The sequence below is a fragment of the Novosphingobium sp. genome, assembly GCF_027489515.1.
GTDB lineage: Bacteria > Pseudomonadota > Alphaproteobacteria > Sphingomonadales > Sphingomonadaceae > Novosphingobium.
In genome coordinates, this window is sequence record NZ_JAIXZS010000110.1 from 1 (window position 1) to 55,585 (window position 55,585).

At 65.0% G+C, this 55,585-nt stretch carries 60 protein-coding genes (1 of these 60 cut by a window edge); 19 read left to right on the forward strand and 41 right to left on the reverse strand.

Annotated elements, in window-relative coordinates:
- From Q0082_RS19020 to Q0082_RS19035, 4 genes are all read left to right on the forward strand, one after another.
- Window positions 1-231: His/Gly/Thr/Pro-type tRNA ligase C-terminal domain-containing protein (locus Q0082_RS19020; RefSeq protein WP_298195177.1), on the forward strand; the 231-nt coding region annotated here is incomplete at its 5' end.
- Window positions 232-275: 44 nt separating this feature from the next.
- Window positions 276-974: a sulfite exporter TauE/SafE family protein gene (locus Q0082_RS19025; protein WP_298195243.1), complete on the forward strand. Its 699-nt coding sequence runs from the start codon at window positions 276-278 to the stop codon at window positions 972-974.
- Between the two features lie 92 nt (window positions 975-1,066).
- Window positions 1,067-2,020, forward strand: coding sequence for a hypothetical protein (locus Q0082_RS19030; protein ID WP_298195178.1), 954 nt, complete (start codon window positions 1,067-1,069; stop codon window positions 2,018-2,020).
- 106 nt (window positions 2,021-2,126) lie between these two features.
- A complete protein-coding gene (locus Q0082_RS19035; protein WP_298195179.1) occupies window positions 2,127-2,435 on the forward strand; it encodes a PilZ domain-containing protein in 309 nt (102 codons plus the stop codon).
- On the opposite strand, the gene Q0082_RS19040 is transcribed toward Q0082_RS19035, so the two are convergent.
- From Q0082_RS19040 to Q0082_RS19085, 10 genes are read right to left on the reverse strand one after another with little or no spacing between them, the layout of a single operon-like run.
- Window positions 2,432-3,784: an oxygenase MpaB family protein gene (locus Q0082_RS19040; RefSeq protein ID WP_298195180.1), complete on the reverse strand. Its 1,353-nt coding sequence runs from the start codon at window positions 3,782-3,784 to the stop codon at window positions 2,432-2,434. The genes Q0082_RS19035 and Q0082_RS19040 overlap by 4 nt on opposite strands.
- Window positions 3,785-3,789: 5 nt before the next feature.
- Entirely contained in the window at window positions 3,790-4,155 is a 366-nt protein-coding gene (locus Q0082_RS19045) for an iron-sulfur cluster assembly accessory protein (protein ID WP_292943352.1), read from the reverse strand.
- A 23-nt stretch (window positions 4,156-4,178) separates the two neighbouring features.
- Window positions 4,179-4,658: an SUF system Fe-S cluster assembly protein gene (locus Q0082_RS19050; RefSeq protein ID WP_298195181.1), complete on the reverse strand. Its 480-nt coding sequence runs from the start codon at window positions 4,656-4,658 to the stop codon at window positions 4,179-4,181.
- Complete coding sequence (locus Q0082_RS19055) at window positions 4,655-5,824, reverse strand: cysteine desulfurase (protein ID WP_298195244.1); 1,170 nt, start codon at window positions 5,822-5,824, stop codon at window positions 4,655-4,657. Before Q0082_RS19055 ends, Q0082_RS19050 begins: the two co-directional genes overlap by 4 nt.
- Window positions 5,825-5,862: 38 nt before the next feature.
- Window positions 5,863-6,597, reverse strand: coding sequence for a SufD family Fe-S cluster assembly protein (locus tag Q0082_RS19060; protein WP_298195182.1), 735 nt, complete (start codon window positions 6,595-6,597; stop codon window positions 5,863-5,865).
- Window positions 6,590-6,988 carry a hypothetical protein gene (locus tag Q0082_RS19065; RefSeq protein ID WP_298195183.1) on the reverse strand — a complete coding sequence of 133 codons (399 nt, stop codon included), beginning with the start codon at window positions 6,986-6,988 and terminating at the stop codon, window positions 6,590-6,592. Before Q0082_RS19065 ends, Q0082_RS19060 begins: the two co-directional genes overlap by 8 nt.
- Window positions 6,985-7,728, reverse strand: a complete 744-nt coding sequence (sufC, locus tag Q0082_RS19070) for a Fe-S cluster assembly ATPase SufC (protein ID WP_298195184.1) — start codon at window positions 7,726-7,728, stop codon at window positions 6,985-6,987. The genes Q0082_RS19065 and sufC overlap by 4 nt, the downstream gene beginning before the upstream one ends.
- Entirely contained in the window at window positions 7,728-8,726 is a 999-nt protein-coding gene (locus Q0082_RS19075; protein WP_298195185.1) for a GNAT family N-acetyltransferase, read from the reverse strand. Before Q0082_RS19075 ends, sufC begins: the two co-directional genes overlap by 1 nt.
- Entirely contained in the window at window positions 8,723-10,204 is a 1,482-nt protein-coding gene (sufB, locus tag Q0082_RS19080) for a Fe-S cluster assembly protein SufB (protein ID WP_298195186.1), read from the reverse strand. The genes Q0082_RS19075 and sufB overlap by 4 nt, the downstream gene beginning before the upstream one ends.
- Entirely contained in the window at window positions 10,201-10,644 is a 444-nt protein-coding gene (locus Q0082_RS19085; protein WP_298195187.1) for an Rrf2 family transcriptional regulator, read from the reverse strand. Before Q0082_RS19085 ends, sufB begins: the two co-directional genes overlap by 4 nt.
- Before the next feature lie 448 nt (window positions 10,645-11,092).
- Between Q0082_RS19085 and Q0082_RS19090 the strand changes: the two genes are divergently transcribed.
- The 4 genes from Q0082_RS19090 to Q0082_RS19105 all read left to right on the forward strand — a co-directional run bounded on the left by Q0082_RS19090 (window position 11,093) and on the right by Q0082_RS19105 (window position 16,452).
- A complete protein-coding gene (locus Q0082_RS19090) occupies window positions 11,093-12,124 on the forward strand; it encodes a quinone-dependent dihydroorotate dehydrogenase (RefSeq protein ID WP_298195188.1) in 1,032 nt (343 codons plus the stop codon).
- Window positions 12,125-12,133: 9 nt separating this feature from the next.
- Complete coding sequence (gene ggt, locus Q0082_RS19095; RefSeq protein WP_298195189.1) at window positions 12,134-13,894, forward strand: gamma-glutamyltransferase; 1,761 nt, start codon at window positions 12,134-12,136, stop codon at window positions 13,892-13,894.
- Window positions 13,895-14,116: 222 nt separating this feature from the next.
- Window positions 14,117-15,958 (forward strand): long-chain fatty acid--CoA ligase, encoded by a 1,842-nt coding sequence (locus Q0082_RS19100; RefSeq protein WP_298195190.1) that lies wholly within the window; start codon window positions 14,117-14,119, stop codon window positions 15,956-15,958.
- Window positions 15,958-16,452: a hypothetical protein gene (locus Q0082_RS19105; RefSeq protein ID WP_298195191.1), complete on the forward strand. Its 495-nt coding sequence runs from the start codon at window positions 15,958-15,960 to the stop codon at window positions 16,450-16,452. Before Q0082_RS19100 ends, Q0082_RS19105 begins: the two co-directional genes overlap by 1 nt.
- A 6-nt stretch (window positions 16,453-16,458) precedes the next feature.
- On the opposite strand, the gene Q0082_RS19110 is transcribed toward Q0082_RS19105, so the two are convergent.
- Window positions 16,459-18,435 (reverse strand): alkyl sulfatase dimerization domain-containing protein, encoded by a 1,977-nt coding sequence (locus Q0082_RS19110; protein WP_298195192.1) that lies wholly within the window; start codon window positions 18,433-18,435, stop codon window positions 16,459-16,461.
- 204 nt (window positions 18,436-18,639) lie between these two features.
- Between Q0082_RS19110 and Q0082_RS19115 the strand changes: the two genes are divergently transcribed.
- The gene (locus tag Q0082_RS19115) at window positions 18,640-20,376 is read left to right on the forward strand and encodes a DEAD/DEAH box helicase (RefSeq protein WP_298195193.1); all 1,737 of its coding nucleotides are present in this window, start codon (window positions 18,640-18,642) and stop codon (window positions 20,374-20,376) included.
- A 36-nt stretch (window positions 20,377-20,412) separates the two neighbouring features.
- Here Q0082_RS19115 and Q0082_RS19120 read toward each other — a convergent pair whose 3' ends face one another.
- Entirely contained in the window at window positions 20,413-20,961 is a 549-nt protein-coding gene (locus tag Q0082_RS19120) for a hypothetical protein (RefSeq protein ID WP_298195194.1), read from the reverse strand.
- 186 nt (window positions 20,962-21,147) lie between these two features.
- On the opposite strand from Q0082_RS19120, the gene Q0082_RS19125 reads away from it, so the two are divergent.
- The 4 genes from Q0082_RS19125 (at window position 21,148) to Q0082_RS19140 (ending at window position 25,099) form a co-directional block, all read left to right on the forward strand.
- Window positions 21,148-21,549: a hypothetical protein gene (locus Q0082_RS19125; RefSeq protein ID WP_298195195.1), complete on the forward strand. Its 402-nt coding sequence runs from the start codon at window positions 21,148-21,150 to the stop codon at window positions 21,547-21,549.
- Between the two features lie 92 nt (window positions 21,550-21,641).
- Window positions 21,642-23,711, forward strand: coding sequence for a TonB-dependent receptor (locus Q0082_RS19130; protein WP_298195196.1), 2,070 nt, complete (start codon window positions 21,642-21,644; stop codon window positions 23,709-23,711).
- 12 nt (window positions 23,712-23,723) lie between these two features.
- Window positions 23,724-24,824, forward strand: a complete 1,101-nt coding sequence (locus Q0082_RS19135) for a PepSY domain-containing protein (protein WP_298195197.1) — start codon at window positions 23,724-23,726, stop codon at window positions 24,822-24,824.
- Between the two features lie 8 nt (window positions 24,825-24,832).
- Window positions 24,833-25,099: a hypothetical protein gene (locus Q0082_RS19140; protein WP_298195245.1), complete on the forward strand. Its 267-nt coding sequence runs from the start codon at window positions 24,833-24,835 to the stop codon at window positions 25,097-25,099.
- A 157-nt stretch (window positions 25,100-25,256) separates the two neighbouring features.
- On the opposite strand, the gene Q0082_RS19145 is transcribed toward Q0082_RS19140, so the two are convergent.
- From Q0082_RS19145 to Q0082_RS19160, 4 genes are all read right to left on the reverse strand, one after another.
- Window positions 25,257-25,535 carry a hypothetical protein gene (locus tag Q0082_RS19145; protein WP_298195198.1) on the reverse strand — a complete coding sequence of 93 codons (279 nt, stop codon included), beginning with the start codon at window positions 25,533-25,535 and terminating at the stop codon, window positions 25,257-25,259.
- 395 nt (window positions 25,536-25,930) lie between these two features.
- Window positions 25,931-26,266 carry a hypothetical protein gene (locus tag Q0082_RS19150; RefSeq protein ID WP_298195199.1) on the reverse strand — a complete coding sequence of 112 codons (336 nt, stop codon included), beginning with the start codon at window positions 26,264-26,266 and terminating at the stop codon, window positions 25,931-25,933.
- 141 nt (window positions 26,267-26,407) lie between these two features.
- Complete coding sequence (locus Q0082_RS19155; protein WP_298195200.1) at window positions 26,408-27,850, reverse strand: DUF6035 family protein; 1,443 nt, start codon at window positions 27,848-27,850, stop codon at window positions 26,408-26,410.
- Window positions 27,851-27,967: 117 nt separating this feature from the next.
- The gene (locus tag Q0082_RS19160; protein WP_298195201.1) at window positions 27,968-28,213 is read right to left on the reverse strand and encodes a hypothetical protein; all 246 of its coding nucleotides are present in this window, start codon (window positions 28,211-28,213) and stop codon (window positions 27,968-27,970) included.
- Window positions 28,214-28,452: 239 nt separating this feature from the next.
- Between Q0082_RS19160 and Q0082_RS19165 the strand changes: the two genes are divergently transcribed.
- Together Q0082_RS19165 and Q0082_RS19170 are read left to right on the forward strand one after the other, a co-directional pair.
- Window positions 28,453-28,821, forward strand: coding sequence for a cupin domain-containing protein (locus Q0082_RS19165; protein WP_298195202.1), 369 nt, complete (start codon window positions 28,453-28,455; stop codon window positions 28,819-28,821).
- 28 nt (window positions 28,822-28,849) lie between these two features.
- Entirely contained in the window at window positions 28,850-29,842 is a 993-nt protein-coding gene (locus Q0082_RS19170; protein WP_298195203.1) for a LysR substrate-binding domain-containing protein, read from the forward strand.
- A 25-nt stretch (window positions 29,843-29,867) separates the two neighbouring features.
- Here the strand turns inward: Q0082_RS19170 and Q0082_RS19175 are convergent, their stop codons facing one another.
- The 9 genes from Q0082_RS19175 to Q0082_RS19215 form a co-directional block, all read right to left on the reverse strand.
- Window positions 29,868-30,776: an MBL fold metallo-hydrolase gene (locus tag Q0082_RS19175; protein ID WP_298195204.1), complete on the reverse strand. Its 909-nt coding sequence runs from the start codon at window positions 30,774-30,776 to the stop codon at window positions 29,868-29,870.
- Between the two features lie 169 nt (window positions 30,777-30,945).
- A complete protein-coding gene (locus tag Q0082_RS19180; protein WP_298195205.1) occupies window positions 30,946-31,089 on the reverse strand; it encodes a hypothetical protein in 144 nt (47 codons plus the stop codon).
- 131 nt (window positions 31,090-31,220) lie between these two features.
- A complete protein-coding gene (istB, locus tag Q0082_RS19185) occupies window positions 31,221-32,027 on the reverse strand; it encodes an IS21-like element helper ATPase IstB (protein ID WP_298195246.1) in 807 nt (268 codons plus the stop codon).
- Window positions 32,028-32,047: 20 nt separating this feature from the next.
- Entirely contained in the window at window positions 32,048-33,547 is a 1,500-nt protein-coding gene (istA, locus tag Q0082_RS19190; RefSeq protein ID WP_063977127.1) for an IS21 family transposase, read from the reverse strand.
- 92 nt (window positions 33,548-33,639) lie between these two features.
- Complete coding sequence (locus Q0082_RS19195) at window positions 33,640-34,212, reverse strand: hypothetical protein (protein ID WP_298195206.1); 573 nt, start codon at window positions 34,210-34,212, stop codon at window positions 33,640-33,642.
- A 10-nt stretch (window positions 34,213-34,222) separates the two neighbouring features.
- The gene (locus Q0082_RS19200) at window positions 34,223-35,206 is read right to left on the reverse strand and encodes an ATP-binding protein (protein ID WP_298195207.1); all 984 of its coding nucleotides are present in this window, start codon (window positions 35,204-35,206) and stop codon (window positions 34,223-34,225) included.
- A 183-nt stretch (window positions 35,207-35,389) separates the two neighbouring features.
- Entirely contained in the window at window positions 35,390-38,479 is a 3,090-nt protein-coding gene (locus Q0082_RS19205) for a hypothetical protein (protein ID WP_298195208.1), read from the reverse strand.
- Window positions 38,480-38,567: 88 nt separating this feature from the next.
- Complete coding sequence (locus Q0082_RS19210) at window positions 38,568-39,884, reverse strand: CsgG/HfaB family protein (RefSeq protein ID WP_298195209.1); 1,317 nt, start codon at window positions 39,882-39,884, stop codon at window positions 38,568-38,570.
- A gap of 44 nt (window positions 39,885-39,928) precedes the next feature.
- On the reverse strand, window positions 39,929-40,459 hold the full coding sequence (locus tag Q0082_RS19215; RefSeq protein WP_298195210.1) for a hypothetical protein: 531 nt from the start codon (window positions 40,457-40,459) through the stop codon (window positions 39,929-39,931).
- A gap of 137 nt (window positions 40,460-40,596) precedes the next feature.
- Between Q0082_RS19215 and Q0082_RS19220 the strand changes: the two genes are divergently transcribed.
- The 4 genes from Q0082_RS19220 to Q0082_RS19235 all read left to right on the forward strand — a co-directional run bounded on the left by Q0082_RS19220 (window position 40,597) and on the right by Q0082_RS19235 (window position 42,398).
- Window positions 40,597-41,079 (forward strand): GIY-YIG nuclease family protein, encoded by a 483-nt coding sequence (locus Q0082_RS19220; protein WP_298195211.1) that lies wholly within the window; start codon window positions 40,597-40,599, stop codon window positions 41,077-41,079.
- Window positions 41,076-41,693 carry a hypothetical protein gene (locus tag Q0082_RS19225; protein ID WP_298195212.1) on the forward strand — a complete coding sequence of 206 codons (618 nt, stop codon included), beginning with the start codon at window positions 41,076-41,078 and terminating at the stop codon, window positions 41,691-41,693. The genes Q0082_RS19220 and Q0082_RS19225 overlap by 4 nt, the downstream gene beginning before the upstream one ends.
- A gap of 232 nt (window positions 41,694-41,925) precedes the next feature.
- Complete coding sequence (locus Q0082_RS19230) at window positions 41,926-42,141, forward strand: hypothetical protein (protein ID WP_298195213.1); 216 nt, start codon at window positions 41,926-41,928, stop codon at window positions 42,139-42,141.
- Between the two features lie 2 nt (window positions 42,142-42,143).
- The gene (locus Q0082_RS19235) at window positions 42,144-42,398 is read left to right on the forward strand and encodes a hypothetical protein (RefSeq protein WP_298195214.1); all 255 of its coding nucleotides are present in this window, start codon (window positions 42,144-42,146) and stop codon (window positions 42,396-42,398) included.
- Window positions 42,399-42,448: 50 nt separating this feature from the next.
- Here Q0082_RS19235 and Q0082_RS19240 read toward each other — a convergent pair whose 3' ends face one another.
- From Q0082_RS19240 to Q0082_RS19315, 16 genes are all read right to left on the reverse strand, one after another.
- Window positions 42,449-42,673 (reverse strand): hypothetical protein, encoded by a 225-nt coding sequence (locus Q0082_RS19240; protein WP_298195215.1) that lies wholly within the window; start codon window positions 42,671-42,673, stop codon window positions 42,449-42,451.
- A 147-nt stretch (window positions 42,674-42,820) separates the two neighbouring features.
- Window positions 42,821-43,048 (reverse strand): DUF2274 domain-containing protein, encoded by a 228-nt coding sequence (locus tag Q0082_RS19245; protein ID WP_298195216.1) that lies wholly within the window; start codon window positions 43,046-43,048, stop codon window positions 42,821-42,823.
- Complete coding sequence (locus Q0082_RS19250; RefSeq protein WP_298195217.1) at window positions 43,045-44,328, reverse strand: TrbI/VirB10 family protein; 1,284 nt, start codon at window positions 44,326-44,328, stop codon at window positions 43,045-43,047. The genes Q0082_RS19245 and Q0082_RS19250 overlap by 4 nt, the downstream gene beginning before the upstream one ends.
- Complete coding sequence (gene trbG / locus Q0082_RS19255; protein WP_298195218.1) at window positions 44,325-45,344, reverse strand: P-type conjugative transfer protein TrbG; 1,020 nt, start codon at window positions 45,342-45,344, stop codon at window positions 44,325-44,327. Before trbG ends, Q0082_RS19250 begins: the two co-directional genes overlap by 4 nt.
- The gene (gene trbF, locus Q0082_RS19260; protein ID WP_298195219.1) at window positions 45,341-46,024 is read right to left on the reverse strand and encodes a conjugal transfer protein TrbF; all 684 of its coding nucleotides are present in this window, start codon (window positions 46,022-46,024) and stop codon (window positions 45,341-45,343) included. Before trbF ends, trbG begins: the two co-directional genes overlap by 4 nt.
- A 6-nt stretch (window positions 46,025-46,030) precedes the next feature.
- On the reverse strand, window positions 46,031-47,350 hold the full coding sequence (gene trbL / locus Q0082_RS19265) for a P-type conjugative transfer protein TrbL (RefSeq protein WP_298195220.1): 1,320 nt from the start codon (window positions 47,348-47,350) through the stop codon (window positions 46,031-46,033).
- Window positions 47,347-47,643 (reverse strand): putative entry exclusion protein TrbK-alt, encoded by a 297-nt coding sequence (gene trbK-alt / locus Q0082_RS19270; RefSeq protein ID WP_298195221.1) that lies wholly within the window; start codon window positions 47,641-47,643, stop codon window positions 47,347-47,349. Before trbK-alt ends, trbL begins: the two co-directional genes overlap by 4 nt.
- The gene (gene trbJ, locus Q0082_RS19275; RefSeq protein ID WP_298195222.1) at window positions 47,612-48,328 is read right to left on the reverse strand and encodes a P-type conjugative transfer protein TrbJ; all 717 of its coding nucleotides are present in this window, start codon (window positions 48,326-48,328) and stop codon (window positions 47,612-47,614) included. Before trbJ ends, trbK-alt begins: the two co-directional genes overlap by 32 nt.
- On the reverse strand, window positions 48,325-50,814 hold the full coding sequence (gene trbE, locus Q0082_RS19280; protein ID WP_298195223.1) for a conjugal transfer protein TrbE: 2,490 nt from the start codon (window positions 50,812-50,814) through the stop codon (window positions 48,325-48,327). The genes trbJ and trbE overlap by 4 nt, the downstream gene beginning before the upstream one ends.
- The gene (locus Q0082_RS19285; protein ID WP_298195224.1) at window positions 50,811-51,083 is read right to left on the reverse strand and encodes a VirB3 family type IV secretion system protein; all 273 of its coding nucleotides are present in this window, start codon (window positions 51,081-51,083) and stop codon (window positions 50,811-50,813) included. The genes trbE and Q0082_RS19285 overlap by 4 nt, the downstream gene beginning before the upstream one ends.
- The gene (locus Q0082_RS19290; RefSeq protein ID WP_298195225.1) at window positions 51,083-51,418 is read right to left on the reverse strand and encodes a TrbC/VirB2 family protein; all 336 of its coding nucleotides are present in this window, start codon (window positions 51,416-51,418) and stop codon (window positions 51,083-51,085) included. The genes Q0082_RS19285 and Q0082_RS19290 overlap by 1 nt, the downstream gene beginning before the upstream one ends.
- On the reverse strand, window positions 51,415-52,398 hold the full coding sequence (gene trbB / locus Q0082_RS19295) for a P-type conjugative transfer ATPase TrbB (RefSeq protein ID WP_298195226.1): 984 nt from the start codon (window positions 52,396-52,398) through the stop codon (window positions 51,415-51,417). The genes Q0082_RS19290 and trbB overlap by 4 nt, the downstream gene beginning before the upstream one ends.
- 387 nt (window positions 52,399-52,785) lie before the next feature.
- Entirely contained in the window at window positions 52,786-53,790 is a 1,005-nt protein-coding gene (locus tag Q0082_RS19300; protein ID WP_298195227.1) for a LysR family transcriptional regulator, read from the reverse strand.
- An 82-nt stretch (window positions 53,791-53,872) separates the two neighbouring features.
- A complete protein-coding gene (locus tag Q0082_RS19305; RefSeq protein WP_298195228.1) occupies window positions 53,873-54,430 on the reverse strand; it encodes a hypothetical protein in 558 nt (185 codons plus the stop codon).
- Window position 54,431: 1 nt separating this feature from the next.
- Window positions 54,432-54,890, reverse strand: a complete 459-nt coding sequence (locus tag Q0082_RS19310; RefSeq protein WP_298195229.1) for a hypothetical protein — start codon at window positions 54,888-54,890, stop codon at window positions 54,432-54,434.
- On the reverse strand, window positions 54,887-55,585 hold the 3' portion of the coding sequence (locus Q0082_RS19315) for a CHAP domain-containing protein (protein WP_298195247.1). 3 nt of this gene lie beyond the right edge of the window; only the last 699 of its 702 coding nucleotides appear in the window; the start codon falls outside the window, past its right edge — the gene reads right to left on this strand; its stop codon occupies window positions 54,887-54,889. Before Q0082_RS19315 ends, Q0082_RS19310 begins: the two co-directional genes overlap by 4 nt.

Sequence of the window (55,585 nt, forward strand, 5' to 3'; positions counted from 1 at the left end):
GCCGCCGGCATCCGCACCGAGAGCGACCTGCGCAACGAGAAGATCAACTACAAGGTGCGCGAGCACTCCTTGCAGAAGGTCCCCTACCTGCTGGTGGTCGGCAAGCGCGAGGCGGAGGATGGCACCGTCGCGATCCGCACGCTGGGTGAGCAGCACCAGAAGGTGATCCCGCTCGCCGAGGCTATCGCGCTGCTGAAAGCCGAGGCAACCCCGCCGGACCTCAGGGCCTGATCGCTCTGCTCGACCTGCCGCTGCTGTCGCTGGCGCTTTGCGCGCTGGCGGCGTTTGTCGCGGCCTTCGTGCGGGGCCTTGCAGGCTTCGGCATGGCGATCCTGCTGGTGCCGCTGATCGCGCTGGTGATCCGGCCGGGCGAAGCAGTGGTCGTCTCCAACATGCTCGGCCTGCTGATCGGCCTCGTCGGCGCGCGCAAGGTGTGGCACGCGGGCGAGAAAAGCGCGGGCGTGATCGGCGGCCTTGCCATGGTGATGACACCGCTCGGCCTGCTCGCGCTGTTCGCGACGCCGCCCGCGGTGGCGCGCGTGATCATCGCCGTCGTCGCGATCGGCGCTTTCGCGATGGTTCTCCTGCCTGCAAAACCGGGCCATGCCCCCGGGAACCTCGAAACCGGGCTGACCGGAGCGGCTTCCGGCCTGCTGACCGGCTTTGCCGGCATGCCCGGCCCGCCGGTGGTGCCGTATTACCTGCGCCGTCCGATCCCGCGCGAGGTGGCGCGCGCATCGATGCAGACGGTTTTCCTGCTCACTTCCACCGCCAGCACGGCGGCCGCGCTCGCGCTGGGCCTCGCGTCATGGCGCGATGCGCTCTTCGCGCTTCTGCTGTTCGGTCCGGTGCTCGTCGGCAATTACCTCGGATCACTTGCGTTCGGCAAAGTGAGCGACGCGCTGTGGCGCAGCTTCGTGGGATTTCTGCTGGCGATTTCCGCGCTGATGGCCGTCGTTCGCCTGCTTGGCTGATCTGCGCGGGACGCGTGCCGCCATGGGTAACGCCAAATAAACCCTCTCCGGTCCATAGATGTCCGCCACCAGACAAGCGGACGGACTGCGGTATGACGATCAATTTTCCCGAGCTGGCTCGCCAGGCCGCTGCCGATGGCGCAATCACGGCCGAGGAAGTTCTGGCCCTGCGCCGCGCCGCATGGCCCGATGGCCGCATCGACCAGACCGAAGCCGAAGCCATTCTCGCGATCAACGACGTTGTCTCTGCCAAGGGCCCCGAATGGATCGACTTCCTTGTCGAAGCGGTGAGCGAATATGTGCTCAACGGCACCGAACCGCGCGGCTACGTGGCCGACGCAACCGCCGACTGGCTGATTGCCCGGCTGGATCATGATGGTCGGCTCGATTCGGCCGCCGAACTCGAACTCCTCATCCGCGTGATCGAAAAGGCGCTCGGCACGCCGGACCGCCTCAAGGACTACGCGCTCACCCAGATCGAGCGCGCCGTGCTGACTGGCAAAGGCCCGACGCGCGATGCCAGTACACTTGGGGGCGCTGCGCTGAGCGCCGGCTCGATCACCGAAGCCGAATGCAAGCTGCTGCGCCGCGTGATCTTCGCCAGCGGCGGTGATCGCCCTGCGGCCGTCAGCCAGCGCGAGGCCGAAATGCTGTTCCGCCTCAAGGATGCAACGCTAGGTCGCCCCAACGCTGCCGAATGGCAGCGCCTCTTCGTGCAGGGCGTGGGCAATTACCTGCAGGGCTGGACCGGCGGCCGCGCGATCAGCCGCGAGCGTGCTGCCGAGCTCGAAGGCTTCATGAACGACACCTCGAGCAGCCTTGGCCGCTTCTTCGGACGCATGACCCGGCTCGGGACAGGGGATCTTGGCACGGCGGCGCAGGACATTATCTCGGCCGGCAAGCCTGCGCGGGACTTTCAGGGTGAAGCCGGAGCCGAAGCGGCGCTGACGTCGCCCGAGAAGGTCTGGCTCGTTGGCCGCATCCACGCGGACGGCCAGATCGACCCGCTGGAAGACGCGCTGCGGGCCTTTCTTGCCGAAGGGTAACCGCGCTCTTCACCCGCTGTTAGGCATTGAATCAACAGGAAGCATTTACCCCCCGGCGGCATAACGGTTGCATCGCAAGGGGACGTCTATGCACATTCCGGCCAGAATGCTGATACGCGAAGACGCGGTCGACAACCGCCGCGTGCAACGCATGCACGCGGGCGAAACGTCGGCAAATCGCGCCCAACGCATCTACGATATCTCGCGCTACGGTTGCCAGATCGAGAGCAACGACCTCGCCGATGGCGCCAGTGGCCAGTTCGTAGAGATCGATTTCGGCAGCGTCGTCACCCGTGCAATCATCCGCTGGTCGGATCGCGCCCGGCTCGGTGTCGAGTTCGCGCGGCCGCTCGGTTCGCGCGAGGTCGATGCACTGCTGGCAGAGTCCGCACCGATCCGCCTGCGCCGGCTCTAAGCGGCAGGTTTCACCCCGGCCACCGGTTTGTACTTCGTCGCATCGGTGGTAAATTCGGCATGCCCCAGGCTGCCGAGGTAGCCGCGCACCTTGCCGACGAGGCGCTGGTCCGCAAGGTGGCGCACCACCGGGGTTTTCGCCGCTGCGCCATAGAGCCGCATCTGTCCCATCAGGCCCACGCCGACCGCTGCGGCGCGCACCCGGTCAATCGCACGGATCTTCACGCCAAAGCGCGCGGCTGCCTTCTCGCTGCCATCGCAGAAATTCTGCATGAAATAGACTTTGGCGAACGAGCGTTCGAGCCGGGCACGAATCTGACCTTGCGGGGTCGAGGTATCGATCAGATCGGCTTCCAGCGTCGCGCGCAGGAGGCCGCCGCAGGTCGCCTCGTCGAACCCGGCGCGCAAGCTCAGCGCACGGGCGTTCCAGGCATCGACAATGCCACGCGGGGTCTGCGCCAGCAGATCTTCGGGCAGGCCAAGCAGGAAGCAGCGATAGCGCGATAGCTCGATCTGCGCGCGCTCCTCGGGGGTGAAATCGCTGCGGCCTTCACGCAGCACCTTGGACGAGATGAGGAAGTCAGAAATCAGGCCTGCCGGCATCTGGTCCACTTGCGGGATCGGGATGCCGTAGACCTTCTGGTCCCATTTGCCGTTCGAGAGCACGTTGAAACGCACCATCGAATGCATCAGCCGCACCATGGCCGCGGCCTTGAAGCCCGCGCCGAAGCGGGCGAGCGCGCCGGGCAGCACAGATGTTCCGAAGAACATCGCGGTTTCCTTGATGCGCCTCGCCGCGGTCTTGTTGGAAAGCGTGCCCGTCAGCGCCATTGGCAGCGCGGCGTACTTGTTCATGAAGGTGGCGATGAACGCACCGCGGATGGCCCAGGGCGCGACATTGGCAAAGGTCACGCGCTGCAACCGCGCGCCTTCCTCGACCAGCTTCATATCCACCCACGAAGGCGTGGCTTCCATGCTGCGGATGAAGGTGATGAGTTCGACCGGTGCGCCCTCGACCTTGTCCACCCCCTTGTCGCAGGCCTCGACCAGCATATCGACCAGCCGCTTGAAGCCGTGTTCGGGCATGAGCGCGGCATAGGGATCGGCCGCCGCATCACCCATCATCGTGTAGGCGGCCATGCGCTCCATCAGCGCGCGGTCTTCGAGCAGCGCGGCCGCGACCTTGGGATAGGCGCGCAGCTCGCTTCCGGCGATGAGCTCTTGTGGATTTTTGGCATCCGTGAGCAAGCGCTCGGGTTCGATCGCAAAATCGACCGCGCCATACATCGCCGGATTGTCGGTGCGCTGCGCGGCGATCCGTGCGCGCAGGTCAGCGATGGGTGTGGCCACTCCGGTCAGACCGTGAAGCTTTCCCCGCAGCCGCAGGAGCCCTTGGCGTTGGGATTCTGGAACACGAAGCCGGCGGTGAAATCATCCTCCTGCCAGTCCATCGTGCTGCCGATCAGATAGAGCACCGAGCCGCCGTCGATGAAGAAGGTGCCGCCCGGCGTCTCGATCCGTTCGTCCATCGGATTGGCCGTTTCGACGTAGTCGACAGAATAGGCGAGGCCCGAGCAGCCCCGGCGCGGGGTGGAAAGCTTGACGCCGATCGCTCCTTCCGGCGCGCTTGCCATCAGCTTGGCGATCCGCGCCTCGGCCGAGGGCGTGAGGATCACTGCGGCAGGGCGCTGGCGAGTACGGGTGGGGGCTTCGGTGGTCATGGCTTCACCTATATGGGGCTTGTTCAGAGCATACCAAGTTCGAGCTTGGCGTCGTCGCTCATCTTCTGCGGGTCCCAGGCCGGATCCCACACGAGATTGACCTCGGCATCTCGCACGCCGGGCACGGCCTCGACGCGCAGTTCGACTTCGGCGGGCATCGATTCGGCCACCGGGCAATTCGGCGTGGTGAGCGTCATCGTCACCACGACCGAGCCTTCGGGGCTCACGTCAACGCCGTAGATCAGGCCGAGGTCATAGATGTTGACCGGGATCTCGGGGTCAAAGATTTCCCGCAGCGCGGTAATCACGCCTTCGTAGATGTCCCCGCCCGGCTCGCCCGGCGCTGCCACGGCAGGCTTCTCGGAAAGAAAGCCTTCCAGATAGTCGCGCTTGCGCTCCAGCTTCTCGGCAGGGGTTTCCACCGCTTCCTCGACAGCCTGTTCGACTCTGGCGCGGCGCGGTGGCTCGACGCCTTCGACTTCCTCGATCTCGATCCGGTTCATCCGAATATCCTTAAGGTCCGCTCGATGCCGCGAACCAGCGCCGCGACATCGCTTTCGTCACTGTAAATCCCGAAACTCGCGCGGGCCGTTGCCGGCACGCCGAGGTGCTCCATCAGCGGCTGCGCGCAATGATGGCCTGCGCGGATCGCCACGTTCTCTTCGTCGAGGATCGTGCCGAGATCGTGCGGGTGCACGCCCTCCAGCGCGAAGCTGACGATCCCGGCGCTGTCTGCTGGTCCGAACAGCCGCACCGCATTGATCCGCCCCAATTGCTCACGTGCCGAGGCGACAAGCTGCGCCTCGTGCTCATGGATCGCCGCGAGGCCAGTCGAAGTCAGGAAATCGACGGCAGCGCCAAAGGCGATCGCCTCGACGATGGCCGGCGTTCCCGCCTCGAAGCGCTGCGGCGCGGGTGCCCACGTCGTCTGCGCGAAGGTCACGCGGTCGATCATCGAGCCGCCGCCCTGCCACGGCGGCATCGCCGAGAGGATCTCTGCCTTGGCCCAAAGCGCGCCGATCCCGGTCGGCCCATAGAGCTTGTGCGCGGAGAAGACGTAGAAATCGCAGCCCAGCGCCGCGACATCGACCGGCAGGCGCGCCGCCGACTGGCAGCCATCGAGCAGGATCTTCGCGCCGACGGCATGGGCCAGTGCGACCGCACGCGGCGCATCGAGTACCGAGCCGAGCACGTTCGAGACATGCGCAAAAGCCACCAGCTTGTGCGCCGGGGTGAGCATCCGCTCCGCCGCATCGAGATCGATCCGGCCATCTTCGGTGATCGGGCAGACGTCGATTTCAAGGCCGGTCCGCTTGGCGATCAGCTGCCACGGCACGATGTTGGAGTGATGCTCCAGCTGCGAAAGCAGCACACGGTCGCCGGGCCGCAGGTTTGCCACGCCCCACGATTGCGCGACGAGATTGATCGCCTCGGTTGCGCCGCGGGTGAAGACCAGCTCTTCCTCGCGCGCGCCGATCAGCGCCGCCACCGTGCGCCGCGCCGCTTCATAGGCCAGCGTCATCTCGGCTGAGCGGGTATAAACCCCGCGATGCACGGTTGCGTAGTCCGCGCCCATCGCCTGGTTCATGGCGTCGATCACGACTTGCGGCTTCTGCGCCGTGGCGGCGGTATCGAGGTAATGCCAGCGCTTGCCCTCGGCATTCAGCAGACCGGGCCAAGCATCGGTGCGGGCGAGGGTGGCAGTGCTCACAGCAGGTTCTCCAGCCCGGCCAGCGCGGCTTCGGTCAATGCCTCGGCATCGGGCGCGCCGACGAAGGCTTCGGCGATGAAGGCGTGGAGCATGAGCTTCTTGGCCTCAGCCGGCGGCAGACCGCGCGATTGCAGGTAGAACAGGCCTTGGGGATCAAGCTCGCCCACCGCGCAGCCATGCGCACACTTCACGTCGTCGGCGTAGATTTCGAGCTCGGGCCGCGCGTTGGCGGTCGCCGTGCGCTCCAGCAGCATGGCGCGGATCGACTGCTCGCCATCGGTGCCGATGGCTCCGCGTGCGACATGGACCTTGCCGAGATAGGTGCCTGTCGCCTGCCCGCCAAGCACCGAGCGCACGACCTGCCGGCTCACCGCATCGGGCTGCAGGTGCCGCACTTCGGTCACGATCTCGAGCGTCTGCGTGCCCGCGCCAAGCTGCGCCGCGCCGAAGTGGAATGACGCGCCCTTGCCGAGCACGGCCGTGACGGCGATGCGGCCGTAAGCCTGCCCGGCATTCAGCACACGCAGATCGAAGTTCGCGCCGTCTTCCAGCGTGATCAGGAACTCACGCGCCTCAGCGCTGTCAGAGCGCGCGGTGATCGCGAGCGTGTCACTCGCACCGGCGGCGACACGGATTTCCTGCACGGCCACCGGCCAGAGCGGCGCGAGCGCGGTCAGATCGGCGTAGCGATAGGCCTCATCCTTACGAGTCGGGAGAACGAGACTAGCCATTGGACGTCTCGCACCGCACCATCGGGATCGGCGCTTCGGACACCTTGGCACCGCTGCGCTCCAGCACATGAAGCACCAGCATCTTGCCATCGGGGCTCAGGACATAGTCTGCCGTGAGCGCGACGCCGAAATCATCATCGCCTTCGTGCACCACGATATGCCGCTCGCCCAGCGCCTCGACCGCCTTGACCACGCCCCAATAGTCGCCCTCGGTGTTCATCGACGCGGTCACGATGCGCTTGGCATACTTGTCCGCACAGCCTGCCGCGGAGGGCGCCCATTCGCCGAGGAACGCCGCCGGCATCGTTGCAGCAGGAGCAGCTGGTGCGGCCGGGGCTCCAGCAGGCTCGGCAGCCTGCGCCGCCATGGCAAGGGCGAGCAGCAGACTCATGCAGCGACCGCCTCGTAGCCATGCTCTTCGAGCTGAAGCGCCAGTTCCGGCCCGCCCGACTTCACGATCCGCCCGCCCGCAAGCACGTGCACGAAGTCCGGCTTCACGTAATCGAGCAGGCGCTGGTAGTGGGTGATCAGCAGCACCGCCTTGTCGGGTTTGCGCATGATCGCGTTGATGCCCTCGCCGCAAATGCGCAGCGCGTCGATGTCGAGGCCCGAATCGGTCTCGTCGAGGATCGCAAGCTTGGGCGCGAGGATGCCCATCTGCACCATCTCGGCGCGCTTCTTCTCGCCGCCCGAGAATCCAACGTTCACCGGGCGCTTGAGCATGTCCATGTCGAAGCGCAGCAGCCCCGCCTGCTCCTTGGCAAGCTTGATGAAGGCGGCGCCCGAAAGCGGCTCCAGCCCATGCACCTTGCGCTGCGCGTTGAGCGCCTCACGCAGGAACTGCAGGTTGGACACGCCGGGGATCTCGACCGGATACTGGAAGCCGAGGAACAGCCCCGCCGCAGCGCGTTCGTGCGGCTCCAGCGCGAGCAGGTCCCGCCCGTCGAAGTCCACCGTGCCGCCCGTCACTTCATAGCCGGGACGGCCGCCGAGCGTGTAGCCCAGCGTGGATTTGCCCGCACCGTTGGGGCCCATGATGGCATGGATTTCGCCCGCATTGATCGTGAGCGACAGGCCCTTGAGGATCGGCTTGTCGGCAACGGTCGCGGAAAGGTTCTCGATTTTGAGCATCAATAGTTCCGGGGTGAGCGCGGCGCGGCGCGCCTTGGGGCAGACCGCTTGGCGCGGCGTTCGGCATGAAGTGCGCGCATTGCGTCGGAAACGCGCTGGGCGGCGGCATCAGGATCGGCGAGCACCTGGGCGGCGGCAATGCGCTCCACCCGGTAGCCCACTTCGGTAAGGCTCTTGTCGCGCGCGGCGGTGAAGGCCGCATCGGCATCACCATCGATCTCGACCACCAGCATCAGCTGCTTGCAGGCGAAATCGACGATGGCCGAACCGATCACCGCCTGCCGCTTGAACGTGTAGCCGCCGGTCTCGACGCGGGTCAGCGCATCGGCCAGCGCTTCCTGCGCGGGGCTTGGATTGCGGCGCATCTCGCGCGCGCGCTCGTGCAGGGCATCGAGCCGCGATTCGGAAATCGCCCAGCCGCGGCCCTTCTTCTGCAGGGTTGGCGCGTCATCCCCGCCGAAACGCACGGAAAGCTTGCGCTTGGCCGGGGCCTCAACCTCCAGCACGAACCGCTTGTGCACGCGGTCCACCGGTGTCCCGTCCTTGAGCGGCACGCCCGGCGTCACATCATGATCGACGAAGCCCTGCTTGGTGTAGAACGCTAGGCCGCCGCTGTTGTCACCGCGGATCGTTGCATTGATCGCGCTGAGGCCGAGTTCTGCGGCGCGCTTCGCTGTCGCGGCAAACAATGATGAGCCGATCCCGCGCTGCGTGCCGCCGATCCGCGCAAACGTGCCGATATCGCCTACATCGTCGGGCAGGCCCGGATAGCGCCCCAGCGTCTGGAAGCCGAGCAAGGTGCCATCCTCGTCCTCTGCCACGAAGCAGCAGTGGACATTCGGCCCGGTCAGATAGGCCGCATCCAGCGCCTCGGGCGTGAAAGGCTCCTGCAGCGCGGTCGTCCCGCCCGCTGCGATCACCGCATTGAGCAGCTCCGCGAGTTCCGCTGCGTCAGAAGACGCCACCGGGCGCACGGTAAGGGTCATCGTCTCACTCACCCGACCGACCCCTCAAGGCTGATCCCCAGCAGCTTCTGCGCCTCGACGGCAAACTCCATCGGCAGCTGCTGCAGCACTTCGCGCGCGAAACCGTTCACGATCAGCGCGATGGCGTCTTCCTGCGCGAGGCCGCGCTGCATCGCATAGAACAGCTGGTCGTCCGAGATCTTGCTGGTGGTCGCCTCGTGCTCGATGGTCGCGCTCGGGTTGCGCACCTCGATATAGGGCACGGTGTGCGCGCCGCAGTCCGCGCCGAGCAAAAGCGAATCGCACTGGGTGAAGTTGCGCACGCCCTCGGCCTGCGGGGCGACGCGCACGAGCCCGCGATAGGTGTTGTTCGAATGGCCCGCGCTGATCCCCTTCGACACGATGGTCGACCGGGTGTTCTTCCCGTTGTGGATCATCTTGGTGCCGGTATCGGCCTGCTGGTGGTTGTTGGTCACCGCGACCGAATAGAACTCGCCGACCGAGCCTTCGCCGTTGAGCACGCAGCTCGGGTACTTCCACGTGACCGCACTTCCGGTCTCGACCTGCGTCCACGAAACCTTGCTGCGCGCACCCTGGCACAGCGCGCGCTTGGTCACGAAGTTGTAGATTCCGCCCTTGCCGTCGGCATCGCCGGGATACCAGTTCTGCACGGTCGAGTACTTGATCTCGGCATCGTCGAGCGCGACGAGTTCGACCACCGCGGCATGGAGCTGGTTCTCGTCGCGCTGCGGGGCGGTGCAGCCCTCGAGATACGAGACATAGGACCCTTTGTCGGCCACGATCAACGTGCGCTCGAACTGCCCGGTGTTCTCGGCATTGATGCGGAAATAGGTCGAAAGCTCCATCGGGCAGCGCACACCCTCGGGGATGTAGACGAAAGTGCCGTCCGAAAAGACCGCGCAATTGAGCGCGGCGAAGTAGTTGTCCTGCATCGGCACGACACGGCCGAGCCACTTGCGCACCAGATCGGGGTACTCGCGGATTGCCTCGCTGATCGAGCGGAAGATGACGCCCGCCTGCTCCAGCTCCTTGCGGAAGGTCGTCGCCACCGAAACGCTGTCGAACACCGCATCGACCGCGACCTTGCGCGCGCCTTCGACGCCCGCGAGCACCTTCTGCTCCTCGAGCGGGATGCCGAGTTTCTCGTAGATGCGCAGGATCTCGGGATCGACTTCGTCAAGGCTGCCGAGCTTGGGCTTGGCCTTGGGCGCGGCCCAGTAATAGGCCGCCTGGTAATCGATCGGCGGAATATTGAGCTTCGCCCATTCCGGCGTCGGCATCGTCAGCCATTGGCGATAGGCTTTGAGCCGCCATTCCAGCATCCACTCCGGCTCGTCCTTCTTGGCCGAGATATAGCGAACCGTGTCCTCGGAAAGACCCTTGGGGCCATATTCCTGCTCGATGTCAGAGGACCAGCCATGCTCGTAGTCCGCGACTCGCGCGGCAGCATCGCGTGCGGCCTGATCCTTGACCTCGGTATCCTCGCTCATGCCGTTACCTCTGTGCTTGCGACCGGCCGCGTCAGCTGCGTCAGCGCCACCCCGGCGAGCGCGCCGCGCAGCGCGGCATCGACCTGCGGCCAATGCGGGCGCACGGTGCAATCGGCCTCCAACGTGCAATCATGGCGGCCATGCACGCTGCAGGGCGCCATCGCGATCGGACCTTCGACGGCCTCGACGATATCAGCCAGCGAAATCGCCGCTGCCGGCCGCGCCAGCTTGAGCCCGCCGCCCAGCCCGCGCGACGACTTGAGCAGCCCGGCCGCCGCCAGCTTGCTCACCAGTTTCTGCACGGTGGGCACCGGCAGGCCGGTCTCGTCGGCCAGCTGCTGCGCCGATACGCGCGCGCCACCGGGGCCATGGCGCCCGCAATGCCGTGCGGCGGCGGTCATCGTCACCACGGCATAGTCGGCCATGCTCGAAAGACGCATTGCGGCTGTTCCCGGATAGAAGGGGAGCCCGACCTGAAATCGGACTGATCTGCTCCGGTTATCTAGGCGATGCCTGCGGCGAGTGCAAGCCGGGGGCCATGCCCCAAAATGTCAGGAGGAGCGGGAAAGGGAGGCCCCGGCGCCACGCGATCAAAAAAAAGGCGGCCGTGCCAGGGCACGAGCCGCCATGAAGTCGAGAACTCGAATGCATTGCTGCACCGAGCCCTTCGGGTCGCACGAGTCTGGTAGAACACGGCCACAGAGAAGAATTGTACGGATTCGACAAAATCGGTGGCAGACGTGCAACAGGCGTGTGAATTCAATGCTTAACCGTCGGTTAACCGACAAAACGGTTGCAATTGCAGCTTGGCCTCGTCCTCCGGGGGGGCAATACAGCCGCGCACCCGTTACGTTCACCCATAACCGGGCCGGAGGGAAACTCCCACGCATGCTGTACTCGCTTTGCCGTCCCCTGCTGTTCCGCATTCCCGCTGAAACCGCCCACCGCCTGACGATCGCCGCCTTGTCTGCCGCGCCGCGCGGAGGCCGCGCCGCGCCGCAACCGCTGCTTTGCCAGCGAGTCGCGGGGCTCGTATTCCCCAATCCGGTGGGCATTGCCGCAGGTTTCGACAAGAACGGTGAAGTGCCGGATGCGCTGCTGGGCCTTGGCTTCGGCTTTGTCGAAGCGGGCACTGTCACGCCGCGTCCGCAGGAAGGCAACCCCAAGCCGCGCCTCTTCCGCCTTGTTGAGGACAATGCGGTGATCAACCGCATGGGCTTCAACAATGCCGGCGCGCAAGTGGTCGCCGCGCGCCTTGCCGCGCGGCAGCGCCAGCCTGGTGTGGTCGGTGCCAATATCGGCGCCAACAAGGATTCGACAGACCGGATCGCCGATTATGCTGCCATGACGCGGATCATGGCGCCGCTGGCAAGCTACCTCACCGTCAACATCAGTTCACCCAACACGCCGGGGCTGCGCGCGCTGCAGGATCCCGCCGCGCTGGCGGACTTGCTCGATGCGGTGATCGAGGCGCGGGGCACCCAGCCGACCAAGCTCTTCCTCAAGCTCGCTCCCGATCTCACCTCCACCGATATCGATGCCATCTGCAAGATCGCGCTCGACAAGCGGCTCGATGCCCTCATCGTCAGCAACACCACGATTTCTCGCCCCGCGCTGCGCTCGCCGCTCGGTGGAGAAACCGGCGGCTTGTCGGGCGAACCGCTGCGCCCGTTGGCGCTGCGGATGCTGCGCGATTTCCGCAAGGCCACCGGCGGCGCCATTCCGCTGATCGGGGTGGGCGGCATTGCCAGCGCGGACGACGCCTGGGACCGCATCTGCGCCGGCGCCAGCCTGATCCAGCTCTACAGCGCGCTCGTCTACGAAGGCCCCGGCCTCGTGCAACGCATCGTCGAGGGGCTGGCGAAGCGCGTGAGCGCCGAAGGCATGAGCAGCATTGCCGAGGCGGTCGGCAGCGAATAACGCTGCAGTATGGCATTCCGCTTCGTCCGCTCGCTCGCGCCTGCCGCGCTTTTCGCCCTCGCCCAGGCCTGCGCGCCGCTGCCTAACGCCGCCCGGCCCGCAAAGCTGCCTGTCGCCGATGCGGCACCGGCAGCGAAGGACATCGGCGTCGTTACCGCGGCCGACCCGCGCGCAGCGGCGGCCGGAGCGGAAATGCTGCGCCTTGGCGGATCGGCGACCGATGCCGCGATTGCCACCATGCTCGCGCTGACGGTGGTCGAACCGCAAAGCTCGGGCATCGGCGGCGGCGGTTTCCTTGTCACGGCCGACGCCGCGGGGAAGGTCGCAAGCTTCGACGGCCGCGAGATGGCGCCCGCTGCCGCCACGCCGGACTGGTTCAAGGTCGATGGGAAGGTGCTGAGCCACGGCGATGCCGTGCCCGGGGGACGCAGCGTCGGCGTGCCCGGCAACCTGCGGCTTGCTGCACTCGTCCATGCGCGCAGCGGCAAGCTGCCGTGGCGCGTGTTGTTCGGCCCCGCGATCCGCCTTGCAGGCGATGGCTTCGCGATCACCCCGCGCCTTGCCAGCACGCTCGCCATGGCGCCTGACATCGCCGGGCTCGATCCGGCCGGACGCGCGCTGTTCTTCGGTGCGGATGGCGCCCCGCTCCCCGTCGGCACCGTGGTGCGCAATCCCGCGCTTGCCGCGACCTTCGAGAAGATCGCCGCGCTGGGCGCCGACAGCTTCTATCTGGGCGACAATGCCAAGGCGATCGCCGTCAAGGTCGGCACCGCCCCCCGCAATCCCGCGCCGATGTCCACCGCCGATCTGGCGGGTTACAAGGCCAAGCCACGGGATCCCGTGTGCGGCCGCTACCGCGTCTGGCGCGTGTGCAGCATGGGACCGCCCTCGGCCGGGGGCGTGACCGTGCTGCAAACGCTGGGCATGCTCGAACGGTTCGATCTCGGGACGATGGGCGCTGCCTCGCCCACGGCATGGCATCTTATCGCCGAGGCCGAGCGGCTCGCCTTTGCCGACCGCGACACCTGGCTCGCCGATCCCGATTACGCACGGGTGCCGACGGCCGGCCTGATCGATCCTGCCTACTTCGCCGCGCGCTCGGCACTGATCTCGGAAACGTCCGCAATCAACAGCGCCGCCCCGGGCAAGCCTACCGGCGCGAGCGACCGCTTCGTCATGGCCGGCCCCATCCCCGAGCACGGCACCACGCATTTCGCCGCAGTCGATCGCTGGGGCAATGCCGCAAGCTACACCTCGACGATCGAGAGCGCCTTCGGCTCGGGCCTGATGGTTGGGGGCTACTACCTCAACAACGAACTGACGGACTTCAATCTCGATCCCGTTCGGGGTGACAAGCCCACCGCCAACCGCGTCGAGGGGGGCAAGCGCCCGAGAAGTTCGATGAGCCCGGTCGTCGTCTATGGCCCCGACGGCCATCTGCGCCTGATCGCGGGGGCGGCGGGCGGCTATACCATTCCGCCGCAGGTGATCCGCGTGATCATCGGCACGCTCGACTGGGGCCTGACCGCGCGCGAAGCCATCGCACAGGGCATCGTCATGCCTGCCCCCGGCGGGGTCCTCGCGGTCGAGGCGGGCACCCCGCTTGCCGCGATGGTCCCCGCGCTCCAGGCGCTCGGCCATACCAAGGTCGTCGCGGTACCGATGCGCCTCAAGGCCAACGCCATCGAATGGGTCCAGGGCGAGAAGGGCAAGTACCACTGGGTCGGCGCTGCCGATCCCAGAAGCGAGGGCGCCACAGCCTCACCTTGATTGCTGTTTCGGCCCAGCCGAAACAAAGCTGCACCGACCCTCGAGAGTAATCTGGGTGGGAGGCCGGGCGGGAGAGCGAGCCGGTGCCATCGTTCCCCGTCGGGGCAATACAGCACCATATCCACAGGGCTGCTTGCCCTTCCGCTACGGCACTCCTAGTTTCCGGACCAAACAAAAAGGCCCGCCGGCGCGGGCGCCAATGGGCCAGGGGATCGTCATACCGTGCAGCTTTCCGATTTCGCGTCCTATCCCAATCTCGTCGCCATGTTCCTTGATCGGGCGGAGTTCTTCGGGGATCGTCCGTTCCTCTGGGCCAAACGCGGCGGTAGCTGGCAATCGCAAAGCTGGCGCGAGGCGGCAGATCAGGTCTGCCTGCTGGGCGAATCGCTACGCAGCCTTGGCCTCGATCCGGGCGACCGGGTCGTGCTTGTCTCAGAAAACCGCCCCGAGTGGTGCATCGCCGATCTCGCGATCATGGCCGCCGGGCTCGTCACCGTGCCCGCCTACGTCACCAACACCGAACGCGATCATCTCCATGTGCTCGAAAATTCGGGCGCCCGCGCGGTCATCGTCTCCAACGCCAAGCTAGCGCAGCCCCTGCTCACCGCTTGCCTGAGCGCGACGCAGGTGGCGCACATCATCGGTATGGAGCCGCTGCGCCGCATGCAGTCCGAACGCATCGGCTTCCATGATTGGTCTGCGCTCACCAGCGGCGATGCCGTCCCCGCGCGCCTTTCGGTCGCCGCGCGCGTTGCCGCGATCGGCCGCAGCGAAACCGCCTGCATCATCTACACCAGCGGCACCGGCGGCGCCCCGCGGGGCGTCTGCCAGCACCACGGCGCGATCCTGTGCAATGTCGATGGCGCCGCGCATGTCGTGGCCGAGGACCTCGGCTGGGACGCATCTGGCCGCGAGACCGAAGCGTTCCTCTCCTTCCTGCCGCTCAGTCATGCCTACGAGCATTCCGGCGGCCAGTTCCTGCCGATCGGCCTTGGCGCGCAGATCTACTATGCGGAAGGCCTCGAAAAGCTCGCCAGCAATATCGAGGAAACCCGCCCCACGCTGATGGTGGTCGTCCCGCGCCTGTTTGAAGTGCTGCGCGCCCGCATCATGAAGCAGGTGGAAAAGCAGGGCAAACTGCCGAACTATCTGATGGCCCGCGCGCTCGCGATCGGCGCGCGCAAGGCCGATGGCGCGAACATCCTGCGCCGCATCATCGACGCGCCCATGGATTTCTTCATCGAGCGCACACTGCGCCCCAAGATCCGCCAGCGCTTCGGCGGGCGCCTGAAGGCCTTGGTCTCGGGCGGCGCACCGCTCAATCCCGATGTCGGCCTGTTCTTCGATGCCATGGGGCTCACCATGCTGCAGGGCTATGGCCAGACCGAGGCCGGCCCGGTGATCAGCTGCAACCGGCCCAAGGTTGGCCTCGCGATGGACACTGTCGGACCGCCGCTGCGTGGGGTCGAGGTCAAGATCGCCGACGATGGCGAGATTCTCGTGCGCGGCGAACTCGTGATGCACGGCTATTGGCAGAATGATGCCGAGACGCTGCGCGCGATCCCGCAGGACGGGCCGCAGGCGGGCTGGCTCCACACCGGCGATATCGGCCACTTCGATGAAATGGGCCGCATCAAGATCACCGATCGCAAGAAGGACATGATCGTCAACGACAAGGGCGACAACGTCTCGCCCCAGCGGATCGAGGGCATGCTCACGCTCCAGCCGGAGATCGGGCAGGCGATGGTCTCGGGCGACAAGCGGCCCTATATCGTCGGCCTCATCGTCCCCGACAGCGAATGGGCGCTCGAATGGGCGCGCGCGCAGGGCGAGAAGTTCGACATGACCGCCCTTTCAGACCTCCCCGCCTTCCGCACCGCGATCCGCGCGGCAGTGGACCGGGTGAACAAGGACCTCTCGGTGATCGAAAAGGTCCGCCAGATTGCGCTGGCGGACGAACCCTTCACCATCGACAACGAGGAAATGACCCCCTCGATGAAGATCCGCCGCCACAAGATCAAGGCGCGCTACGGCGCGCGGATCGACGCGCTGTACAAAGGCTGATGCTTCCGCCTTCGTTCCGCTCCCGGCTGCGCGCGTTTCGCGAGATGCGGGGCGAGCCGCCCGAACCCGGGTTCATTGCCGACCTCGAATTCCTCGAGAACCGCGATCTCGATCTCTCGGTCCGGCTGGGCGCGATGCTCGGCTTCAATGCGCTGATGATCACCATCGGCACGCACCCCATTTCGGCCAGCCCCGGTGCCCCGCTTTCGGTCGATGCGGCGACCCAGCCCGTGCTGGTGCTTGCCAGCCTCATCGGGCTCGCGCCGCTCATCGTCTCCTGCGCGCTCGCGCTGAGGGCCATGCTGCTGGGCGAGGAATTCGACGCCGACGGGCTCGAAGGCGATGCCGCGCTGCGCCAGCGCCTGTTCGCGAGCTTCGTTCATTCAATCGACGCGCAAGCGCACCATCTGCGCCATGCGATCCGCTGGACCATCGCGGGCGGCGCACTGACCCTGGCGGTATGGGCCGCCATCCTCATCGACAAGATGGTCTGATCCGCCTCACGGCTCAGCGATATTGAACGCCCCCGGCATCGGATCGAGCGCCGCCAGCCATGCTTCCACTGCTGCGCGGTCGCCCTCCACTTTCAATCCCGCCGCTTCCAGCTGCGCAAGCGGGAGTTTCAGGAACAGCAGCCCCAGCAGCAGGCGGCGCGGGGCCGTCAACGTCGCCGCCGCGCCGGGTGCCGCTTCCATCCGCGCCAGCATGGCCGTGCCGGTCAGCTCGATGCCCGCCGTTTCCTTGCGCTCGGGCATCACGAGGTTGATCGCCATATGCCGGCCCGCCAGCTTCACCGGATCGAGCCGTGTTGCCACCGAATCGAGCAGAAGCTGCGTCGGCACCGCCGCGATCATGTCCTGGCTCTGGCTCGAGGTAGCGGAAGCAATGCGCCCGTTCCTCAGATCGCTCGCGGCGGCAAGGAACTGGTTGCGCCAGATCGCGCTTTCCGCCTGATAGCCTTGCTGCTCGTAGCTGTCGGCAAGCGCAGCGCGCGCGGCCTTGTTGGCAGGATCAGCGAAGACAGCAGCGCTGAGGAGTTCGGAGGCCCAGCGGTAATCGCCCGCCTTCATCGCCGCGCGCCCCTGCGCAAGCACCTTGGCATTCCCCCCGATTGCTGCGACCAGCCGCTTGGCGCGCTCCGCCGCCGGCCACGGGTTCAGATTGGCCGGCACCGCATCATACCAGCCGAGATAGAACTGGTAGACCGCTTTCGCGTTGTGATTGTAGGTCCCGTAATAGCCGTGGTTGAACCAGTCCGCCGCGAGCGCGGCGGGCTGCACCAGCGCTTCGGCGATCTCCGCCGGGGTCTCGCCCCGGTTCATCAGCCGCAGTGTCTGGTCGTGCAGCACGCGGTAGTTGTCGCGCTGGCTCGCCAGCATCCGGCTAACCTCCGCCTGCCCGAAGCGCGGCCAGCAATGGCTCGAGATGACCGCATCGCTGCGCCCGCCATAGAGCCGCAGGGCTTCATCGAGATAACCCGCCCAGGCCCGGGTATCGCGCACCTTGGCCCCGCGCGGGGTGAGGATATTGTGCAGCGAGCAGGTGCTCATCTCCGCCGAGAGCAGCACCTTGGGCCCGGGCAGATAGACGTTGAGCTCGCTCGGCGCCTCGCTGCCCGAGACGATCTGGAACTCCATGGGCACGCCATCGACCACCCGCGTCTCGCCCGTCTTGCTGACAATGTCTGTCGGCGCGATCAGCGTGATCGTGCCCGACGAGACGCCGAGCCCGATGCCGCTGCCCATCTGCCCTTGCGCGCCCGGCGCAAGACCCCCGCCGAACTGGTACTGCGCACGCCGCCCCATGGCGGAGCCGGCAAGGATGTTCTCGCTCGCGGCTTCCTCGATGAAGTGTGCCGGCGCGATCACCTGCACTTTGCCCGCCGTCACGTCCGCCTCGGCAATCACGCCGCGCACCCCGCCGAAATGGTCAGCATGGCTGTGGCTGTAGATCACCGCCGAAACCGGCCGCGCGCCCAGCTGCGCATTGACCAGCGCGAGTGCCGCCGCCGCGGTTTCCTTCGTCGTGAGTGGATCGACGAGCACCCAGCCGGCCTGCCCCCGGATCACCGTCATGTTCGAAACGTCGAAACCGCGAACCTGCCACACCCCGTCCGCTACGGCGAAGAGGCCGTGCCTCCTCAGCAGGGCGACCTCGCGCCACAGCGAGGGGTTCACGCTGGCCGGTGCCGGTCCTTGCACCCAGTCATAAGCCGCGAGGTTCCAAACCGCCTTGCCCGCTGCATCGCGGACGACCGGATCGCTGGCGCTGGCGACAAAGCCCTGCGCGGCAAAGGCGGCATCACGCCCGTCTTCCTGCGGCAAGGCCGCCGCTACGGCCTGTTGCGCCGCGACGGTCGCCGCGCTGGCAGGCTTCGGTGCAAGTGCCGGATCTGCAGGTGGTGCGGCCAGCGCCCAACCCGGCAAAGTCGCCGCAGCCGCCACAGCCAGCCGCATCGCGCGTGTGCGAAGATGCATCCCGATCCCCTCCTGTTGTTCTTGTCGCGCCAGCTTGTCCGCTGTCGCCACGGCTGACAAGAGGGCGCAAAATCCGCCTCTCCTGCAATCAGCACAAGCCAAACCACTCGGATTGGTCTATAGGGCGCGCTTCTCCCGGCGTGGAGGCGGTGCGTTCCGGCCGCCACCGCATGTCCGGACACACGTTCTTCCCCCGAAAGCCCTATGCCCTTTTCCCAGCTCCCCCCCGCCCTCGGCGCCGCCGTGGCAGCACGCGGCTATGCCGCTCCCACTCCGGTGCAGGCCGCCGTCCTCGAAGCCGAAGCCGTGGGCCGCGACCTTGTCGTTTCCGCGCAGACCGGTTCGGGCAAGACCGTCGCCTTCGGCCTCGCGATGGCCGCCGAACTGCTTGCGGGTGAAGATCGCATGGGCCCCGCCGGTGCGCCGCTCGCGCTCGTCATCGCCCCCACCCGCGAACTCGCGCTGCAGGTCAGCCGCGAGCTCGAGTGGCTCTACGAACAGACCGGCGCGCGCATCGCCACTTGCGTCGGCGGCATGGACGCCTCGCGCGAACGCCGCGCGCTCGGTTATGGCACGCATATCGTCGTCGGCACCCCGGGCCGCCTGCGCGATCACCTCGAACGCGGCGCGCTCCAGCTTTCTGCGCTGCGCGTTGCCGTGCTCGACGAGGCCGACGAAATGCTCGACATGGGCTTTCGCGAAGACCTCGAGGCGATCCTCGATGCAACCCCGCAGGAGCGGCGCACGCTGCTGTTCTCGGCCACGATGCCCGCGCCGATCGTCGCGCTGGCCCGCCGCTACCAGAACAACGCACTGCGCATCTCCACGGTCTCGGAAGAACGCGGTCACGGCGATATCGATTATCAGGCGATGGCCGTCGCGCCCGCCGATATCGAGCATGCCGTCGTCAACCTGCTGCGCTTCCACGAAGCCGAGACCGCGATGCTGTTCTGCGCCACGCGTGACAACGTCCGCCGCCTTCACGCCAGCCTGACCGAGCGCGGCTTCGCAGTCGTCGCGCTATCGGGTGAGCACAGCCAGAGCGAGCGCAACCATGCCTTGCAGGCCCTGCGTGATCGCCGCGCCCGCGTCTGCGTCGCCACCGATGTCGCCGCGCGCGGGATCGATTTGCCGAGCCTCAGCCTCGTCGTCCATGTCGAGATTCCGCGCGACGCCGAAACGCTGCAGCACCGCTCGGGCCGCACCGGGCGCGCAGGGAAGAAGGGCACCGCGGTGCTCATCGTGCCGTATCCGCGCCGCAAGCGCGTTGAGGCCATGCTGCGCGGCGCGCGCATTCCGGCGCAATGGGTGCCGGCGCCTTCTGCCGCCGATATTCGCGCCGCCGACAATGACCGGATGATGGCCGCGCTTCTTGCGCCGGTCGAGGCCAGCGAGGAGGACCGCGCGCTCGCCGCCCGTCTGCTTGCCGAACGCAGTGCCGAGGATATCGCCGCCGCGCTCGTGCAGGTTCACCGCGCCCGCCTGCCCGAACCCGAAGACCTGATGAGCGCGGGCGATGCCGGCCCGCCCGCGCAGCGCGAGCCCCGCCCCGGCTTCGAGCAGAGCACCTGGATGCGGCTGAACTTCGGGCGCAACCAGAACGCCGATCCGCGCTGGATCCTGCCGCTGCTGTGCCGCCGCGGCCATGTGAGCCGTAGCGAGATCGGCGCGATCCGCATCACCGCACAGGAGACCCTGTTCGAGGTGCCGACCGCGATTGCCGCGCGCTTCATGGACGCCGTGCGTCGCACTGCCGAGGAAGCGGACGAGTTCGAGATCATGCCGATGGACGGCGCCCCGCGCGACGACGCGCGCCGGCACCGCCGCGAAGGCAAGCCGAACCACGCGCCCAAGCCTTATCGGCAGGCGGGTCGCCCCGAAGCACCGAAGAAGCCGCACCGCAAGGGCACGTGGCGGGCCAAGCCGGACCGCGCGAAGTAACCACTTCGAGCTGGTCGAGGGACCAGCCGGGAACCGTCAGGCCGCCTCTTCCATCTCGACGTATTCGGGGAAGAAGCGCGGCGCACGCATCGACCAACCCGGCGCGGTCGCGGCGGCTTCGCTGATCGACTGGAGCAGTTCCTTGCGCCGTTCCGGGCGGATGTGCGGCAGTGCCGCAGCGCCGCAGAACGCGCCGGGCAGCCAGGGGCGCACTTCCGCGCCGAGCAGTCGTTCATAAAGGAAGCGGTAGGCCGAGAAGCATTCGATGCGGCCCTGCGCAAGATCGAAGGTCGTGACGCGCAGGAGCGGCCCCATCACCGTTTCGAGGTCTTCCAGACCGGCACCCTCGCCGCCTGCGGTCTCGCTCTTGAGCAAGCCGCGCAGCAGCTTCAGGTCCTGATAGATCACGTATTGCGTGCGGATCGAGGCCGCTTCGGCCGGCCCGCGCGCCCAGCGCCGGAAGGCATCGTGACGGCCAAGCCCGACATCGAGACTGCGCCGGATGTAGCGCTGCTCGCACGGCGAAAATCCGGCGAACTCCCGCATTTCGGAGAGAATGGTCTGCGCTGTCTCGGTCGTGGCCATGGGCCCCTCGCTTCGCTTGCCATGCCGGACGATCCTGTTCCGTCTGGCGTTGACGAGAAGGTTACGCCCGCTTGGTTAGGAAGAGGTTAATTGGTTAATTCGCGGGTAGCCCAGTATCGGCAGCAAGGCTTCGCAAGGCATAACGGGGTGACACGCGGGCGTCCCGGCGCTAGGGGCCGAGCCGGAATGAACGCCCTGCGCGCCCTTCTTCTGCGTCACCACCTGCTGGCCATGGTGCTGGTCGGAGCGGCGCTGTGCCTGCGGATGGTCATGCCCGCCGGCTTCATGGTCGCGCCCGATGCCAAGGTCTTCACGATCAGCATCTGCGTCGACAGCCTCGATCATGACGGCATTGCGCAAATCGCGATCCCGATGAAGGGCACCGCAGGCAAGACTGGCGGTTCGGCCAAGAGCGACTGCGCGTTCTCCTCGCTTTCGATGGCCTCGACCGCCGGGGCCGACGCAGCGCTGCTGGCGCTGGCGCTCGCGTTCATCCTTGCGCTCGGCTTCGCGCCGACACCGGCCCCGTGCCCGCGCTGGACCAGCCGCCTGCGGCCACCCTTGCGCGGACCACCGCTCACCCTCTGACGGAACAGACCGACCTGCGCGCCTGCGCGCCGGCCACCCTTTCCCGATGAACCGCGCGCGCCTTGCCGCGCCGGTGCGGAGCGTGATTTCCCATGAAGACCTCGATTGTTGCCCTTGCCGCCCTGCTGGCAGCGACCACCCCTGCGCGCGCCGAAGAGAGCGCCGCCCCCGAGAATACAGACAGCCGCGACATCATCGTCACCGGCACCAAGCTTTCCGGCGATTTCGGCACCAAGTCCGGCATCCCGATCGCGCGGCTGTCGCAATCGATCCAGATCGTCACCGCCGAGGACATCATCGAACGCGGCGCGCGTTCGGTTGGCGATTTGCTGCGCACGGTGCCGAGCGCCAACCCCGGCTTCTCGCGCGTCGGCCCTTACCAGTCGTTCAGCCTCAAGGTGCGCGGCTTCCTGGCCGACCAGATGCGCAACGGCATCCGTCAGCGCTACTACGAGGACGTCGACGCTTCCGCGCTTTCGAACATCGAACGGGTCGAAGTGCTTAAAGGCCCATCGGGCGTGCTCTATGGCCAATCGGCTGTGGGCGGCATCGTCAGCATCGTGACGCGCCAGCCGGAAGATCGACAGTTTGGCAGTTTCGCGCTCACGGCGGGACAGTTCGACCAGAAGATGCTGACCTTCGACATGAACACCGGCCTCGCCCCCGGCCTCGCGCTGCGCGTGACGGGTGAAGTCGAGCGGTCCGGCACCTTCGTCGATTTCCAGGACCTCAACCGCAAGAACATAGCGCTCAACCTGCGCTACGCGCCGTCGGATGATGTGACCGCGCATTTCGTCGCCGAGTATGTCGAGCGCGACACGCGGCGCAATCCGGGGCTGCCGCTGGCCGGGACGGTGAAACAGGGCGTGCCAGCGCTGCGGCGCGGGCTCTATCTGGGTGAACCTGCAGTCGATACGCTCACCGCCGACGCGCCGCTGGTGCAGACCTGGGTCGACGTGCGGCTCGCCGATGGTTGGACGGTGACGCCGCGCCTGCAATACCAGGAGTTCAACAGCGCCTTCCTGCAGATCCGCCTGCGCGCGCCTGACGGCGCGAACCCGGCACTCATCAACCGCAACGGGCGGCGTGGGCGCGAGGACGACCGCTACACCATCGCGCAGCTCGATCTCGCCGGCCGGGTGGTGACAGGTCCGCTGACCCACAAGCTGCTTCTGGGCTATGAATACGACCACGAACGCAGCCGCTTCACCCAGTTCAACCTGACCAATGTCAGCCCGATCAACGTGCTGGCGCCGGTCTATGGCTTCAACGGCACGGCGCCCACCAGCACGTTTGCCTTCGACGGATTCTACAACATCGACGGACACGCGCTCTACGCGCAGGACCAGATCGACCTGACCCCACGCTGGAACCTGGTCGGCGCAGTCCGTCACAGCTGGATCGATGCGCGCGACGGCGATTACGGCGGCGCCACCAACAACCGCGCGAAAACGAGCACGACGATCTGGCAGCTGGGTTCGACGTACAGCCTGACGGGCGCGGTCTCGCTCTACGCGGGCTACAACACCGGCTTCGACGTAGAGAACACGGCGGGCGCGAGGACCCGCACCGGCACACCGCTGCAACCGGAGCGTTCGAACCAGGCCGAAGCGGGGCTGCGCTATCGCACCGGTACCCTGCGCGCGAGCTTCTCGGTGTTCCAGATCAAGCGCGTGAACGCGGTGACAGCCGATCCGGTCGATCCCGATTTCAGCGTGAACGCAGGCGAGCAACGCGTGCGGGGGATCGAGCTCGAAGGCGAATGGCAGCCGCTCGAATGGTGGGACCTGAGCGCGGGCTATGCGCTGATGGACGGCAAGGTGACCCGCAGCAACGATGGCATCGCGGGCAAGCGCATCGGCGATCTTCCGCGCCACAGCCTGACCGCGCGGACCAGCGTTGCCGTGCCCGGCACGCCGCTCACCGTGCGCGGCGGGGTGAACCACGTGACGAGCCGCGCGCTCGTCGATGGCAGCGACACGACGCTGCCCGCTTATACGCTGGCGGATATCGGGGTGGGCCTCGCGCTCAAACTGTTCCGCATCGATGGAACGCTCAGCAACCTCTTCGACGAGCGGTACTTCACTGCATCGGGCAACGGGTTTGCCGTCTATCCCGGCGATCCGCGCACCTTCAGCGTGCGCGTATCGGCTGGCTTCTGAGGGAGCGCGGCCATGGCAAACCCGGAGGAACCCGTTCGTCCCCACGGTTACAGGGCCGTCTGGCGCTGGCATTTCTATGCCGCGCTGTGGACTGCGCCGCTTCTGATCGTGCTCACCCTGAGCGGCGCGATCTACCTGTTCGACCGCGAGATCGACGCCTGGTGGAACCGCAGTGTGCAGACCATCGCGCCCGCGCCAGATCTAGCAACCTTGCCACTCGCCCGGCAGGAAGCGATCGTCAGGGCCGCGGCGCCGGGCGCGGCGGTGTTGCGGGTGCGCCTGCCGTTCACGGCGGACGAGGCGACAATCTGGTCGGTGCGCAAAGCCGATGGCACCGCCGAGGATCTGTTCCTCGATGCCCGGCGCGGCCGGATCACCGGAGCGGCAGATCTCGCCTTCCAGCCCACCAATCTGGTGCGCAAGGTCCACGGAACGCTGCTGGGCGGCGAGATCGGCAGCCATGTGGTCGAACTCGTCGCCTGCTGGACGCTCGTGATGATGGCAACCGGTATATGGCTGTGGTGGCCGCGCAAGTGGAAGGTGCGGGGCGTCATCGTCCCGCGCCTTGGCGCAGGAGGGCGCCGGATGTGGCGCGATCTCCATGCCATTCCGTCCATCTTCCTCGCCGTCTTCGTGATCCTCTTGGTGCTGACGGGCCTGCCATGGTCCGCCTTCTGGGGTGCGCAGTTCGCAAAGCTGGGCGAGGCAGTGCCGTTCATCGCGCCTTCGCCCAACTTCCATGCGCCGCCCGAGGCAGACGGGAAGCCCGCCAGTGATCCCCATGCCATGCACAAGATGATGGCCATGCCGCCGGCTGATGCGAAGCTGCCCTGGACGATCCGCCACACCCCATGCCGCAAGGTTCGGGCAGCGGCCCCATCGGCATCGCGCGGATTGAGGCGCTGCTCCCCCTGCTCGACCGCGCGCATTTTGGCGAAGGCGTGCGCATCATCTACCCGCGAGGACCAAAGGGCGTGTTCACGGTGTCCTACGTGCCCGACAAGGCCGAGGGCCAGCGGACGCTTTATGTCGATCCCGGCACCGGCCGCGTGCTCGGCAATGTCGGCTGGGCAGACTACAGTCCGGTCGCCAAGGCAGTCGAATGGGGCGTGATGACGCACATGGGGCGGCAGTATGGCCTAGCCAACCAGCTCGCCAATTGCGCCGTGTGCCTCATGCTGGTCGGCAGCGTCGCGGCGGGCCTGGTGCTGTGGTGGCGGCGGCGTCCGCAAGGTGAGCTGGGAGCGCCCACACTTCAGACGGGCGACCGGATGCCGGCTGGCGTCAAGGCGCTGCTGGCAGTCCTCGCGGTGCTCTTCCCGCTGGTGGGGGCAACCATGCTCCCGGCGCTCGCGTGGGGTCGCTGGCGGGGTCAGCGCCTGCGGTAGCGAAAGTACCAGACATCAAGGCATAAAATGCCATAATGCTCTGATTTACAATCAAAATATTGCTCAATTTTCGCCATCATTTTCCTCCGTGTAATCACTGGGTAATCACCAATTCTGCTAGAGCTGCCTAACGTAGCGCGCGTTAGGGACGCTCCGCTCATTCCCTCTGCCGCAAGCGTTTCACGTAAGCGCCAGCGACACCTTCCTCCGCAGGCAAATCCAACAGGCAGTTGGCCAGCGACGCGATTGTCTCATCGGTAAGTCGAAAGCCGCGCGAGATAAGCCCGCGCCCCGCTGCACCATATTCGTCGATGTTCGCGTAAAGCGCTTTGAAGAAGTCCGCTTTCAACGGACGAATCGCCCGAGTCGCTACTTCGGTAGCAGGATGCGAGGTAACGACCTCGCTATCCGACGCATCCTCGGCCAGGGCAGCCATACACGCCGCAATGGATGGCCATCAACATCGCCTGCGCTGCATCAGGCGGCCAATCAGCTGATCCTCGCGCCACCCCAGGTTTCTGGGCTCAGCACCGCCTGTTGCGACGATCGTAAGCAACTTTCTTGCACACTGGTCCACCGGACAAACGCAGGCATTTACGGCTCCCTCGCTGCGCGGTGTCATGCAGGCCATCGACGACTTCGCCGGCTGTTTCCAGCACGAGCATCCCGCAGGATCAGGCCAGCGTCGCTACTATCGTTCCTTGAGCCAAGAACTGTAAGCAAGACGGTATTCTCTGCATGCGGCGAGCATCCCGGTAGCTGCTGCGCCGCTGCGGGCCAGTAGGCTGCTCATACCCAGGGCAGAACCCGCTAATGGCCAAGGCAAGATCGTCAGCGATAGTTATTAAAGCCGACTTCCAGTGCCTTGCCCTTCGCGCCTTCATACCATTGGGTAACATTTTCGTAACGGCGATCTATCGACTCTTCCACCTGCCCGTCGGGCTGAAGGATAGCAGGCAAATCATTCCGACCATCATCCACGCCGTCCACCGTCCAGGGGTGAAGATATCCATCGCCGCTGATCGACCAGCCCAAAACGGCTTTCTTATAAATATCCGCCGACTTTCTTGTCTGATTCCCACCAAATGCCCAGCACGCATGTCTCGGGAGCCGCAGGGACGAAAGACTGGGGTGTGCGGACCAATGCCCTGTCCCATTGCGTTTCATCGATGATGATGTCCTCATCCGAGTTGCGCAAAAATATCTGCACGCGGCCATTCCCCAAATCCTTGACCAATCCGACATCATCGACGGCATATTGTTTCTTGTCACTTCAGAAGAAGAACATTCACAATCACTCTGATTTGTTCAAAATAGACTGTCACGATATCGATCCACCGCTGCGGCAACACGATCCGATATTTCAGGAAACAAAAAGTAAATCAGCGGAAGAACGCTTCCTTCCGGCTGGAACACTGGATCGTCGCGTTTGATACGGCTAAATATGCCATCCGCCCCTTTCAGTCTCTGACGCCATTTCCCGCTGCCGTCCTGACTGTTCAAGAGGTCGTTATGACCATAGGCGTCCACTGCACTGTAAAAGGCGATGAACAGGCTTGGACAGGCCTCAGCAACCTGATGCGCCACTTGTACCAGCTTGGAGAATTTGTAACCCATGGGCTTCCCGTCGCGCGCGCTGTAGAGCGCGGACAGCATGACCCGCGTGGCTTCGTGGCTATCGGGAAACTCGGGCAATTCTAACCCGCGCCGTTCATAACGGTCCCGCAATTGCCGCCAGCTTGCACGATTTTCCGGCGTGTGGCGAAACGAACGGCCATGTTCCAGCCAGAACTCGTACAGGTCAGCTTGATCGATACGGATCGCCATCGCCTTGGCATCATCGGCCTCCTGCTGAATTGCCGCGCGCAAGGCAGCATCGGCGGCATGGAAATCGAACAGGAAAAGACGCTGGCCATCCCTGTCCTGCGTGAGGTCAGCAAAGGGCACCACCTTCTCCGCCCAAGCATCGGTGATCTTCGCATCATCACGAACCGGCATCCGGTAATGACATCGCAGGTGGAAGATGCCGGTCCGTTCGGAAAGCTCGGTCGTTTCGTCATCAACGATGAAGATATTGGAATTGTTGGAATAGAGCAGGTCATCCGTGGTGAGGCGTCGGTATCCTGCGTCGAAAGACCCGAACACCCAGACGAGTAGGCCTCCCTCCCTGCGATAGAAGGCGCGGCGACCAGCAACCACGCTGAGGAATGTCGTAGACAGTTGAACCTCGAACGCGATCTTGCCCTGCAGATGTCCCGCCTGGACATCGGGACGCCGGTAACGCCTGGAATCGGCACCTTTCCAGTTGCGTTCGACCGCGATGTCAGAAAAGTCTGCATCTGCCGCCAAGCTGCGTTCAATCAGGCTCTTGATGTGCTTATGGGGCTGACTTTCCCGGAGCCCATGATATTTCCGAGCCGTGATTTCTTCCGCGGTCAGGGGTGGTCGGGTCTTGGCGGAACAGGAATCGTCCTCCTCCGATCGATGCCGAAAGAAAAACCGCTTGTCCGGCGTCGACACAAGATAGACCGGCGTGAGGCATTCCGCGCAAAGGTAGCGCGGATTGCCGCTGTTCATACGCTCAACGATCTGAACACGGTTGTCGACCAGATCCTGATAGAACTGGCCGCCTATGAGGGTTTTAGCAGTCGGAATCTCGCCGAGGTCAAGATCGATGATCTGGCCAATCTGTGCATCCTCGACAGGCGTCGCGTAATCATAGCCTTCTACCGTCACGTTGTTCAGTCCCATGACGGCAAACTATCATCAGGCGTGGTCTGAACAAACTAGGGAGAATGGCTTTGACTGAATTCGGCGGTGGCTGAACCCTAGCCGGCTCTGCCGTACGCCGGTCAATGATTTGCAGGTCTAAATCTGGATGGACATAAGCGTGCCCACTGCAAAGCCGAGCACGACAAAAGCCGCGTCGATATCGCTGACGAGCGCGGTCGACACGTTGCGACCGCGATGTGGTTCCTTGAAATGCTCGACCACTGCCGCACCATCGAACATGCCAGCACTTATGGCGGTCGGCAGAACGGAGCATGCCTGCGCCAGCGAAGCGAGACCGACGACGCCAGCGGCGATAATGGCCCCGCCCAGTTCCCGTACCATCACGAGGACCGATCGACGGTATGCCCGGAACGACATGTTGTGATCCTCATTTGCGCACAGGTCACCCAATTGCCAATCTGGAAATTCGATAATTCCGACCTCAGGGGGTGGCGTAAAATGGGCCTGACACCCCATGAAAGCGTTGCATGGAAGACAACAGGCTTTGCCCTTTCGCTCTCTTACGAACGCGCGATTCTTGAGGATGAATGCGTGTTATCCAAATTCCAAAGGAGAACCTCATGGCGCTTGATTCGCCGCTTCCTCGTCTGGTTTCGCAGTCCGATGACATTTTCCGCGGCCAGATGCCGCTTCCGCCGGAACTGTTTCTCGAAGGCCAACCGGTCTCTGATATCTGGGCGCCCGATTTCGCTCCCGCTGGCAAGCTCGTCAATCTCGGCATCTGGGTTGGTCAACCGGGTGCCATTGCCGTGCATGGGTATCCGGTCGACGAGTTCTTCACCGTTCTGGAGGGTCATCTCAGGCTTGAAAATGAAGACGGCAGCGCGATCGAGGTAGGTCCTGGCGAAGCGGCCATTGTCCCGCAAGGATGGAAAGGCGTGTGGCGTACTCTCGAGGAAACCCGCAAGACCTTCGCGTCCTTCGCCTAAAATCATAGAAATAAGTTGCCTTGAAGGCGTGACATTTACCCGCTTGGACAAAGCTGCGATGATCACCCCGGGCTTAAAGGGGTGGATATTGGATAAGCTGCGTTTCATACCATCTTTGGCGATGCTCCGGGCGTTCGAGGCATTCGGACGCCTGGGCAGCACGCGCAAGGCGGCCCAGGCGATTGGCATCGACCATGCTGTGGTCAGCCGCCATTTGCACGCGCTCGAAGGCGAACTGGGTACAGCGCTCGTCGAAAGAAAAAGCGGGCATGACTGGCTCACGCCCGAGGGCCGCGACTATCATGCACAGATTTCCGTCGCCCTCACGCAATTGGCCGACGCGACCGACAATTACCGGCGACGCGAGCAGGGCAAGCTGATCATCTGGTGCGCTGCCGGTATAGCGACGTCCTGGCTCGTGCCGCGCCTCCCCGATTTCCGCGAGCAATATCCTGAGATTGATCTCGACTTCCGGCCATCGGACAGGCGCGTCGATTTCAGCACCAATGAGGCGGATTCAGAAATCCGCTATCTTCTGGATTCCGAAATACCCGGTCCAAACGATCAACTGCGTACAACGTCCCTGTCTCGACCGGACATCTTCCCGGTCGCAAGTCCTGCCTATCGTGACAGCATTGCAGACCGTTTCCGACGCGTCGAAGACATATTGTCCTTCCCGCTGCTCCATATGGAAAGCACGGATTATTGGCGCGCCTGGCTTGGAGCGCGCGGGATTGCTATCACGAGCGAGGATATCCCCGGCCAACGCATGTGGAATGCCAGCCTGATGCTGAATGCAGCGCGGCACGGCCAGGGCATCGGTATAGGCAATCGCTTCTTCGTGCGCGAATGGCTCGATTCAGGCGAGCTTGTCCGGCTCGATCCGGCTGACGAACCTCAGGGCCCCCTTGCATTGGGCGGCTATCATCTCATCGCACGGGAAACGCGGTGGAGCAGTGGCGCGCTCTCGCGTTTCCGGCAATGGCTTCATAAACAGATCGCGCTCGCGCCGATCGACTGAACCCTGCCTTGGCGCGGGTTCACTTTCAGAATTTCAGGCGGTAGCCGGTGTCATCACGCACGATCCACCCGGCGGTCGGGCTGGTGAAATGGGTGCCGATCACCAGCGTTGGACTGTCCACGAACTGTGAGAGGAAAGTCTGCCGCGTCTCTTCTGAAATATGGGGATGGGAATCGAAGCCCGACGACCATTGCGGCCTAGCGATCTGGCACGGGTGGTGCATCATGTCGCCCGTGATAATTGCCCGTTCGCCCTCGGATTCCAGAACGATGCTCACATGGCCTGGCGTGTGCCCCGGAGTCGGCATCAGGGAAACGCCCGGCGCCACTACCGCGTCCGTCTCGACCATCGCAACAAGGCCGGCATCGACGATCGGCTTGACGGAATCGAGGAAGACCGCTCGGTTGTCCATGAGATCGAGTGTCTCTGCCGTCAGGCCGTCAAGACCGGCTTCGCATTCCAGACTGGCAAGCCAGTAGCGATATTCTTCTTCCGCGAAGAAATAACGCGCACGAGGGAAAGTCGGCACCCATTCGCCGTCCACCAGCATCGTGTTCCATCCGACATGGTCGACATGAAGATGCGTGCAGAGGACCGCGTCGACGCTTTCACGCGTCCAGCCGAGGTTGGCCAGGCTATCGAGAAATGTCGTCGACAGACGATTGAATTGCGGAAGATGGCGGTCCTTGTCGTTGCCGGCGCAGGTGTCGACGATCAGCCGGATATCCGGTGTCTCGACCAGCAGGGCATGGATGCTCGTCTTGAGCCACCCCTCATCCGTCACGAAATGCGGATGGAGCCAGTCGATTTCCTTGACGAGATCCGGTCGGGCATCGGGGAGCGTGGAACCGGGGCGGCCATTTTCGGACGAACGCTCCAGTTCCACTACCTTTGTGACGGTGAAGGCACCGATCTGCCAGCGTTCCTTGATCATGTTATTCCTCGTGACGGTTGGCGCGCGCGATCTCACGTCGCGCTCGTGACTGTCCCCGAGCATTGCCCCTGGAACCGTCTTCCGAAGAGATGCCGATGGCATCCCTGATGTTGCTGTCCAGGCAACGGCGGGGGAGGCGCAAGGAGCTACCCGCGCCTCCGACCACAGCCTACATTCGGTAGGAAGCCGTCACGCCAATCGTGCGCGGACGCAGTGCCGTCTGGCCGAAGATATACAGGCTGTCGTTGAAATTGCGGTTGTAATTGATAGGCGCCTTATCGAGCAGATTATCGACGAAGAGCGATACATCCACACCGCTGTGTCAACGGCGGTCTAATTTCCGGCCAGCGTGGCGGAGTAAAAGCAGGCCACTGATGATGCGCGCGGATGATATGCAAAGGGCCCCGATCGGGGCCCTTTGCATATTTGCCGTTTTGCGGCGGGTTATTCGGGGGCGGTGGCCTGGTTTTGCTCCGCCCCGGCAGCGCGGCGGCGGCTGGCGGACTGCCGGAGGCGGTAGCTGTCGCCGTTCATAGTGAGGATACTGACGTGATGGGTGAGACGATCGAGCAGCGCGCCGGTGAGGCGCTCCGAGCCCAGAACCTGTGTCCAGTCCTCGAACGGAAGGTTGGATGTCACGATCGTCGATCCGCGTTCGTAACGCTGGGAGAAGGTCTCGAACAGCAGTTCGGCGCCCGTGGGCGAGAGCGGGACGTAGCCCAGTTCATCGACGATGAGCAGCTTCACCGCCGCGAGATCGCGCTGCATCTTGAGCAGCCGCTTTTCATCCCGGGCTTCCATCAACTGGTTCACCAGAGCCGCAGCCGTCGTGAACGCGACTGTGAAGCCTTTCTGGCAGGCCGCCAGCCCCAGGGCGAGCGCGACGTGGGTCTTTCCGGTCCCACTGTTGCCCAATGCGATGATGTTTTCCCGCCGCAGGATATATTCGCCCCGCGCCAGTTCCAGCACGAGCATTTTGTTGAGGCTGGGGATAGCGGTGAAGTCGAACGTGTCGATGCTCTTCACCGCCGGGAACCGGGCGGCACGGATCCGACGCTCGACCGTTCGGCGCTCCCGGTCGATCAGTTCCAGTTCGATGAGGCGAAGCAGGTAGCGGCTATGATCGATACCGTCGCGCGCGCATTCCCGGGCCAGCTTCTCATATTCGCGCAGCACTGTGGGAAGCTTGAGCTGCTTGAGATGATGCGCGAGCAGAACCTGCGGCGTGCCTGCCGTGGTGCCGGCGGGCATTTTGTCTTCGCTCGCCCGGCTCATGCCGCCATTCCCGGTATGAGCGCGGCATAGTCGGCGGCGCGTGTCGTCTTCACCTCCATTCTGGGGAGGTGGGGATAGGCCGCAAGATCGAGCCTAGCGGGCCTGCGCTCAATGCGCGCCAGCGCGATCTGCTTGACCGCATCAAAGCCGATGGCGCCGATATGGATCGCCTCGGTCACGGCGAAGGTCACCACCTCCATCGGGATCGCCTCGAGCAGGCGCAGGACCTGGATAAATTCGCGCTTGCCCTTGTTCCCCATGCGGGCTTCGAGAAGGTGACGCAGATGCTGGAACGCCTCGGGCAAGGCCCAGTCCTGTAGCGCGGCGGCCTGATCGAGCGCATTGGGCTTGGTCTCGATCAGCGCCAGATAATGGAGCGGGTTCGCCACGAACATGGCTTCACCATAACAGCGCGGGTGACGGGCGATCTCCTCGCCGCCGCACAGGATGACGACCCGATCGACGAAGCCCTTCACCACGACATCCTGGAAGCCGTAGCGGGTCGGAACCGAGTAATCGTTGGTCCGGTAGCGCACCAGCGCGGTCGAGGACACGCGCGCACTCCTCGTCTCGCACGGTTCGAACAGGCCCATCGGCAAGGGACGCAAGGCCGCCAGATCGGCCACGAGCCGCTCGCCGATCGTCTGGCTGTGCCGACCGGCCCGTTCCTCCTGTCGCATACGACAGCGGCGCTCCAGTTCAGCGTTGAAGGCGTCGTAACTCGCGGCGTGCGGAATCGGTACCATGAAGTGCGATCGCGCATGCTTCACCAAGCCTTCGACTTTCCCCTTGTCGTTGCCTTTGCCGGGACGCCCGAACCGATCCGTGAACAGATAGTGGCTGACCAGCCCGGTAAAGGCCTGCGTGCGCTCGCGCTTGCCGTCGCCGCAAATCTTCGCGACCGCGATTTTCGTGTTATCGTACAGGATCGAGCACGGCACTCCGCCAAAGAAGGCGAACGCCGACACGTGCCCATCGAGAAAGGCCTCGGTCGTCTCCGCAGGATAGGCCTTCACGAAGCAGGCATCCGACTGCGGCAGGTCCATGCAGAAGAAGTGAACCTTCTGCCGAACGCCGTCGATCACCCCCACCGCTTCGCCAAAATCCACCTGCGCGTGCCCCGGCGGATGCGCCAGCGGCACGAACGTCTCGCGGCTGCGCGCCCGGCTCTGCCGCACATAATCCTTCACCACCGTGTAGCCGCCGCCATAACCATGCTCGTCCCGCAGCCGCTCGAATATCCGCTTGGCCGTGTGTCGCTGCTTCAGCGGAGCAACCCGGTCTTCTCCCAGGATCGCGTCGATCACCGGTAGCAATGCCCCAAGCTTGGGCTTCGCTACAGGCTTCTTGCGCGTGTATCCGGGCGGCAGCGAAAACCGACACATCTTCGAAATCGTATCCCGGCTCAGACCGAATACCTTCGCCGCCTCCCGCTGGCTGTTCCCTTCCACAAACACAAAGCGCCGAACCGCTGCATAACTCTCCACGGCAAACATCCCTGGCCGCTCCAAAAGGAGCAGCCTAACCAATGGCCGGCTTTTACACCGCCGCGCTCAGCAAATCGCAGGCGCTCCATTGGCCTGGTTTGTCACCGCCCTCCACAGTCGATCTTGCGCTCGCGCAAGGCCCGGGCGCCAAGATCCCAAAGCTCGATATCAACCGTGTACGCCTCGCCCACCCGGAAGTCGTCGACATCGACCAGCCCCGCCTCTCGGGCACGCATGCCGATCCGATCGCGCGGTGTGACCTCGGCAATCGTTTCCACATTGGCGATGAATGAGGAAAAGGCCGGGTTCTGTCGCCCAGGCTGAACGCCTTGGCCGTAAGCGTCGAGCTTGCGCTGGAACTCGGTCAGTTCATCGCTCGAGGAGAAGAGGACAAGCGTGCGATCCTCGTCGCTCGAAAGGACGGTCAGGCCGACGCGATTCCATTCCTCTTCGAGCAAAGGTCCGCTCATCTGAACCCGCAAGATCAACGACGGATCGACCGCATCAGGACGACGACGCTGGCGCTGGGCGGCTACGGCCTGATCGAGCTCCTGCCCCAGACGATCGCTATGCCCGCGTGGATTGCGCTGGGGAGGAGGCCCGCCGCCCCCATTCTTGCGACGGGGCAGGCGCTCGGGCAGCCGCAACAGCTGCAGGTGATCATAACGCGCCACGCGGCGGGGATCAGGCGGTCATGCGGTCGGCTCTGCGCCGACGACGACGTTCATCGGCAATCGCGTGAAGGAAATCCTGCTCCCTGACCTGTTTTCTTTTGTCGATCACCGAGGCCTTGATCGCCTGGACGCAGATGCGGTCCAGCTCGGCATAGGAATAACCCGATAGCTCTCCGAGATGCCCCTGCGGGTCGAAAGCCAGCGCGACATTCTTGAACTTCATCGTGAGGAAACGCGCGATCATGCGGGTCTCGGGAGGATCGAACCAGATCACCTCATCAAAGCGTCGCCAGATGGCTGGATCCAGCGATTGATCGAGATTGGTGGCAGCGACCAGAAAGCCCTTGGGCTCGATACGGTCGATGAAGATCAGCAGGCTGTTGACGACGCGCCGCAGTTCATTGTGCTCGCCCCCGTCCTCGCGGGCGCGGGCCAGGGCATCAAATTCGTCGAAGAAGAGGACCGTGGGCTGCTTGCGGGCGAACTCGAACAGCTTGCGGACATTGGTCGCGGTTTCGCCCAAATAGGAGGAGATCAGGCGGTCAAGCTTGACGATGTAGAGCGGCATGCCGAGCTCAGCGGCAAAGATCTCCGCGCAGAGCGTCTTGCCGCAGCCCGGAGGGCCGCAGAACAGCAACTTGGAGCGGACCGGCAGGCCGCGACGGCGGACATCGTCGGCCCGCCGAAATTCCCGCAGCAGATCGAGGAAGATGCGGATATTCTCGCTCGAGAGGATGATATCCTGCTTGTTGTGGGTTGGCTCGACCAGTTCGATGAAGTCGCCGGCGGCTTCGGGGAAAGGAATGAGCGGCGCAAGTGCCTTGGGCTTTGCCGGGCGAGATGGCGCCGCATCAAGGGAACGGCGAAGAGAGCGCGCAAGTACACGATTGTTTTTCTTCTCTTCCTCACTGATGATCTGCTCGGCCACGGCGCGGAACTCCTCGTCCTTGCCGTAGCTGGCCAGCAATTTCTTCATCAGTTCACCGCGCGCCATGGGTCCGTATAAGCCTTTCCTTGTGCGCCAAGCATAGCCGGATTTCCTGAATCCGCCATGATTTCCTGCATCCAGACATGATAAATCCCGACGACAAAAGGCCGCCACGCCGGGGGAAGCGTGACGGCCTTTCCCGCATGCGGCGGGCGGCCCAGGGGCTTGTGGCACCGCCCGCCACGCGGATCAGCGCGAGACCATAACCGTGTTCGTGGCTGCGTTCCCGACCGCCGATGCGCTGATGCTGTTACCCGAGATGCCGATCCGGCTCGCCCCGAGGCTCGTCGGCGACACCATATAGGCAGCGTTGGAGACCTGGGCCGTGACAGCGCCGCTATTGGTCTGGACGCTGCTGATGCCCGACGCCGGCAGGCTGCCGAGCGAGGCCAAAGTCACCATGTTGGTCGCGCTGTTGCCATAAGCCGTGGCCGAGACGCTATTGTCGGTCACGCCAAGACGGCTGTCACTGACCCCGACACCACCATAAGTGACCGTCACGGTCGGGCTCGCTGCATAGGCGGACACGATCCCTGCATTCATCTGAACACTGGACAGGAGCGCCGGCGCCGTCGCACTGTTCAACGCTCCGGTGGTGATGGAAGCGAGGTCCGGCGTGCAGTCGTCCTCGGCCGCGCCGCTCACGGCCAGCGTATTCGCCGCTATATTGCCCCGGGCAACGGCCGAGGTGCTGTTGCCATCGACGAGGCTGGATGCGTCGGACGAGGCATGCGCACCGATGCCATAGGCGCTGGTCGCCTGCGAGGCCACCGAGGCATAATTGGACTGCTGGTTGAAGAGACCCACACTGGCGTCGCCCTGCACCGCCGAGGTCAGTGTCAGGCTGTTGCTCGCCGAGTTGGCGACGGCCTGGGCCAGCGTCTGATTGTCGCTCGCCTCGAAGCTGGAGCGAACGAACGATACGGCCGGATCCACGGAAAGACCGGTCGTCACCGCCGTTGCGCTGACGCTGCCATCGGCGACCTGATTGCTGGCGAGGACATGATCGCCCACAACCCGCGAGCTATAGCCGATGTCCGCCTGGGCCGTGGCCGGTTCGCCGCTCAACGAGCCAACGCTGACCGCGTCGACGGCGAGACTGTTGCTTGCATCGTTCATCCTCGCCTGCGCGATATTGCTGTTGTCGGAGAGAAGCAGGTTGGAATCGACCGCTGCGGTGGTCACGCCCAGCTGCATGTCCGAGACCGCATCGACGCTGGTGTAAGCCGCCTGTGTCGAAGACAGGGCCGAACCAGGCGCCACAGAGTCCTCGGCACCCAGCGCGGTCGCGGCGATGGTAAGGCTGTTGTCAGCACCATTGCCCAGCGCGGAAGCGGTCTGGCTGTTGCCGGTGATGTCAAGCGTGGATCGCACCGCGCCATCCCCGGTGGCGGCATCGAACGCCCCATAGGCAGAAGCCTTGACCGCGACGGGGAGCTGATAGCCGCCCTTGATCTCCTGGGCGTTGGCCAGAGCATAATCCGCGGCGGCTCCGACGCCGTAGTCAAGCATGCCGCTTTGCGCATTCACATGCCCACTGGCATTGGTCAGGCTGTTGGCGGCGATCGCCATCGCGTTGGTGACCTGGTTCTCGGCTGCGCTGGCTTCGAGGCTGTTGCCCGAAACGGTCAGGCTGGAATCAACCACATCGCCGGCACCGGAAAGGCTCGCGCCGGCCCGCTCGCTCGCAGTTCCGACGGCAGCTGTGACAACACCCTTGCCCAGTTGCAGGCTATTGAGATCGGCGGCAGTTGACAGGCTGTTGGCATCGAGCGTCAACCCGTTCGTCGCCACATTGCCGCTGGCCTGGGCTGCGGCGCTATTCCCGCTGATCGTCGCATCCGAACGAATGATGCCGGTATCGACGGCGATCACGGTCACGGCATCTTTCGCCTTTGCGGTCACCCGCGCCTGGTTGATCTGGCCGTTCTGGACGCTGAATGGCGCAGTCACGGTCATCACATCGTCGCCATCGACCAGCGCGGTGCCGACTGGAGGAGGAAGGCCGCCCTCACCGCCAAAGCCTTCACCGGCATCCGCCGTATTGGCGCTCACCGACAGGAGATTGCCGTCGGCACGGTTGGCAGTGGCCGCGGCGAGCACCGCATTGTTCCTGGCGGCAAGGTTCGCCTCGACTGCGTCGCCGGCTATGGCGATCCGCGCGCCGCCGCTGCTGGCAGCCTTGATGGGCACGGCGGCGGCCGACTGCACATTGCTGATGTTGGCGACGGCGCCGCCATCCCAGGCATCGTTGGCAACCGCGTTGGCCGAGAGATCGAGGCTGTTGGCGGACTGGTTGCCATAGCCTGCCGCGACCAGGCTGTTGCCGTCATCGGTGACATGCGAGGCAAAGGCCGTATCAGCGACCTTCACCGCGAACCCGCCCTTTGCACCGGCGGTCACGCTGCTGGCGAGACGCTGATCCGCAACGACCGCATAGGCGGCACTGACCGAAGGGTCGCTGGCATTCGCCCCGACGACAGAGGGAACGCCATAGCTGGCAGCGGCATCGAGTTGGACAGCATCGACGCCAAGCGCATTGGTGGCGCTGCTACCATAAGTGATGGCGCGCTGGAGGTTGTCGCTCACAGCGAGATCGCTGCGCGGCGCATCGGCCACCTTGAGCGTCGCCGAACCGCTGAAGCGCGCCGACACGGCGGCATCGCCACCGACCGACTGATCGCTGACCACGCCTGCGCCGGTGCCGACCGCAACGCCGGTCAGGGACAGCGAATCGCTGGCGTCATTGGCCAGCGCCACGGCTTCCTGCGTATTGGCGCTGACGGTCGCGCTGCTGTCCACAAGATCTCCGAGCCGCCCGCGAATGCGCGAATTGGAGGTCGTGGCGGAAACCGCAGCGCCGTCGGTCGCCTGGCGGGTGGCGATGAGAGCCGGCGATTGCCCATCAGTGCCATTCGTCCCGGTCGCGATCGCGGTGCCGCCGGTCGCGGCCTCGAGATCGCGCGCGTCCGGCGTCAGGGCGGCGCTCGCGCTATTGGCCCTGGCGGTGGTGCTGACGGCGTTGCCGGTGATGGCGACGCTCGATCCATCGACCGCGCCGGTCACTTCGATCCGGGGATTGGCGGTGCTCGCGCTGACCGGCGACCAGGCTTTGTTCTGATCGGTCGCAATGACCTGCGCGCCGGTCGCATCGATTCCGGGCGTGGGATCGGGAGTAGCGAAGGCGGGCGCGGCCAGCGAACCGGCAAGGGCGAGGACCGCGCCGCCCATCAGCAGGCGATAGCGACCGGACGAACGGGAGTAGGCTGTCTGTTTCATGGAGAAAATCCTTCTTTGAAGAGGTACGAAAAACCGGGCATTCGGGTGTCGCGTGGGCGCCTCCTTCGCTGCGAGGGGATGACGCCGATCAGCCGATGCGCAGGCGGGCGAGCCGCTGCAGGCCAGCGCCAGCGCGCTGGATGGCCGGATCGTTGGGATCGGGCCGCCAGACCGGCGAGATCACGCCAGCCGCGATACCCTGTCTGGCAAGTGCGGCGGTTAGTGCCGCAATCCTGCGATCGGTCAGCGCGGCCCGCGCCTTAGGATCGAGCGTCTCGCTGTCGCGGGTCAGCAGCGTAACGAAAACGTCACCTTTCTTGGCGCTGGCCACGATCCGGTCGATCGCCGCTTCGGCCCCGCCCTGGAGACCGTCCATGCCGGTTTCGAAGAGGATGGCGACATCGGCTTCGGCACTGTCCGTGCCTGTGCTGGCAGGGCCGTTAAGCGGCGGACCATCGGCACCCAGCCGCTGCCGCAGTGTCGGCGAACCGCTGACGGGCGCCACTGGCGGCACGCTCACCGCCCAGTTGGCCTGGCGCATGCAGGGTTCTGGATCAACACGGGAAACGGCCGCGACGAGCCGCATCGTCGCTTCCTCCAGGGCTGTGCGAATACCGAGCTGAAGCGGCTCCTGGCCCTTGGCGCCGATATTGATGTCGAAGAGGTCGGAGCCGAAGAAGCGGAAGATCCCGAAGCCTGTCTCATAACCAGTGAACTGCTTGGTCAGGCTCACTGTACGAACCACCAGCAGCGAGCGGGTGTCTACGATACGCAGGTCGAGTGCGACGCTCTGGGTATAGGTGCGCGCTTTGGGACCGACCGCATTGACGCCGGTCTCGATCCCGCCAGAACGGATGTCGTAGTTGAGTTCGGTGATGCCGCCGACGATGTAATAGTCGGACGCAGCGATGCTGCCGCCGAAATAGGGTACCCAGGGGACGACCTGCTTGCCCGAGGGGCCGGCGAGGTCGTGGACCTTGCCATCCCCCAGTTGGCGACGATCGGCATAGGCAAGCTCGCGTTCTGCGATGACCGGATCGAAGCGCTCGGCAATGCGCACTGACCCGCGCAGCTTGCCAAGCGCAGAGGCCACCATAAGCGCGCCGCCCTGCGTGATGGCATTGCCTTCGTTGACCGAATATTTGCCGGTATAGTCGCGCACGTCGCCGACCGCGATGACCAGCGGCTTGTTTCCACGCGATCCGAGCCAACCCGCATAGCAGGCAAGCGCCGCGTCCATCGGCGTGCGATTGTCGCGCACCGGCGGCCCGACGACGATCGGTTCTTCGCCGATCCCGATCCGCTGCTGGGTGAAGCTGGCGCAACCGGGCAGAGCGAGGGCCAGGAGCGGCAGTGCCGCCGACCGCAAGGCCCCGCACCCCGATCCGGCGCCCCGCAGCCCCATTCTCTTTCCGGCCATTCCCCAGCGGCCCGCCGCCTGCGCGGCCATCAGTTGAGCGCTCCGAAAGCGCAGCCGGTGGAACCGGTCACGCTGGCGCTCTGAGCGCCGCTGTTGGTCTGGGTGGAGTTGAGGGCCTGCCAGGCGGCGCCGTCAACGGAGACGCTGGTCCCGCCCGAGACGGATGCGGATACCGTGCCGCTGTTGCTCTGGTCAGTACCCGCGTTGCCGCCGCCCTCAATGGTGCTGGAACCGGCGTTGCCCTGCGCATCGGAGGTCGCACCCGTCGTGGTCGGCGAATGGGTCAGCGCGGTCTGGGTTCCCACATTGCCGGTCGCGGTCGCGGTGACGCCACAATTATATTGGCGCTCGATCGTCGTCGTATAAGTCGGGCTCGCATAGCCGCCCGCCCTCCGCTTCTCGATGATGTCGAGGATCGCGGCCTGATTGGCGCGGTCTGCCGAGGTGCGGAACTGCCAGGCGGCGCTTTCACCATAATTGTTGGCGAGCGCCGGCGAGGCGAGAACAAGCGCGGAAAGGAACGCCAGTGCGGTCCTTCCACCTGTTGCCGGATAGGTCATGAGCGTCATCCCCCGAGGGACCACGGCACCGTGCCGCAGCTTCGGGGGCCATCAAGAGAGCCATGAAATGAGCGGAGGCAACAGCGCGTTGCGGGCGTAAAAGATCGGCGTGGAAAGACAGGCAATGGCGTAGGACGATGGACGGCGAAGACCCGGCACTCATGGCGAGGATCATTGGACTGCTGGGGCCTGACGTCGTCCGAGTCGGCTCAGATCCTGCCGACATTCCGAAGGACAGGGGCGCCTGTCTCCTTCTGCTCAGGCTCGATCAGCCCCTCGATCTGTCCAGGCGCAATGCGGACTGGCATATCGAACCGGGTCTCTATGCCTATGCCGGCAGTGCTTATGGCCCCGGTGGCCTCAAAGCCCGGGTGGGGCGGCATCTGGCCAGCACGAAGCGCCTGCGCTGGCATATCGACCATCTGACCGTTGGCGCGGCCAGTATCTCGGCGCTGATCAGCCCCGGCGCCTTCGAATGCGCACTTGTCGAGCGGCTTCTCGCGTCCGGCGCGTTCGACCTGCCCCATCCGGGCTTTGGTAGCAGCGATTGCCGTCGCTGCCGATCGCATCTTCTGCGTCTAACCGGATTTTCACCGGACGGGCCCAGTGTCGGGCCATGACCAGTCTTCTTCGTTGCCGCGCGGCCGTCTCTGAAATGGCCTTCCTGTTCGACGCTACAGCTGATCCGGGCCTCACCTGGTTCCCGACCATCTGGCCGGGTGAGAAAGCGATCATCGTAACAAGGCGCGCGCACGGACGGCATCTGTGTGCGCTGTTCTGGGGTTTACCGCGAGGTCCGATCAGCGAAGCGCGCGGCGATCGGCCGCGAACGACGCTGTTTGCGCGTGAGATCGCCGGCGACAACCGCGTCCCGCTGGGGCTGGATCTGCTGGAGCGCTGCCTGATCGTCGTCGAGGATTTCGGCTATGCGACAGGCGAGAAAGGCCATCGCACGCGCAGTTGGTTCGGACTTTGGGACGAGCCGATCTGCGCCTGGGCAGGTCTGTGCCTGCCCGATCCGGCCTCAGGCGGCTTTGCCGGCATGCTCACCGCAGCCAACCCGTACGCTGATCCGGTCAGCCGGACGATGCCGATTGTGTTGCCGCCCTCGCAATGGGAGGGCTGGTTGGCAGGCGCCGCACTGCATAGGCTCGAGCAATCCTATGACAGCGATGCTTTCTATCTGGAAAGGACGCCCGAGTTGTGGGCGTCCGGGCGGCTTGCGGAGGATTGATAGCCGATCATCCCGTCAATGATCGCCCGGCTTGGAGGCGACAGGCATAAGCGCAAAGCCGGAGCGTCTCGTTGGTCTATATTGGATGGATCGTCTGTTCTTGTGCTTGTAACCTGAAGAAAAAAGATCGATTGTTTCGTGCGCGAAGCAAGGGAATCTACATCGGATGCTGGACTATAGTGACGAAAAATATGGATAGCTTCAGCACGCAAACGCTCTTTCGCGCGAGGTTTTGGCGCTCGCGGTCGAACTGGAAGACGATCTCTCGGCCTTTCAGATCAAGTCTGTGCTGAACGGCTTCTATCACACCAGCCAGATTGCAGCGCATGGCCGCCCGGATCGGGCGCTGATCAAGCTCACCGTCCATGAACGCGACGGCTCATATATAACCTTCGTCACACCTCGCCATCGCCCTGTGGACCCCGACCGATTTCTGGACCTGCCATAAACATGGCCCATGGCAGGGACGTCGACGAAGAACTGTTCCAGATGGCCCTGGCGCTTGGCTTGGCCTTGCGCGAACTCGGACAGACGCTCGATTCTGCGGGCGTGTTGCCGATCGAAAAGTTTTCGGCGTGCCTGAGCGAACTTGCGCTCGGCGCGGAAGCACAGAAAGCCGATCACAGCCGGTTCCTGGCGATGTGGGCAACACTACTGCTGGATATTGTCCAGACCGGCCCGGCCTCCGAAAAGGCGGTAAACTGAGGCTTCGCCCGACACAGACCTGTCCACCTCTGCCCATCCCAAGAAAGTCGTCACGGATTGGACGGCGACAAGGGGCTTCGCCATCTGGTCCAGGACGGGTGATCTCCGGCCATGAGGCTCTCGGATTGCGACAGTTGGTCCAGTGCTTCGTCAAAGCACACACCGACATTGCGGACCAAGGTCTCGAACGTCGGATCGCCGTTGGTTCCCATCTTCTTCAATGCGGCAATTTCCAGCGCGAGGGCTGACATAAGCCGCATGCGGCGTTCCGGCATCTGATCCTTCCCTCCTCATCAGATCTGCCCCATATTCTGAAGTGGACCTCGCCGGATCACCTTAGGATTTCATCGCAGTGGCGTCACTCTTTCCTGATGCGAGGGAGGTATTTTCCTGACCATCGCAGCTATGAGTCCCCCTGCAGTTCATGGGCTGCCGGATCGCCGCCGCCGCACGAACCCCCGATCACTCATAATGAACCGCTCGACCATCGGCGCGATCAGCCGTTCGACCGGCAACGGTTCGGACAGCCCGTTCTCTGCGGCATGGGCACGCGCATAGTCGCCAAGCTGCCGGAACAGACTGCCCGGCAGTTCGACCGCCAGCTTGACGGGCTTTTCCTCGACGATCGGCCCAAGACGCAACCGGCTCATGGCTGCGCCCCTTGAGCTGGCTCGAGGACGAGATCGCGTGTGATCATGACCCGGATGGCAAAGCCCGGCCGGACGGCGAGTGTCGGCGGCACGTTGATTTCACGCTGCACGACCTGCCGCCCGGTCTGGTTGACCGTGTCCTGCATGCCGTATCGCAGCGCCCGGGTCAGGTCATCGTCGCCCTGAGCCACGAGTTGCGTACCGGCGCCGAGCAGGGTCGAGACCATCGCGGCCTTGAGCATATTGCCCCAGTGATAGTTCACCTTGTCCTGCGCCCCCGACATGCCGGAAGCATCGGCGCCGGGCTGGCGGTCGAGCAAGATCGAGCGGCCGCCGGGAAGGATAAGGCGATCCCAGGCCAGCAGCACCCGGTTCTGCCCGGCCGAAACCTCGCTGTCATATTCGCCGATCAGCCGCGCCCCTTGCGGGATCAGCAGGATGCGGCCCGTCGCGCTGTCATAGACATTCTGTGTCACCTGGGCGGTGATCTGGCCCGGCAGGTCCGAACGGATGCCGGTGATGAGCGCTGCCGGAATGACGCTGCCCGCCTGCACCATATTGGCCGAGGCTGGCGCCATGATCCGCTCATTGCTGACGACGGCGCGATTCCCTCCATTTGCAAGGAAAGCGCGTTTCGCGGCCTGGCCGGTGGGCTGGGCAGCTGGCGCCGCGCCAGCACCATCGCCCGCTGAGACCGTGCGGGCCGTCTGCGCGCCATCGCCGGCGTTCGCGGCAGAAGCAGAGCGCGCGCCTTCAGCGCCAAGGAACAGCTTGCTGGCTCTTGCTGATTCCCGCTCCTGCATCACGCGCTGACGGGCCTGCTCCGCGGCGGCGAGACGCGGATCGGGCTGTCCCGCTGCCGGTCCCATCGGCGGCACCGGCACGCTCTGCCCATTCTGCTGCGCTGACAGGATTGGCCGCCCCAGATCGCCCGGCATCGGCTGCCCCAATTTCGGCACCTTGTCATAGCTCGCCGGCGCCGCCGTCACGATATCGGCTTTGTTATGGCTGCTGGTATCGACGAGATTGACGGGCGCGCCATGCTGGACCGGCCGGAGGGCGTAGAGCAGCGACCCGCCGATGCCGAGGCCTGCGACCATGCCCAACACGGCAAGTGCCTTGCGCGACAGCCGCGTGACGCGCGGCGGTGGGCCGCCCAGGCGGAAGGCCGCCGGATTGCCCGCTACCTCCGACTGTCCCGGAGCAGCGCTGGAAGACGGTGCGACAGCAGCCACCGGAGCCACCTCAGCCTGGTCTTCTTCCCGTTCCGGCCCGTTCATGACGCCCTCCGCGACTTGTCGGCCTGGCGCTCGATCGTGACCCGCTGCTCGGCCTTGTGGGTGGCGAGCCGCAACTCGGCCACATCGAACAGCCGGTCGACAATCATGTAGCGGCCCGAGACGCGATAGTTGACCAGTTCCGCCTTGCCATCGGCACCGCGAACGAAGAGCGGCGGCATCTCGCCGGTGGCGATCCCGTCTGGAAACTCGATCATCACCTGACGGCCATCGTCGAAGACCCGCTCCGGACGCCAGGCCACCTTGTCGCCGGACAGCCGATAGCGGAAGTTCAAACCTTCCACATCGACGCCGGTGGCTGCCGGCGCGCTGCGTTCGCGCTCGGCATTGGCGAGGCGCAGCGCGATGAGCTGGTCGGCGGGATAAGTCCAGGAGACCGAGGCCATATAGGTCGAACCCGTCGCGCGCAGTTCGAGATGATAGGTGCGCCGGTCGGTGTTGATGATGAGGTTGGTGCCGATTTCGGCCCGTGTGGGCTTGACCAGGATATGCACGCGCTTCGCGGCGCCGGCGCCGCTCACCGTATCGCCGATGATCCAGCGCACGGTGTCCCCGGCCGCGACCGGCCCGGAGCCGACCAGTTCTTCGCCTTCCTCGAGCGCGATGTCGGTGACCTGGCCGGGGGCGGTATAGACCTGATAGAGCGCGCCATCGGCATAGGGATATTGCTGGATGGCGTTGAAATAGCCGCCCTTGCTCGGCTGCACGCGGGCCGCGGCGTTGGCGGCGGTGACGCGGCGCTGTGGATCCGCCGGTTCTCGGGCGCCCGCCGGGGCTTCGGCGGGTTTCAGCTGGCCGGGAAGCGGGAGCGGCGTCGGCACGCTGACGATTCGGACCGGAAGGCGCGGTTCGGCCGCTGGAGTTGCCGCGACCATCGGCGCAGGCGTCGCCTTGCGGCTCCGTGCCTCGGCAATGCCGCCGATCGGCAGCAGCGAGACGGAAGCGAACAGGCAGAACAGCGCACCGGGGCGCGCCCTCGCGGGAGACAGGCAGATCATGGGTTGAGTTCCTTCGACCAGTTGAGATTGGCGACAAAGACCCCGAGCGGGTTCTTCTGGAGAGCTTGGGGATCGCGCGGGGTCTGGACGGCGATGGTCAGGATCGCCGACCAGCGCGCGGTTTCGGAAAGGGCGCCATCGACATAGCGGCGCTCGGTCCAGGCCACGCGGAAGCTGTCATTCGAGGCGCGGATCACGCTCGACACATCGACCGCGACCTGCACCTTGCCGAGCTGTGCGAATGGATCGTTGGCGCGGGCATAATCGTTGAGGAACAGCGCGCCCTTGTCGGTCGCGAAGTCATAGGCACGTAGCCAGTTCTGCCGCAGCACGATCCCGTCGGCGGGAATGGAGCGGACATTCTCGATGAAACGGGCAAGATGGAACGCAATCTGCGGATCGGTGGGACGGTAATCGGCGTCGGCGGGCGCGACGCCGCGCGCTTCACCCAGCTTGTCGACCTCGACCACCCAGGGGGTGATGGTGCCCCGTGCCGACTGCCAGACGAGGCCACCGGCAAGGCCTCCCGAGAGCGCGAGGCAGCCGAAAAAGGCGAGCCTCCAGTTCCTGGCCTGGACACGCGCGGAGCCGATGCGGTCGTCCCAGACCTGGGCTGCTCGCTGATAGGGGGTGATGGGTTCGGGCGATTGCCCGTAGCGGATCGATGGTCGCTTGAACATTGGGTGTCAGTCCTTCTGCGAGAGGTCGGGACCGGCGCCGCCGCCATGGCTGTCGCCGCCCTTCAGGGTATGAGCGGCCATATTGGCGCCCTGGGTGATCGCTTGCCGGCGCTTCATGGCTACGGCCCAGGCGGGCTGTCCGGTCGCCGCCGAGCCGGTGGCGGGTGATGCGGCAGCAGAGGCCTGCGCGCCCGCACTGGCTGCGGTGCCTGCCGCCGCGTTCTGGCCATCGGCATAGCTTTGCTTGAGCGATTGAGCCGCCCGGCGCAGTGGCGAGACCGCCGCGCCGCCAGCGCTCTTGCCGACATTGGCGAGCCCTGCCCCGACGGCTGCCGCCCCGGACTGTCCCGCCGCGCCGGCGCTGTAGGCACCCGATGCCGCGCCTGCGGTCCGCGCCATGCCGGTCGCGGCGCTGCCGGCCATGCCCATCGCCGCGCCCCCGGCGAGCCGGGCACCGGCCACACCGCCGCCCAATGTCGCACCCGCGGCCAGCGCCGTGCCCGCCGCCGCACCGGCGCCAAGCTGGGGTCCGCCGGCGACGATGCCATTGGCGATGCCCGGCCCGAAAATGCCGAGGCCAAGCAGGGTCAGGGCGGCGAGCGCGATCGCCATCACCTGTTCGACCGTGGGATCAGCGCCCAGTCCGGCCGAGGTAAACTGGCTGAACAAGGTGGTGCCGATACCGGTGATGACGGCAAGGACGAGGAGCTTGATCCCTGAGGAGATGATGTGCCCCAGCACCTTCTCGGCCATGAAGGCGGTGCGGCCGAAGAAGGCGAAAGGCAGGAGCACGAAGCCGGCAAGGGTCACCAGCTTGAACTCGACGATGGTGATGAAGACCTGGATGGCGAGGACGAAGAAGGCCAGCACCACGATCAACCAGGCGATCAGCAGGACGAGGATCTGCACGAAATTGGTGAAGAGGCCGACCGGTCCCAGCAGGTCGGCGGTCGCATCGAGCAGCGGCTTGCCTGCGGTGAGACCGGTGGCGGCGACGGTGCCGGGCTTCATGAAATCGGCGAGCGCCATGCCGCCGCCCGAGGCCTTTAAACCCAGACCGGCGAAGCTTTCGAACAGGATGTTGGCGAGGTTCGAGAAATTGCCGATGATATAAGCGAAGACGCCGATGTAGAGCGTCTTGCGGATCAGGCGCTGAAGCACATCCTCGTCCGCGCCCCAGGCCCAGAACAGGGCGGCGATCGTCACATCGATGACGATGAGGGTCGAGGAGAGGAAGCCGACCTCGCCGCCAAGCAGCCCGAAGCCGGAATCGATATAGTGAGTGAAGACCGACAGGAAGCTGTCGATGACGCCAGTGTCGTTCATGGACGCTGATCCTCTCCAAAGAAGTGGCGGCGGCGTGCTTCCCAGGCGGCTTCGCAGCCGGAATCGGGCATGGTGAGCGTGCGGCAGCGGGCGAGGTTGCGGCTCGCCGGACCGGGGGCGCCGCCGGCCGCCGCGCGCACATCCGCAGCCCCGCTTCCCCGCCCACCGCTTTCCGGCCGGACCATCGCGATGCCGACCGTCACGGCCAGCATGGCGATACCGAGCGCCGCCGCGAGCAGGAGCTTGCCCGGCCGACGCATGTCAGTTGCCCCGGAAACGGCGGAAGCGCTCACGCCCTTCCGCCTCGGTGGCGGCGTTGCGCGCGGCTTCAAGCGATTGCGCACGGCCTTGCGCGGCGACCGCCGCGGTCAGGTCGGCGAGTTGCTGAGACTGGAGCGCGAGCAGCTGGTTGCCGGCCTGCGCGGCCTGCAGCGCGCCGCTCGCCGACTGGCTGGCGCTGACCAACGTGTCGATGCTCACCTTGGCCCCATCGATGTTGCCGACGACACCGGCCTGCACCTGTAGCGCATCCTGGAAGGCACCGACGCTGTCTTTCCAGCGATCCTCGGCATTGGCGACCATCTGCGCCTGCGAGGCGGAGAGGTTCGCGCCGCTGTAGCGGGAGGTGAAAGCGCTCTGGATGTCCTGCACATTGTAGGCAATGCGCTGGGCCTGGCCGAGGAGCTGGCGTGTTTGCTGGACCTGGGCCTGCAGGGTCGAGAGCGTCGAGATCGGCAGGCTGGTGAGATTCTTCGCTTCGTTGATAAGGCTGGTCGCCTGATTCTCGATCTGGCGGATCTGATTGTTGATCTGTTCGAGCGAGCGGGCAGCGGTCAGCACATTCTGCGCATAGTTGCTGGGATCATAGACGATCCCACCGAACTGCGCCTGCGCCGGCGTGGTCAGCACCGGTCCCGCGGCCACCGACAAGATGATGACACCAGCCAGCAAGGCGCGGCGAAGCGAACACTGTTTCATGATACAGACTCCTCGGGATCGAGCGGCAGCAAGGGATCGTCGTCCGAACCGGACGGGATCAGCGGATCGGGTAAGGAAAGCAGATCGGCAGCCCAGGGGAGGCCACGGTGGCGCAGCCAGGCCGCCGCAAAGCCGTGGCGGCCATGGCGGGCGACCACATCGTCGATCATGCGCTGATCGGTCTTGGCGGAGGCCGCCGCGAAGGCGAGCGCCACTTCGCCCAGCCCCAGATCGAACAGCCGATTGCCCCGGCGCGACTGGCAATAATAGTCGCGCTTGGGAGTGGCGCGGGACAGGATGTCGACTTGCCGTGCGTTGAGCCCGAAGCGTTCATAGATGCGGCGAATCTGCGGTTCGGCCGCGCGCTCATTGGGCAGGAAGATACGGGTCGGGCAGCTTTCGATGATCGCCGGGGCAATGCTCGATGTTTCGATGTCGGCGAGGCTCTGGGTCGCGAAGATGACGCTCGCATTCTTCTTGCGCAGCGTCTTGAGCCATTCGCGCAGCTGCGCCGCGAAAGCCGGACTGTCGAGCACCAGCCAGCCTTCGTCGATGATGATGAGCGTGGGACGCCCGTCGAGCCGGCCTTCAATGCGGTGGAAAAGATAGGCGAGCACGGCGGCAGCCGAGGCCGCGCCGACCAGCCCTTCGGTCTCGAAGGCCTGGACTGACGCTTCCCCCAGATGCTCGGTCTCCGCGTCGAGCAGCCGTCCCCACGGACCGCCGACGCAATAGGGCGCAAGCGCCTGTTTCAGTTCTTGAGCCTGGAGAAGAACGGCCAGGCCGGTGAGCGTGCGTTCGCCGATGGGCGCGGAGGCGAGCGAGGTGAGCGCGGCCCACAGGTGCTCCTTGGCAGCGGGATCGATGCTCACCCCTTCACCTGCCAGGATCGCGGCCAGCCATTCGGCGGCCCAGGCGCGCTCGCCCGGTTCGTCGATCCGCGCAAGCGGCTGCAAGGTGACGCCGTCTCCGACATCATCGCCGCTGAGCGCGCCGCCCAGATCCTGCCAGTCCCCGCCCATTCCGATCGCGGCTGCGCGGATCGAACCGCCGAAGTCGAAGGCGAAGATCTGGTTGTCCTCATAGCGGCGAAACTGCATCGCCATGAGCGCCAGCAGCACGGACTTGCCCGCACCGGTCGGCCCGACGATCAGCGTATGACCGACATCGCCGACGTGAAGGGAAAGCCGGAACGGGGTCGACCCTTCGGTCTTGCCGTAGAGCAGAGGGGGAGCGCCGAAGTGCTCGTCCCGTTCCGGTCCCGCCCACACCGCTGACAGGGGGATCAGGTGGGCGAGGTTGAGCGTGGAAATGGGGGGCTGGCGGACATTGGCGTAGACGTGGCCGGGCAGTGACCCGAGCCAGGCCTCGATCGCGTTCATCCCCTCGACGGTGCAGGTGAAGTCGCGGCTCTGGATGATCTTCTCGACCAGCCGCAGCTTTTCCGACGCCAGAGCGGAATCGCGGTCCCAGACCGTCACCGTGGCGGTGACATAGGCGATGCCGGCATGATCGGCGCCCAGTTCCTGCAGGGCAAGGTCGGCATCGGCCGCCTTGTTCGAGGCGTCGGAATCCATGAGGACCGACTGCTCGTTGGTCATCACCTCCTTGAGGATCGCGGCGACCGACTTGCGCTTGGCAAACCATTGCCGCCGGATCCTGGTGAGCAGCTTCGTCGCGTCGGTCTTGTCGAGCATGATCGCGCGGGTCGACCAGCGATAGGCGAAGGCCTGCCGGTTGAGTTCGTCGAGCAGCCCCGGAAAGGTCGCGGTCGGAAAACCGGTGATGGTGAGGGTGCGCAGATGGTGCTCGCCCAGCCTGGGTTCGAGACCGCCGGTCAGGCCTTCATCGGTCAGCAGTGCGTCGAGATAGGCGGGTGTCTCGGGCACGCGCACCCGTTGCCGCTTCGTCGACACGCATGAATGGAGATAGGTCAGCGTCTGCCCGTCATCGAGCCAGGTGACCTCCGGCATGAAGCCTTCGACCAGATGCAGGACGCGATCGGTTCGGTCGATGAAGCTTTTCAAAAGCTCATGCGGATCGACACCGGAGCCGGACCGCCCTTCATAAAGCCAGCTTTCGGCGCGCGCGGCGTCCTCGGCCGGCGGCATCCACAGGAGCGTCAGATAATAGAAGCTCTCGAAATGTGCGCCTTCCTCGCGGAACTGTTCATAGCGTTCGCGATCAACCAGCGCGGAGACCGGATCGGGAAAGTCACTGTCGGGATAGTCCTGCGCCGGGCAGCGCTGGGCTTCGACGAACACGGCCCAGCCCGAGCCCAGCCGGCGCAGCGCATTGTTGAGCCGTGCGGTCACGGCCACCAGTTCGGCAGGTGTCGCGCTGTCGAGATCGGGGCCGCGGAAGCGCAGCGACCGCTGGAACGCGCCGTCCTTGTTGAGCACGACGCCCTTTGCCACCAGCGCGACCCAGGGCAGGAAATCGGCGAGACGGGCCGCCTTGGAGCGATATTCGGAGAGGTTGATCATGGCCGCATCCAGACAGGATATTTGAGGTGACGGCGGGCGACGTCGACGAACTGGGGATCGCGGCGTGCGGCCCAGACCGAGAGACCATGGCCGATGGCCCAGAGCGCGAGGCCTGCGAGCCAGAGCCGCAAGCCCAGGCCCAGCGCGCCGGCGAGCGTCCCATTGACGATGGCAAGGCTGCGCGGGGCGCCCCCCAGCAATATGGGTTCGGACAGCGCCCGGTGGACCGGCGCCAGGTAGCCTGGCACCTCCTCGTCCCGGCCCTCCATCAGACCAGCGCTCCGCCGCCGAATGAGAAGAAGGAAAGGAAGAAGGAGGAGGCCGCGAAGGCGATCGACAGGCCGAAGACGATCTGGATCAGCCGCCGGAAACCGCCCGACGTATCGCCGAAGGCAAGGCCGAGGCCCGTGGCAATGATGATGATCACCGCGACGATCTTGGCGACCGGCCCCTCGATCGATTCGAGGATTGACTGGAGGGGGACTTCCCACGGCATGGAGGAGCCCGAGGCATAGGCCGGGCTCTGCAGCGCGATGAGGCCAACGCAGAGGGCAAGAGGCGCAACGCGCAGACGGTGCACAGCGCGGCGAGACAGATCGATCATGGTTCTTCTCCGATGTCGGGGGTTGCAGGCATGAGGCGGTAGTCGCCGAGGACGGGATCGAGCCCTTCGACGCGCATGAGCTGGGCGAGGCGGCGCCCGGTGCCGTGCCGGACCAGCACGGCGACAAGGTCGATGGTTTCCGCGAGCAGGGCCCTGGGCACCGTGACCACGGCTTCCTGGATGAGCTGTTCCATGCGGCGCAGAGCACCCATCGCCGTATTGGCGTGGATCGTGCCCACGCCACCCGGGTGGCCGGTGCCCCAGGCCTTGAGGAGATCGAGCGCTTCGGCGCCGCGCACCTCGCCGATCGGAATGCGATCGGGCCGCAGGCGCAGCGAGGAGCGGACAAGATCGGAAAGCGACGCGACACCGTCCCTGGTGCGCATGGCGACGAGGTTGGGCGCGGCGCATTGCAGTTCGCGGGTGTCCTCGATGAGCACCACGCGATCAGAGGTCTTGGCGACTTCGGCCAGAAGCGCATTGGTGAGCGTGGTCTTGCCGGTCCCGGTGCCGCCGGCAACGAGGATGTTGAGCCGGTCGGCCACGCCCCGACGCAGCACTTCAGCTTCGGCCCGGGACATGATGTCCGCCGCGACATAATCATCAAGCGTGAAGACGGCGACAGCGGGTTTGCGGATGGCAAAGGCCGGTGCGCTTACGACCGGCGGCAGCAGCCCTTCGAACCGCTCTCCGGTTTCCGGCAGTTCGGCCGAGACGCGCGGAGCGCCGCCATGAACTTCGGCCCCGACATGGTGGGCGACGAGGCGGATGATACGCTCGCCATCGGCGGGCGAGAGCTGCTCCCCGCTGTCGCTGATCCCTTCACCCAGACGATCGATCCACAGGCGTCCATCCGGATTGAGCATGACTTCGGTGACGGCGGGATCGGCGAGCCAGGCCGCGATCGACGCGCCCATCGCGGTGCGCAGCATGCGCGCCCCGCGTGCATGGACTTCCGATCTCTGGCTGGCTGCGCCCATGGATATGTCCCCGTTCGAGAGCGCCGGCGACAAACCGCTCGGCGCGATGGGGATGAGTAAGAGACGCAGAAAAGCGTGGGCTTCAACAGCTATATGCGGCGGGAGAAGGTTGGCGTAAAAGGACAGGCAATGGCGTAGCCTGCATCCCTTCCACTGGCGTGATGGACAAGGCGTTCGCTACAGGTCGAAGTCTTTCCGCACGGGGGCGCGATCCTTGATCGGAACCCTCGGTTCGACCCAGTCATCGAACGCAATCAACACACGCTCTTCGTCATCCTGGTTCGGATAGACCCAATGCTCCGGGAATGATGAAAAGATGAGCATTGTCCCAGCAACCCGACGGACTTGAAATTTGGAAAAAAGAGAAACGAATTCGTTTGGATGAGATCATGGCGTTTTGGTCACGCAAAGATCGATATTGACCTTTGCACCATATTGACGCCTCAAGCGGACCAGCAGGCGCTTCAGTGCCGGATTGGGGCTATCAGCATGCCAACAGGCGAAACTGGTTACATATTCTGGCCCGGTTGCCCCGCTCAGCTCGCGGAAAACTGTCCCCGCATAATGGTCCACCATCATTGGTTCGAGGCAAAGGCAAACCCCATGACCCGCTCGCACCATTTGGATAACAGCCGATGTGCCGATGTCGTGTACCACAATCCGCGGTGACACTTCGAGGGGAGCAAACCGATCTTCCAGCAACTGGCGGATCGCATCGCTTGGATCATAGCCTGAAACCAGAAACGTCTCCCCGGCAAGATCCGGCCACTGCAGCAGGCTCCGATCCGCCAGCGGGTGGGTCTCGGGCAGGCACAGGATGATGCGCTCATTCCAGAGCGGCGCGTTCAGGCCATGGAAATCGGCAGGATTACCGCGAACGATGGCGAGATCGATGCGACCGCTCGCCAGGGATTCGAACAATCGGTCATGCGACAATTCGATGGGCAAATGGTGGATATCAGGGTGCAGCGGATCGGGCTCGAACAACAAATGATGGAGATCGCCGTGCGCGACGGAACCATGATAACCGATCGCGATCTGACCGGCCTTGCCATCGGCAATCCGTCGCACCGCTTCCACCAGGGTATGGAAATCCTGGAGCAGCTGCGAAATGCGCCGCAGGAATACCCGGCCCGACCGGGTCGGTACGAGCCTGCGCTTGTGCCTTTCGAAAATTGCGCAGCCCAATTGAAACTCGAGGTCGCGCACCCGCTTGTTGACGGTCTTTGGTAACATGTTGAGCGCGCGGGCAGCTTTCCCGAACGAACCGTGAAGCTCGACCGCCAGGGCGATCTCGAGATGCACACGCTCGATGCCGGTCCGCACGGATACCGGGTCAAGCAACACTTCGGCTTTGCCATCCGCCTCGATTTCCCGGATGATGTGGAGCATGCCAGTTATCCCCCTCCAACCCATCGGGGGAGAAGCCGCGAGATTACCCGCATTCTTCCCGTGCCTGGCCGAAGAACGAAGCTCATGGACTGGTCACCATTTCCATGATCTGAGGAATGGCGTCTGACCGTAACCGATAGCTGCGCCTACCGGTCTCGATCATGTCCGCCGGCAAGCCCTGTTCTTCCAGGCCATTGCGCAAATGGCAGATATAAACCTTGACGACACGGGGGGATTTGGAGGCGACGCCCGCTGACCTGGCGAGATCCTTCTGGTCGATGAAGACATCCGGCTCCTCGATCATCCGCAGCAGAATGGCAGCACCCGCGCGGCCGGCCCGATGTATGCGATGATGGATGCGGGCCTTGACCAGATCGCGCCAGCACGCGGAAAATTTGCGGTCGGGATGCGATAATTGTTCGCCAAAGGCGATGGCAATGTCCTGGATACTGGCGAGGACATCCGCAGAGGGCGGCTGTGTTGTCACGGGCCGCATTTTCTTCTGAAGCGCGGCAGCCTGCTCCTGCTCGAGCCGGTCAGACAAAAGCGTCTGCGCCAGCGCGAGCGCATCGCTCATCACGCGCAGAAGCTGCTCGATGCGCAGCAATTCAGCGGAGCCGACATGTTTCCGGGGAGCCATTCTATCTCCCCTCATGCTGGCAGAGAGTGGCCGACGCATTTGCCGGGACGTCGATTGCGCCTGGGCGCGTGAAAGCACCGCCTGTCACCAGCGCGGTCGCGATCACGGCGGTGCCGAGAAACTGGAGCAAAAGGAGGGCGATGATGAGCCGGCTTCTCGCGGACCGCATGTCGCGCGCACGCCGTTTCGATACTTCGAGTTCGATCGTGATCCTGGTCATCAATAGGCTGGCCTCGTCGCTTTGACGCCGATGCCTTTGATCGAGGCGCGCAAGACACGCTTCGACGAGCGCGCGGATGTCCTGGCTCACCACATCGCGCGTGGCACGGGCATCATCGGCCAGGGCATCGGCGATGAGTTGCTCCGTCCGCGCGGGCGGCACGCCGGCGGCAGCGAGCAGGCGCCCCAGCGCCGCATACCGATCGACCGCAGCCGACAAGGAGGCGGGCATATCCGTCACGGCGTTGCCAAATCGCGCCACACCAGCGGCGCGACGCCCTGTTGGAGGACAGGACGCGCGGCGCCACGTCCGAGGCCGGAGACCCGACGTCGCAATCCATCGCGGCTGTCCGGCCCCGGGGCGCCCGCTTTGAACGCGCGTGGCCGGATGGATGCGACCTCGCGATCATAGGCCGCTTCCTTCATCAGGCGGGCGATGATGGCGCCAATGGGATCATCTGATCGGCTGACCAGCATGCGTCTTGCAAGGGGCCGAACGCGCCGGTTGTAGATGAAGCCCTGGACCGGCCATGCGGTCGAGCCAAGGCGCTGCGTCGGTGCGAACCAGACACGGACTGCGCTCCAGTCATTGTCAGGCGAAGCGTCGATGGCCGGCACATCATTCTCGATCCATCCGCGCACACCGCCCAACGGAGACCAATTGGCATGACGCAGCAGGACGGTGCGTCGGTCGATGATGCGACTGACCACGGCGACATGGCCCAGTTTCATGGGGCCGTAAGGCGCAAAAGCCATGACCGCGCCCACTTCGGGCCGATCGCCGCGTTCGTACTGCCCTTCAGCCTGCTCCCACCAGGTCAACGCATCGCCGAAAATGGCGATGCCGCTGACCCGGCGGGCATAGGGGACGCATTGCAGGCCCGGGCTCTCAACCGTACCGTCGAGCGGCGAGGCTGGTAAGGCAAGAGTCTGTGC

Bases quoted from the DNA above. Each gene is read 5' to 3' on its own strand.
- Q0082_RS19030 (WP_298195178.1), top strand. From the start codon at position 1,067: ATGACGATCAATTTTCCCGAGCTGGCTCGCCAGGCCGCTGCCGATGGC.
- Q0082_RS19035 (WP_298195179.1), top strand. From the start codon at position 2,127: ATGCTGATACGCGAAGACGCGGTCGACAACCGCCGCGTGCAACGCATG.
- Q0082_RS19045 (WP_292943352.1), bottom strand. From the start codon at position 4,155: ATGACCACCGAAGCCCCCACCCGTACTCGCCAGCGCCCTGCCGCAGTG.
- Q0082_RS19050 (WP_298195181.1), bottom strand. From the start codon at position 4,658: ATGAACCGGATCGAGATCGAGGAAGTCGAAGGCGTCGAGCCACCGCGC.
- Q0082_RS19060 (WP_298195182.1), bottom strand. From the start codon at position 6,597: ATGGCTAGTCTCGTTCTCCCGACTCGTAAGGATGAGGCCTATCGCTAC.
- Q0082_RS19065 (WP_298195183.1), bottom strand. From the start codon at position 6,988: ATGAGTCTGCTGCTCGCCCTTGCCATGGCGGCGCAGGCTGCCGAGCCT.
- sufC (WP_298195184.1), bottom strand. From the start codon at position 7,728: ATGCTCAAAATCGAGAACCTTTCCGCGACCGTTGCCGACAAGCCGATC.
- sufB (WP_298195186.1), bottom strand. From the start codon at position 10,204: ATGAGCGAGGATACCGAGGTCAAGGATCAGGCCGCACGCGATGCTGCC.
- Q0082_RS19085 (WP_298195187.1), bottom strand. From the start codon at position 10,644: ATGCGTCTTTCGAGCATGGCCGACTATGCCGTGGTGACGATGACCGCC.
- Q0082_RS19090 (WP_298195188.1), top strand. From the start codon at position 11,093: ATGCTGTACTCGCTTTGCCGTCCCCTGCTGTTCCGCATTCCCGCTGAA.
- ggt (WP_298195189.1), top strand. From the start codon at position 12,134: ATGGCATTCCGCTTCGTCCGCTCGCTCGCGCCTGCCGCGCTTTTCGCC.
- Q0082_RS19105 (WP_298195191.1), top strand. From the start codon at position 15,958: ATGCTTCCGCCTTCGTTCCGCTCCCGGCTGCGCGCGTTTCGCGAGATG.
- Q0082_RS19110 (WP_298195192.1), bottom strand. From the start codon at position 18,435: ATGCATCTTCGCACACGCGCGATGCGGCTGGCTGTGGCGGCTGCGGCG.
- Q0082_RS19115 (WP_298195193.1), top strand. From the start codon at position 18,640: ATGCCCTTTTCCCAGCTCCCCCCCGCCCTCGGCGCCGCCGTGGCAGCA.
- Q0082_RS19120 (WP_298195194.1), bottom strand. From the start codon at position 20,961: ATGGCCACGACCGAGACAGCGCAGACCATTCTCTCCGAAATGCGGGAG.
- Q0082_RS19125 (WP_298195195.1), top strand. From the start codon at position 21,148: ATGAACGCCCTGCGCGCCCTTCTTCTGCGTCACCACCTGCTGGCCATG.
- Q0082_RS19130 (WP_298195196.1), top strand. From the start codon at position 21,642: ATGAAGACCTCGATTGTTGCCCTTGCCGCCCTGCTGGCAGCGACCACC.
- Q0082_RS19135 (WP_298195197.1), top strand. From the start codon at position 23,724: ATGGCAAACCCGGAGGAACCCGTTCGTCCCCACGGTTACAGGGCCGTC.
- Q0082_RS19140 (WP_298195245.1), top strand. From the start codon at position 24,833: ATGGGGCGGCAGTATGGCCTAGCCAACCAGCTCGCCAATTGCGCCGTG.
- Q0082_RS19145 (WP_298195198.1), bottom strand. From the start codon at position 25,535: ATGGCTGCCCTGGCCGAGGATGCGTCGGATAGCGAGGTCGTTACCTCG.
- Q0082_RS19150 (WP_298195199.1), bottom strand. From the start codon at position 26,266: ATGAAACGCAATGGGACAGGGCATTGGTCCGCACACCCCAGTCTTTCG.
- Q0082_RS19155 (WP_298195200.1), bottom strand. From the start codon at position 27,850: ATGGGACTGAACAACGTGACGGTAGAAGGCTATGATTACGCGACGCCT.
- Q0082_RS19160 (WP_298195201.1), bottom strand. From the start codon at position 28,213: ATGGTACGGGAACTGGGCGGGGCCATTATCGCCGCTGGCGTCGTCGGT.
- Q0082_RS19165 (WP_298195202.1), top strand. From the start codon at position 28,453: ATGGCGCTTGATTCGCCGCTTCCTCGTCTGGTTTCGCAGTCCGATGAC.
- Q0082_RS19175 (WP_298195204.1), bottom strand. From the start codon at position 30,776: ATGATCAAGGAACGCTGGCAGATCGGTGCCTTCACCGTCACAAAGGTA.
- istB (WP_298195246.1), bottom strand. From the start codon at position 32,027: ATGCCCGCCGGCACCACGGCAGGCACGCCGCAGGTTCTGCTCGCGCAT.
- istA (WP_063977127.1), bottom strand. From the start codon at position 33,547: ATGTTTGCCGTGGAGAGTTATGCAGCGGTTCGGCGCTTTGTGTTTGTG.
- Q0082_RS19200 (WP_298195207.1), bottom strand. From the start codon at position 35,206: ATGGCGCGCGGTGAACTGATGAAGAAATTGCTGGCCAGCTACGGCAAG.
- Q0082_RS19205 (WP_298195208.1), bottom strand. From the start codon at position 38,479: ATGAAACAGACAGCCTACTCCCGTTCGTCCGGTCGCTATCGCCTGCTG.
- Q0082_RS19210 (WP_298195209.1), bottom strand. From the start codon at position 39,884: ATGGGGCTGCGGGGCGCCGGATCGGGGTGCGGGGCCTTGCGGTCGGCG.
- Q0082_RS19215 (WP_298195210.1), bottom strand. From the start codon at position 40,459: ATGACCTATCCGGCAACAGGTGGAAGGACCGCACTGGCGTTCCTTTCC.
- Q0082_RS19220 (WP_298195211.1), top strand. From the start codon at position 40,597: ATGGACGGCGAAGACCCGGCACTCATGGCGAGGATCATTGGACTGCTG.
- Q0082_RS19225 (WP_298195212.1), top strand. From the start codon at position 41,076: ATGACCAGTCTTCTTCGTTGCCGCGCGGCCGTCTCTGAAATGGCCTTC.
- Q0082_RS19235 (WP_298195214.1), top strand. From the start codon at position 42,144: ATGGCCCATGGCAGGGACGTCGACGAAGAACTGTTCCAGATGGCCCTG.
- Q0082_RS19240 (WP_298195215.1), bottom strand. From the start codon at position 42,673: ATGCCGGAACGCCGCATGCGGCTTATGTCAGCCCTCGCGCTGGAAATT.
- Q0082_RS19245 (WP_298195216.1), bottom strand. From the start codon at position 43,048: ATGAGCCGGTTGCGTCTTGGGCCGATCGTCGAGGAAAAGCCCGTCAAG.
- Q0082_RS19250 (WP_298195217.1), bottom strand. From the start codon at position 44,328: ATGAACGGGCCGGAACGGGAAGAAGACCAGGCTGAGGTGGCTCCGGTG.
- trbG (WP_298195218.1), bottom strand. From the start codon at position 45,344: ATGATCTGCCTGTCTCCCGCGAGGGCGCGCCCCGGTGCGCTGTTCTGC.
- trbF (WP_298195219.1), bottom strand. From the start codon at position 46,024: ATGTTCAAGCGACCATCGATCCGCTACGGGCAATCGCCCGAACCCATC.
- trbL (WP_298195220.1), bottom strand. From the start codon at position 47,350: ATGAACGACACTGGCGTCATCGACAGCTTCCTGTCGGTCTTCACTCAC.
- trbJ (WP_298195222.1), bottom strand. From the start codon at position 48,328: ATGAAACAGTGTTCGCTTCGCCGCGCCTTGCTGGCTGGTGTCATCATC.
- trbE (WP_298195223.1), bottom strand. From the start codon at position 50,814: ATGATCAACCTCTCCGAATATCGCTCCAAGGCGGCCCGTCTCGCCGAT.
- Q0082_RS19285 (WP_298195224.1), bottom strand. From the start codon at position 51,083: ATGGAGGGCCGGGACGAGGAGGTGCCAGGCTACCTGGCGCCGGTCCAC.
- Q0082_RS19290 (WP_298195225.1), bottom strand. From the start codon at position 51,418: ATGATCGATCTGTCTCGCCGCGCTGTGCACCGTCTGCGCGTTGCGCCT.
- trbB (WP_298195226.1), bottom strand. From the start codon at position 52,398: ATGGGCGCAGCCAGCCAGAGATCGGAAGTCCATGCACGCGGGGCGCGC.
- Q0082_RS19300 (WP_298195227.1), bottom strand. From the start codon at position 53,790: ATGCTCCACATCATCCGGGAAATCGAGGCGGATGGCAAAGCCGAAGTG.
- Q0082_RS19305 (WP_298195228.1), bottom strand. From the start codon at position 54,430: ATGGCTCCCCGGAAACATGTCGGCTCCGCTGAATTGCTGCGCATCGAG.